Origin of the sequence: Niallia sp. RD1 (assembly GCF_024219955.1) — a bacterium.
Lineage (GTDB): Bacteria > Bacillota > Bacilli > Bacillales > Cytobacillaceae > Niallia > Niallia alba.
The window spans coordinates 5284875-5342545 of record NZ_CP100420.1 but is presented as its reverse complement, the minus strand read 5'-3'; the positions used below and the strand labels follow the sequence as shown (position 1 = coordinate 5342545).

Here is a 57671-nt window from a genome sequence, read left to right as displayed (position 1 = left end):
AATGGACAAAAGCTTTTTTTGAAGCGGAATTCTTCTCCGTTTTTAGCTGTGCTTTCTGCAGAAGGAATCGTCCCAAAACTTGTTTGGACAAAAAGATTTGAAAACGGAGATGTTTTTACTGCTCAGCAATGGCTGATTGGTAGGGAATTTGGTCATTCCGATATGACGGATGAAAGAGTAACCATGTTACTTAAGAAAATTCATACCTCTAAGCCTTTATTAGAGATGCTCAAAAGGCTAGGTAAAACGTCTTTTCATCCTGATATGATTTTGACAGTTATAAAAGCAGAGATAGACGATGAATTAAAAGAAAACGAGGATATCACACGTTATATCCAATTTTTAGAGGATAATCTTCCATTTATGAAAACAACGGAGCATGTTGTATGCCATTGTGATGTTAATCATAACAACTGGTTGCTCTCTGAAGACAACCAGTTGTATCTAATTGATTGGGATGGTGCGATGATTGCAGACCCAGCAATTGATTTAGGAATGTTACTTTATTGGTATATTCCAAAGAAAGATTGGAAAAATTGGTTACACACATATGGGTATGAACTAACAGATCATTTATCCTTACGAATGAAATGGTATGTTATAGCCCAAACCATCAACTCCATACGCTGGTACAAGAAGAAGGGGCGTTATAGCGAGATGGAAAGATGGATGCAATTTTTACATGATATTGATTAAGTTTGCATATAAATCGATTAGTTATTATGAAAAATTGTTAATCCCATCTACCCATTGAGACAATTGATCTTGGTATGAATGGATATGATTGTCTAAATCAGAGGCATTAACACCTTGTTCACTGTAACGGTGTATTTCCTCTAATATTGGAAGAATATTTTGATCAATTTGATCATTGGTTCTTAAGGAAGTAATCAACCTCTCTATTTGTTCGCATTCTGCTACAGATCCGCAGCAGTCGGTTTGTTGATTACTGAGAATATCAGCTAATAAAGTTAGTTGATGCTCATGATTTATAGGCATACTTAGAACACCCTTTCTATAGGTTCTAGTATGAAAAGAGTAAAATCATTCTTTTCAAATACCAGTTAAGGAATTCACTTATAGCTTGTGAATTCTTTTTTTCTTTATACAGATGTTCGTAATGTAAATTTATCCTTCAAAAAAATCAATTGCCAAGAAAAGAGTATTGCATCCATGTATAATGCATGATATTGTTTGAAACGATAGTTATTAATAAGGAGTGTCCACATGCGATTAAGACATAAACCATGGGCGAAAGATAAGTTAAGTGCATATCCACAATATGTTATCCAAAACCCAGAAGATTGGAAAGGTAAATGGGATCAGGCATTTAGTCAGAAAGGGCCGATCCATATTGAAATTGGTACCGGAAAAGGCCGATTTATTACAGAAATGGCAAAAGCAAATCCTTCCATCAATTATATCGGCGTAGAGCTTCAGGAGAGTGTTATTGTTTCTGCATTAGATCGCTTAATTGAGGCAGAGGTACCAAACTTGAAGTTAATGAATATGAATGCTGAAAAACTAAAGGATTACTTTGAAAAAGGGGAAATTGCACGAGTATATTTGAATTTCTCTGATCCTTGGCCAAAAACGAGACATGAAAAGCGAAGACTTACGTATAAAACGTTTTTAGCTTCCTACGAGTCTGTGCTTGGAAATCAAGGAGAAATCCATTTTAAAACAGATAATCAAGGTTTATTTGAGTATTCTTTAAGAAGTTTTTCTGAATACGGAATGCTTTTGAAATATGTAAGTCTTGACCTGCATAATAGTGATTTTGAAGGCAATATTATGACAGAGTATGAAGAAAAATTTTCTAATAGAGGAAATAGAATATATCGTTGTGAAGTGCAATTTAAATAACTGTGGAAAAGGCTATCTCGTATAAATGGAGATAGCTCTTTTTTATGATTAGAGTGCTATTTACTAGAAGTGTTGGCAAAATATTAAAAACACTTATGATAATTGATTAATGTCAATAATCTTACCTGTCTCACTATCAGAAACGAATTCAAATACTTCTTGTGTATCACCATTCATCCGTGTAATACCACCTCTATAAACGGTAAAAGAAGAGTCCACTGTGTGAAGCGTCTCTTTCTCCATATTAATCCAAGATCCGTTAATTGATCCCTTTTCTTTAAAAGCGGTTTTGGCTATATATAAAACCTGCTCACTTGAAAGACCACTGTTTTTAGAAATAGCTTCCTTGGCGATATAGCTTGCGGCTACTCCTACAACAACGCCGCCTATTATATGTTTCCAATTCATAACTTTAACCCCTTAGCTGTTTTTTTAGATAATTTTCAATAAAATTTCATTAGGCAATGGAAATAGCTCTATCAAAAAAACTAGATAATTCTATTATATCTAATTTATGTTATAGAAGAAATGCCTAGGATTTTTTTCTCCCTTTCGGCTAAAAAGAATGGAAAGGCATAAATTGCAATCAGTTAGTGGAAAGTAGTGGTATGCCTTTAGATATTTCGGTACAATAAATATATTATTAAAATACATAGTAATAAAAGGAGCTTTGCTATAATGGAACAACAAACATTAGATTTGTTTCGAACTTTAACAGAACTTCCAGGGATTGCTGGAAATGAGCATCAAGTTCGAACTTTTATGAAAGAGCAATTAAGTCTTTATACCAATGAAATTGTCCAAGATAATCTTGGAAGCATTTTCGGAGTTAAAAGAGGAAAAGAGGATGGTCCGACTGTAATGGTTGCAGGCCATATGGATGAAGTTGGTTTTATGGTAACATCCATTACGGATAATGGAATGATTCGTTTTCAACCAATAGGCGGATGGTGGAATCAAGTTTTATTGGCACAAAGAGTACAAATAGAAACGAATCATGGCCCGATTATTGGCGTCATTGGCTCCATACCACCTCATCTTTTAGAGGAAGCAACAAGAAGCAAACCAATGGATATAAAAAACATGCTAATCGACATCGGTGCAGATGATAAAGAAGATGCGTTAAAAATTGGGATTAAGCCTGGTCAGATGATTGTCCCAATTTGTCCATTTACACAACTCGCTAATGAAAAGAAAATTATGGCGAAAGCTTGGGATAACCGTTACGGTTGTGGACTAGCGATTGAATTGTTAAAGAATCTTCAAGGTGAAGAGATTCCAAATATCTTATTCTCTGGAGCTACGGTACAGGAGGAGGTTGGTTTAAGAGGGGCTAGAACAGCAGCCAATATGATTAAACCAGACGTATTTTATGCTTTAGATGCAAGTCCGGCAAATGATGCATCAGGGGATAAAAATCAATTTGGACAGCTTGGAAAAGGAGCGTTACTGCGTATTTATGACCGCACAATGGTTATGCATAAAGGAATGAGAGAATTTATATTAGATACTGCAGAGTCTAATAATATTGCTTATCAGTACTTTATTTCACCTGGTGGAACTGATGCAGGTCAAGTTCATATTTCCAATCAAGGTGTACCTAGTGCTGTAATTGGAATTTGTTCTCGTTATATTCATACAAGTGCATCCATCATTCATATTGATGATTATGCAGCTGCCAAGGAACTGCTTACTAAATTAGTGAAAACGACAGATAGTACAACCATTGAAACATTGCGAGCTAATCAATAATAGCTGTTTGTATTTTAAAAATCTTTAAGACTTTAGGTACAATATAAAACTGGTTTACGAAAACTATATATGGATAAAGGTATCTCAACTATAATTGTTAATTGTTGAGATGCCTTTTTTGCAGGAGTTTTCTTTAATACTAATGGTTAGGAGAGAGAATTTAAGTGAAGGTTTGTATTGGCACAAATAATCAGGCAAAAGTAAAAGCTGTGCAAAATAGTCTCGGAAAAGATAAAAATATCGAGTTTGCGACATTTAACGTTAGCTCCGGTGTAAGCGACCAACCATTTTCAGATGAGGAAACGATTAAGGGAGCAATTAATCGAGCGATGACCGCACTGCAAGAGGGCAAAGGAGAGATAGGAATTGGATTGGAAGGTGGAGTGCAAAGAACAAATAATATCCTCTTTTTAACTAATTGGGGAGCACTTGTATTAAAGGATGGAACCACCTTTATTGCTAGCGGAGCAAGAATACCATTGCCAAATGAAATCGAAATAGAATTACTTGCAGGGAGAGAATTAGGCCCAGTTATGGATGAATATGCACACAAAGAAAATGTTCGTTCATATGAAGGGGCTATTGGGATATTTACATCTGGAAGAATTAATAGAACATCTATGTTTGAACATGTTGTTGAATTACTTGTAGGACAAATGAAATTTCAGCAACATAATGAATAAAAAAATAGAAGAAGGAGTGATTCTAAGTTAACCTACTCCTTCTTGTATATAAAGTTTTAGATAATTTTGTTTTGCTTATTAGTCGTTTCATCAATAGCATAGAGTTTGAACTGACTAACTTCACTATGTAGATCTACGGAGATTTGATAGAGAAGAGAGGCAGAATCATTTATTTTTATTATAGTTTCTAATTGAACTTCACTAGATGCAGATACTTCTTGTGTTGAGGCAGCGGCAGATTGACTAACGTCATATACTTCCAAAACATGCTGCTTTAGAGATTGATTAGCTTCCTTGATTTGAGTAATCGCAGTGTTAATGGTAACTACTTTTATGTTTATATTGGAAATGGAATCTACTATATTTTCAAACACAGATTTTGTCGTATGAACAGATTTTTCCTGGCTACTACTAAATTCGTTTAATTGGTCAGCATTTTCTCTAAGCTGATTCATTTCTTGTGTCATTTCTGAAACTAATAATTGAATGTCTTCTGCTTCCTTCTTCGACTTTTCTGCTAAATTGCGGACTTCGGTTGCGACAACGGTGAATCCTTTTCCACTTTCCCCAGCTCTAGCTGCTTCAATGGCAGCATTTAAGGCAAGGAGATTTGTACTATCTGCTATCGTTTGAATTGTATCAACAATCGATGCGATTTTTTCTGAATATTGAGTTGCCTGTACTACTTTATTTGTTAGAACTTTTGTTAATTGGAGGAAATGAGATGATATATCTTCTAAATCCTTTACAATCCTAAGTCCTGTTTTACTTTCTTGACTAGCCGATAAAACTTCTTTTGTCACCTCTTTTTCCAGTATATCCGCCTCTTCTATTCTATTCTCCACATCTTTTATATTTTGAAGACTATTGTGAAGACGATTCGCTTGGTCAGATGCTCCTATTGCAATTTGCTGAATACTTTGGTCAACTTCATTAGCTTGAGCGGTTGTTTCTTCTGAGATTGAGCTTAATTGTCGCGAAGAGGCATGTAGTTGGTCTCCTGTAGTAGAGATAAAAAGTAAGCTATCTTGAACTTTTTCCGCCATCTGATTAAATGCTGTTGCAAGTATGCTCATTTCATCTTTCGTTGTGATAGGAATGCGATCATATAAATTTCCTGCACTGATTTTTTGAGCTGCTGTGATTAGTAATTGAATAGACTTGGATATCCTCTTTAAAAGAATTAACCCAATGATAAATAAAAGAAAAATAATTAGAATGCTGACTGAAATGATAATAATTGTATACATTCTACTTTTTTGATGTAAAACTATATTCAGTTTATCTTGCTCACTGATAATCGTTTTTTCTAGTTCTTGTACTTCAGTTTGAATGGATTTGGATTGTGAATCGAAGGCAGTAATAAAGGATGTACTTCCTTCATAGGATTTGTGTATTTCCTGCATTGCTGTAAGATAATGGTTAAAACTAGATGTAATGGACTGTTTTTGCTCTGCAGAAAGGGAATTATTCTTTTCTAGTCTTTCAGCATATCCTGATGAAACCTCAAGGAAATTTTGATAAAAAGTTGGATTTTGGGTAGAGATATAATATTCTTCATTTTTATGTAGTTCTTGGAGCTCAGAAATAAGAATATTATCGTTCGTATACTGGATTATGGACTGCAGTTCTTTAATAGAGCTTTGAACATCACCTTTTAAGCCTTCGTAGGCTTCATAACCGATCGCCTCATATTGTAATGATAATGTTTCAAATCCTTTTAAGTAGGCATCTCCTTCTAATGCTATTTGCTTAAATTTCTGTTGCAGTTCCTCAGAAATCATACGATCCTTACTGTATTGTTCAGCTAGAAGTATCAGTTTGTTCACTTCTTCTTTTACATTTTCCCCTAAAGCATAGTTTGGTAATAGAAGGTATTCCCCCTCCACATTACGTGTCTGCAAAATAGTTGCTTTTATCTCTTTTCCCACTCCAACTATAGAAGCTAGATGCAGTTCTTGCTGCTTACTTTCCGTTTGCACACTGTTAAAAAATAATATAGCACCTAATAAAGAAATTAATCCGCAAATAGCTAAACCTAAAATAAAATATAATTTTGCTTTAATCGTTCTCATTTAATCACCTCTTTTGATTAAATATTCTTAAAAAACTGAATATTTAATAATTATAGATGTAATTATTAAATAGGACAATAGTCATTGTAAGCTTTTTTAGAAATAGTCAAAATAACTTAGAAAAAGCTTGGATTCAAGGTGATAAAAAGGAAGCAGTAGGAAAGCATATTAGTAGTGAGGAACATATTTTTCTGATACTATTTATAAAAAGGCTTCAATTATTTAGGGGGGCAATACAATGAAAGATTTGCAATCAGTGGAAGAATTTACAGAGTTAAAAAATAGTTCTGAAAGACATATTTTTCTTTTTTCCGCAGAATGGTGTGGAGACTGCCGATTTATCGAACCATTTATGCCAGAAGTAGAAGCGAAATATGATAACTATACATTTGTTCATGTGGATCGAGACAAATATATTGATACATGTATAGAGTTAGATGTGTTTGGCATCCCAAGTTTTATCGCATTTGAAGGCGGAAAAGAACTTGGTCGATTTGTAAGCAAAGATCGAAAAACACAAGAAGAAATTGAAAAGTTTATTGAGTCTCTATAAGAAAAATATAAGGTAATAGGAATATTAGTGGCGGAAACGTGTTAAAGAGGCGTTTATACTATAAAGGTTGTCTCGTATAAAAAGGTAGTTAAGGAAAACAAATAGTTCCTTGCTATAATTTTATAAGAGATAACCTTTTTCCTTGTGTTTGTAAAAAACGTAGTATCAAAAGAGATGAATATACAATCATTTAGCGTATAATAATAGGACGAAATCTAAAGGACGGAAGTGAAGCAATCGTGAAAATGACGAGTAAGAAAATGAAGGATATGCTTAAACAAAGAATAAGCAATGAAGATCGAACTTTTACTTTTGATAGTAAAAAAGATCAAGTTCGCATAGAGAGTAAAGTAACGGGAAAAGGAGTTACTGTTTCTTTACCTGAAATCATTGCTAAATGGGAAACACAGAAAGAAAAAGCAGTAGATGAGATTGTTTATTATATCGAACATGGATTAGGTGCTATTGAAAAAGATGGGCAAATAGAAGGGAAAGAGAAGAAACTATTTCCTGTCATACGTTCGACTTCTTTTCCGCAACAGTCAAACGAAGAAATTCCATTTATAACTGATGAACATACAGCAGAAACAAGAGTTTATTATGCTTTAGATATGGGGAATACTTACCGTCTTGTTGATGAGAAATTGATGGAGAAGGAAGAATGGACCCCTGCTTCTATAAAAGAGATGGCTCTTTTTAATGTTCGATCTCTATCCACACAAGTAAAGTCTGACAATGTGGCAGGAAATATTTTTTATTTCTTAAATAGCAATGATGGCTATGATGCAAGTAGAATACTAAATGATGCTTTTCTAAAAGAAATGAACGAAAAGGTAGAAGGGACCATGACTGTTGCTGTACCGCATCAAGATGTGCTTATTATTGGGGATATTCGAAATGAAACAGGATATGATGTTCTTGCTCAAATGACAATGAGCTTTTTTGCAAGTGGAAGAGTTCCCATTACGGCATTGTCTTTTCTTTATGAAGGTGGAGAATTAGAACCTATCTTTATATTAGGGAAAAATAAAAAACGAGAAAAATAATAGAAAAAATGTAATCAAATCGATTTATAATTTACTTTTGAATGACATCTAATTGAAATGTGTTTATATTAAAATAACAATTATGTAGATTAAAAAAATGAAATAAATGCCGTCTATTCTTTAAATAATGAAAGTAATCTTTTCCATATGTAAAGTTCCCTGTTTTAACTTAATTATATAGAGAGACTTAATGAAAGAGGCAATTAGGACTAAATTAGCTTTCAAAAGTGTCTCTTTTTTGTTTTATTCATTTGTTCCATTTATCCCACCCTTAACGGACAGTAAGACTCTGACTTTAAGCTTAAGAGAATTTGAGGAAGATAGAGCGGGATCAATTGTCCATAAAGGTCCAAATGGTTCAACTAACTTGCTGTGAGGGACGAAGGAAAACTCTTCGGATGGAAGTTTCACTTTAACATATTGCAGTTTGTTTTTACATCTTATAATGGCACGTGTAGAATGCCTCGAACAGAATGAGCCAAAAAAAGGGACAGCTGTCTTTGTTTAACCTCTATCTAAAGAGGGAAAGGGAGAGTTGTTAAAAAAATAGTACTCGAAATTCTGAACATAACTGTTAAAATAGTAATGAGATTTGAAAGAAAGAGTGATTAAGTGTGAATTGGTTCAAGAAAGTATTTAAACAGTTTGTTAGTGAAGAAGAGGAGCTGAACCAAGTTGAAAAAACGGTTGAGATAGAAAATCAACCAAATGTTGAATCCACAGCATGGAAGAAAGAGATGGATTCCAAAGTTCTCTATCAATATCCAAAAGGTAATTTTCGTTTTCCGTTAATACCAGATGGGGATGAAGATGATAGGAAAGAAGTAGACCGAAAGAAAAGAAGAGAACCTAGGCAATCATTTGTAAATGATCAGGAAGAAATCAATCAACCATTTAAACGACAATTTACGGAACAGCCGAAAAATAATTTCAAGGAAGAACAAGTATCAAATACATATAGTGGAAATCGTCCGTTTAAGCCGACGGAAGTTGTTTCTCCGATATATGGATATAATCGTCCGGAAAGAAAAGAAACAAGCACAACGACATCACGACCTATAATAAAAGAGCCTGTTGACGGTTGGCAAAAATCATCTGTCATACAATCACAAGAAAGGCAAGATGAAGTGGTGCGGGAAATAGTGGAAGTGACTGATGCATTATTTGTAACTCCAAAAGCGGAAATAACTGAAGAGATAGCAGTAACTTCAGAAATGGAAGTAACTGAAGAGATAGCTGCAACTCAGGAAGTAGAAGTAACCGAAGAGATAGCAGTAACTTCAGAAATGGAAGTAACTGAAGAGATAGCTGTAACTCCAGAAGCCGAAGTAACCGAAGAGATAGCTGTAACTCCAGAAGCCGAAGTCACTGAAGAGATAGTAGTAACTCCAGAAATGGAAGTAACTGAAGAGATAGCTGCAACTCAGGAAGTCGAAGTAATTGAAGAGATAGCAATAACTCAGGAAGTCGAAACGACCGATGAGATAGACCTAGTTCGAGAACAAGCTACAATGACAATGGAAGAGCATAAACAAGAGTCGATTCTTTCTCCGTATCCAGAAGAATCATTAGATGAAGAGGAAGATGCACATCATTATAATAACGTAGATAGTTCATTAGAACTAGGAAAGATTGCTTCACCTGTTAGTCTTGAAAGGGATTGGGAGGATAATGAAGTAGATAGGCAGATAGAAAGCTTAGTAGATGAGCAGGAACATAATGAGCAACCGTTGTTGCGGTTTGAAGAAACAGAAGTAAAGGTAGAAGAAACCTTCCTGCAAAATAGCGAGGAGGTTGTTGAAGAAAAGGAAGAAAAAGATTCCTCAGAAAAAACATTGGAGAGAAAACCTCCTACTCGAAAAGGTCCTTTACCATTTAATGTGTTGATGCTGAATAAAGACAGACAGTCATTGGCGAATAAAAAAATCGAAAAAAAAGTTTATGATAAGCCAAAGCCAGAGCCAAAGGTCGAAGAAATAGTTCAACCTTTAAGCGAAGAGGATGAAGAGGTTTATCATAACTTACCATACTATGTTTTTCCTGAAGAAAATTTGTTGCATCCCCCTATTTTACAAATAGAAAAGGATGGATGGATTGAAGAGCAGACGATGCTTTTGAATGATACATTTACTAATTTTAATGTTCATGCCAAAGTGGTAAATGTAACTCAAGGACCTTCTGTTACTCGATACGAGGTTCAACCCGAACCAGGAGTAAAGGTTAGCAAAATTACAAACCTATCTGATGACTTAAAATTAAGTTTAGCTGCCAAGGATATAAGAATTGAAGCACCTATCCCTGGAAAACATACAATCGGTATTGAAGTGCCGAATCGGAATAGCCGGCCAGTGCTAATCAGAGAAATTTTAGAAAGCGATGAATTTAAAAATTCTTCTTCTCCTTTAACAGTTGCTATGGGGCTGGATATTTCCGGTAAACCAATTGTGACGGATTTACGAAAAATGCCTCATGGATTAATTGCGGGAGCAACCGGTTCTGGAAAAAGCGTATGTATAAATACAATGCTTGTAAGCTTGCTATATAAGGCAAAGCCAGAGGAACTGAAGTTATTGTTAGTAGATCCTAAAATGGTTGAGTTGGCTCCATATAACTATATACCACATTTGGCAAGTCCGGTTATTACCGATGTAAAGACTGCAACTGCTGCCTTAAAATGGGCCGTAGAAGAAATGGAAAGAAGATACGAACTTTTGGCACATGTAGGTGTTAGAGATATTTCAAAATATAATCAATTAGCAGAAGAGCATAAAAGATACAGTGAAAAATTGCCTTATTTAGTGATTATTATTGATGAGTTAGCGGATTTAATGATGATGGCTCCAGCTGATGTTGAAGAAGCAATCAGCAGAATAGCCCAAAAGGCAAGAGCATGCGGAATTCATCTCTTAATTGCAACGCAAAGACCATCTGTAGATGTTATTACAGGTTTAATAAAAGCAAATGTTCCAACAAGAATCGCCTTTTCTGTTTCCTCTCAAATTGATTCACGAACAGTGATTGATATAAGTGGTGCCGAAAAACTGTTAGGAAAGGGAGATATGCTGTTCTTAGAAAATGGCACATCCAAGCCAGTACGATTACAAGGAACGTATGTATCAGATGAAGAAATTGACCAAGTGGTTGCTCACGTAAGAAGAGAAAGAAAACCAGAATATTTATTTGAGCAAGAAGAGCTTTTAAAAAAGGTACAAATGTCTGAAGAAGAAGATGAGCTATTTTATGAAGCATGCGAATTTATTATTGAACAAGGTGGTGCTTCTACATCTAGTCTTCAAAGAAACTTTAAAATAGGGTATAATCGAGCAGCGAGGTTAATTGATATGATGGAGAAGCAAGGATTTATATCTGAAGCAAGAGGGACAAAACCGAGAGATGTATTAATTACAGAAAGTGAATTACTGCAATTTCAGGAAATGGAATAATACCAGAAGCATTTCTGTTTGGTAATTTCCATACATTGGAATTGTATTGTTGCATAGTTTTTCATCATGAAAGATGGTATAATGTATAAATGTGAAATGAAAAAAAGGAAAAAAAAGTTAATGTTCAGCTGGAACATGAATAATAAGCTGAATGAGAAAAATAAAATGGAACAAAAATTGCATACATAAATGCAATGAGCAAATTGAATGAGGATATCATATACTGTTAAAAGATATGCGTAGTTGGAGGTTCTTTATATGACTATTTACCACTTCGTAGGTATAAAAGGGTCGGGAATGAGTGCATTAGCACAAATTTTACATGATATGGGTTTTGAGGTACAAGGATCAGATGTGGAAAAAAGATTTTTCACTCAGATCGCTTTAGAACAGGCGGGAATTAAAATTCTTCCTTTTCACCGGGAAAATATTAAACCAGGAATGAATGTTATCGTAGGGAATGCATTTCCAGATACACATGAGGAAGTAGAAGAGGCTGTAAAGCTTGGTCTTCCAGTTATTCGTTACCATCGTTTCCTTGGAGACTTTATGAAACAATTTACAAGTATTGCTGTTACTGGAGCGCATGGAAAAACTTCAACAACTGGTTTGCTTTCCCATGTAATGAAAGGTGCAAAACCTACAGCATATTTAATTGGTGACGGAACAGGTAAAGGCGTATTGGAAGCAGAATATTTTGCTTTTGAGGCATGTGAATATAGAAGACATTTTCTGTCTTATTTCCCAGATTATGCGTTGATGACAAACATCGATTTTGACCATCCAGACTATTTTGCTAATGTGGATGATGTTTTTTCTGCTTTTCAAGAAATGGCATGGCAAGTTAAAAAGGGAATTTTTGCTTGTGGAGACGATGAACATCTGCAAAAAATTCAAGCAAAAGTACCAGTTGTGTTTTATGGTTTTGGAGATGAAAATGATTTCCAAGCGAGAAATGTAGAAAAAACGACAGAGGGTACAACTTTTGAAGTTTACGTTCGTAATACGTACTACAACACATTCTCCATTCCAACATTTGGTGACCATAATATTTTAAATGCTTTGGCTGTTATTACGCTTAGTCATTATGAGGAATTAGATGCGGAAATTGTGAAAGAAAGATTAATGACCTTTGAAGGTGTTAAACGCAGATTTACAGAAAAGGTAATTGGCTCACAGGTTATTATTGATGATTATGCTCACCATCCTACTGAAATTAAAGCAACAGTAGAAGCGGCCCGTCAAAAGTATCCTGATCGAGAAATTGTAGCTGTATTTCAGCCACATACATTCTCTCGTACACAAGCGTTTCTTCAAGAATTTGCAGATAGCTTAAATTTAGCAGACTCTACTTATCTATGTGATATATTTGGTTCTGCTCGTGAAAATCACGGAAAGTTAAGTATCATGGACTTAGCTGAAAAGGTACCTGGAAGCAAAATTATTTCAGTAGAGACTGTTTCTTCCTTAAAAGAACATACTGATAGTGTAATCTTGTTTATGGGTGCAGGTGATATTCAAAAATATCAAAGTGCTTATGAAAAAACATTAGGATAATAAAAAAGGACTCTTTCGCCTATACGTAAGAGTCCTTTTTCAATAGTTAAGAAATTATAAGTTTCTAGGAGCTGATGGCATTCACGATCGTTTACTGGACTTCCATTAAGCTCAGGAAGGTCACGCCACTAAACGGGTGCCCACAGCTTTTCTTATTTTAAATTCTCTGGATTTAATGCTTCTAATTCAGGAAGAACAAATTTTCCATCTTTTCTTATTAAAACATCATCGAAGTAGATTTCTCCACCACCATAATCAGGACGTTGAATATTTACCATATCCCAGTGGATATTGGAGTTATTACCGTTATAAGCATTATCATAGGCTTGTCCTGGTGTAAAGTGGAAGCTTCCATCGATTTTTTCATCAAATAAAATATCCTGCATTGGATGTAGAATATATGGGTTTACTCCTATTGCAAATTCCCCAATATAACGAGCACCTTCATCAGTATCCAATACTTTGTTTAGTCTCTCCGTATCGTTAGCTGTTGCATCGACAATTTTTCCATTTTCAAACTTTAAGCTAACATTTTCAAATGTAAATCCTTGGTAAGGCGAAGGAGTATTATAAGTTAGTAATCCATTAACCGAGTCACGTACAGGAGCAGTATAAACTTCACCATCTGGAATATTCATTTGACCAGAACACTTAATTGCTGGGATGTCTTTAATAGAGAAAGTTAAGTCTGTCCCTGGACCAGTTAAGCGAACTTTGTCAGTGCGGTTCATTAATGCTACAAGATTATCCATTGCTTTGTCCATTTTCCCATAATCCAGATTACAAACATCAAAATAGAAATCTTCAAATGCATCTGTACTCATTCTTGCAAGCTGTGCCATGGATGGGCTAGGGTAACGAAGGACAACCCATCTTGTTTTAGGAACGCGAATTTCTCTATGTACCTGTTTACCAATGGTTGACCCTTCAATCTTCATTTTTTCTGCAGGAACGTCTGCAAGCTCATTAATGTTATCACCAGCTCGAAGCCCAATATATGCATCCATATTACTCATCACATTTGCTTCAAATTGTGCCATCATATCATATTGCTCCTGTTGTGCTTCTAAAAGCAAAGAACGATTTACATCGTTATCCTTTAGGGAAACAAAAGGATAACCACCAGCTGCGTATGCTTCGCGTACAAGTGCTTTTACAAGTTCTTTTTGAAGTCCAAAATTTTCAATAAGAACCTTTTCGCCTTTTTGTAAGCGAATGGAATAATTAATTAGATTTTTTGCTAGTTGATCAATGCGTGGATCTTTCATATGTACCTCCAAATTTTTTTGTGATAACTTTCTTATTGTACCCGAAAAAATTTTTTCCTTAAATAAAAAACAATAATAAAATAGGCTCTACGCCAAAATCTGTTCTTGCTTAAAAAAGAGTACAAAAAAACATCTGTATCCGTTAATGTTGAAAGTACGACCAAACAACAGAACGAGGTATACAGATGCATTCCCATTCTATCAAGGTTTTACTCGATTTACCAGAGTTAAATGTATGTGCTATTCAAAAAGTAAAAGATCAAGTGCTCATTGAAGTGACACCGATTGATGCCACACAGCCTTGTCCAGTATGTGCATCAACGCAAACGATTCGTCGTGGCACGGCTTATCAACGAAAAGTACGTCACCTCCCTGCGTTTGGGAAACGGGTGTATTTACTGCTGCCCGCTATCCGTTTAACATGCAAAGATTGTCATGCCCATTTTGTGTGGCATTACGACTGTGTTGCGCCAAAAAAGCGCTATACAAAGGCATTTGAAGCCACGTTACCGAAACAAGCGATAGGAGCGACGATTGCCCATGCGGCGCGCCTCTCTGAAACACCACCAACAACGGTTCACCGTGTTGTACGTCAATGGATGGCAGTGGAGTCGGTTCGCGTTCAAAGACGATGCGCACAACAGGCTAAAGTGAGTACGGGTCTTGTACTGGGTATCGATGACTTTGCGATTCGTAAAGGACATCGATATAACACCGGCTTACACGATTTACGTGGTGGCACGTTTTTAGATGTCATCCCAGGTCGTACGATTGCAGAATTACAGGATTATTATCAAGCGCAGCCGATTTGGCAGACGCTTAATCCCGTCGCTGTCGTCATGGATTTAGCGCAAGGCTATCATACATTCGTAAAAGAAATGTATCCAAATGCCATTCGAATTGCCGATCGTTTTCACGTCAATCGTTACGTAACGGATACCTTACAAACTATGCGAAAACAGGTTCAAAAGAGCCTTTCTCCCTGTGCGAAAGCCGATTTAAAACAACACTTCCGTATTCTTGGTAAACGTCATGACCAGATCACAAGAGACGAAATGGTGATTTTAAAACGACTGCTTGGTTATGCGAAATTACTTCGCCAAGTGTATGAATGGAAAGAAGCCTTCATTGCTTGGTATGACTGCAGTCCATCGTATAGCCTTGCCAAAAAAGGTTACGAAAGATGGCTGGCGCAAGGAAAAGCAATTGACCATCCGATTGTAGAAATCTGTTTAAAAACGATGCACAATTGGCAAGAAGAAATCTGTAATTATCATCAATTGCGTTTTACGAATGCATCGGTTGAAGGAAAAAATAATAAAATCAAGGCTCTGCAGCGTCGTCACTATTTCACTCGCAATCCGGAGTGCTATAAGCAACACATTTTATTGGAGTGCAATGAAGAATGGATTCAATACGGCTACGGCTCTTAGTCAAGAACATGTTTTGATAAAGAGCCATAAAATACATTAAAAAGAAAAAATAGGATAAGTTAAAATGATATTTTACGCCTTTCATTAGAGCTTTTTCCTATTACTCGATAAAACCATAAAAGAGCTTTTAAGGAATCATTTGTTTCTGAAAGTTTTTCCAATTATAATAAAACTAAGGTTTTAGCAAACGCGAATCTGGGAAAAGACCAATAAAGTGGAGGTGCGATAAGGATGATAAATCTTTTATACTTAAGCGTAGCATTAATAGCTATTGCGTTTACAATTCTTGTCATTTATGTTGCGAGAACATTGAAATCATTACATACTACGCTGGATAGTGTTTCTAAAACACTCGTCGGGTTAGAAAGGCAACTAGATGGTGTCACGAGAGAAACAACTATTTTATTACAAAAGACGAATGATCTAGCGGCAGATATTCAACAGAAATCAGAAAGTTTAAATTCCGTTGTTGATGCAGTGAAGGATGTAGGATCAAGCGTACAAGGATTTAATCAATCTGTACAATCGATTACACAAAATGTAGAAAATACACTTGTAAAAAATCAAGATAAAATTGCTCAAATTGTTCAATATAGTAAAGTGTTTATGAATATTAAAGATCAATGGAAAGCTAGAAAAACAGAACAAAATCGTACTCGTGTAAGAAGCAATTAAAAGGAGGATGTTAGGATGAAGCGAGAACAAGAAATAATCCATGCAAATGAAAGCTCAAGTTCTAAGGATTTTCTATTTGGTGCATTTTTAGGTGGGATTGTTGGAGCAGCTACTGCGTTATTTCTTGCTCCAAAGCCAGGAAAAGAATTACTTCAAGATTTGAACGGACAAGCAGGAGTATTAAAGGAAAAAGGAATTGAGTTAACGGATACAGTAAAAGAAAAAGGATCAGAATTCATTTCTATTGCAAAAGATAAAACAGATCAATTAAGTAATGTAGTTACTAAAACTTCTGTTGATATTATGGATAAGGTGAAAAACACTAAAGGTCAAGAGAATACTTCAGACCGTTTTGACGAGCTGAAGGAACAAGCATCGGATTTAAGCACAAGTTTAAAAAGTACTGAATTCGATGAAATTCAACAAAAATTAGAAGAAACAAAACGTGCATTTGATGAGACAGAAAGTAAATATAACCAATGATAAAAACAATATCTGTATAAAACGTTGTTAAAGCTTGCAGTCTATACACACTTTGCTTTCTGCGTTCCAAGAGAGCCAATCTTTTTCGGACCAAGCAGGAAGTAATAAGTATATAGGCTGTTTTTTCTATGTAGGTATTAAGTAAATTCGCCGTTTAATCTTAATGAGTTGTTTGCAAATAATTAGATGGCAAGCGAAAGGGTGGATGAAAATGAAAAAAATAGACACGGTCGAAAAATTTGAGGAGCTAGTTAAGACTACTGATACTTTTTGGTTAGTTAAGCATAGTTTAACATGCCCTATTAGTGCTCATGCTTTTGATGAATATAAACAATATGAGCAAGAAAATCAAGAAATAGATACATACTACTTAGCTGTACAAGAGGCTAGACCATTATCTAATTATATTGCTGAAAAATATCAAGTAAGACATGAATCTCCACAAGCATTACTTTTTGCAGATAATAATATAGTTTGGCATGCATCACACAGGAAAATAAATATAGCCTCTTTACAAAAGGCCGTTAAAGAAAGATAGAATATTTATAATGCAGGATATAGACAAAAAGGAATTCAGAAGAAGAAAATTCTGAATTCCTTTTTTGTTTTTTGATGGTTTCGAAAACCCCTGGCTATGCCGGGGGTTCCGGAGAGCTTATAGCGAGGTAACAAAAAAACCTCCTTTCATGGTAGGATAAAGTTGGTTTCCCGACCACTTTATCTCACGCAAGAAGGAGGTATGCCCTTATGAAGGACATGAACAGTTTAGCACATACAACATGGAATTGTAAGTATCACATAGTCTTTGCCCCAAAATACAGAAGGCAAATTATTTATGGCAAATACAAAAAGAGTATAGGACAAATCATAAGAGAGCTATGTGAAAGAAAAGGTGTCATTATACATGAAGCAAATGCCTGTCCGGATCATATCCATATGTTGGTTAGTATTCCACCAAAATTAAGTGTATCGCAGTTCATGGGTTACCTAAAAGGAAAAAGTAGCCTGATGATATTTGATCGACATGCGAATTTGAAATATCGCTATGGGAATCGTAAATTTTGGTGTCGTGGTTTCTACGTTGATACCGTGGGGAGAAATAAGAAACAAATACAAGAATATATAAGAAATCAGCTGAAAGAAGATTATATGGCTGATCAGCTAACTTTGTTCGAAGAATTCGATCCGTTCACGGGTGAGAAAAATCGGAAGTAAATAAAGAAATTCTTTAGAATTGGTGAGTGAATGTGGTGCAGAAGGGAAACCTTTTCAGTGGGCCTTTAAGGCCGAGGCCGGTAAGAGAGGCTTTTAGCCGCAGAGCAAACCACCAGTTCACACTGGTGGTTTTGATTATTAAGGTCTTTTTCATATTTGCTGTTGCCCGCCGTCTAAATACTTTTTTTTCGCTTTCCATGGAGCGAGTGATGAGCCTTATGGCGTCTACGTGTATTCAGATTACTCCAAAACATTCCCTCTATACGGAAATTAACCATCTTTTAGATATAGCAGCTTTTATCAAACAGAGACACTTAGTTGCTTGTAGTTGGGCTTTCTGTTTTTGCAGGCCAAACAATCGATAGCCGATCGTCTTTTTTTATAGGCGTTAAAAAGGTTGCATTTTCCCCGTTTCGTAACAGTTGAAAAGACCCTGCGCCATTTTGAGGCATATGGATATTTACGAAAGCAAATAAATCTTGAAATAAAAAGCCCTCAAATGGTTTTTGCTCGATTCTAATGTCGTCACCGCTATATAGGAGATCATCCATTTGAAGAATTTGGCCTTTTCTTTGTATTTGTGCTAACTGTTTTGTCAGCGTTATTTTCTTATCATTAAAATATACAGGCAGTACTTGGTACATTAAAATTTGTTTTCTATCTGCCAATTCTTGAACAGTCGGCGTTTTTCTCTTTTCTAATAGAATAACATCATTATTTTCGAATAATTGATTTAAGCGACAAGAAAGACCATTTTTCATAATCTTTCCTGAGAAAGCAGGAAGGACTGTTTCTTTTCCATTAATTAAAATGTGAAAAGGTTTTAGTTCTTCGATCATATTCGTTAAATGGAGTGATTCTAATGCTTCTTGAATAGTAGCATCTGCTTGATACTCGATAACATCTTTGTCTTCTATCTGGTGTTCAGCAGAAACAGCTTTTCCATTGCAAAGAATTTTGGAATGAATGGTATAGTTTTTATTGTTTATTGTTATATTTTTGTCAGATTCTGTATCAAGTAAATCCTTTATTTGAACAATAGCTTGTTCTCCATCTTTTCCGCGATAAACCATTAAGGATTCCCCGTCTTCTACAGTATCTTCCAAGGAGCATGGCAATCCTTTTCTTAAAATGGTAGGGCCTTCTCCATGACTACCTGGAATCGTTATTTTTTGATTGTTTATGGATACAATCATTGCGTTGCCGGGTTTCCCGTATAATTGGTTCATCCGAATACCTGATGCTAAAATACAATCTCCGACGGTTAGTTTATTGACTTCAAACAATCTAACGGGTTGGTCATTTATATAAACTGTTTTGTATTGGACTGGCGATTTCTCAGCTGCAATAGCAATTCCAACTGGTGTTACTAGTTCAGGTCCTAAATGGAAGTCTTTTGCAAAGGTTAAGTTTGTGATAGCATCGATTCCTCTAATTGCAACACGATTAGAAGGCAGATTTAGCATCTCAGCAATCTTTTGTTGCAGTGCTGGAGTCTGGCTTCCACCACCAACGAGCATCACTGCTTTAGGTGATTTATGATTGTTTAATGAAAGAATTTCTCGACAGATAGTATCGGCTAATTTGTCTAAAGCTGGTTCAATTTCGTTTATCACATTTTCCTTATGTAATTCAGTTGTAAAACCAAGAATATCTGAAATTGTAATTTGATCACTTTGGGATAATTCTCTTTTAGCTTTTTCGGCCAATGGAAAGTCTAATAAATATGCGTCGCTGATTGCTTCCGTTATTTCATCCCCCGCGACAGGCACCATTCCGTAAGCAGTAACTGTTCCTGTGTCTGTGATTGCAATATCAGATGTTCCTGCTCCAATGTCTACTAAGGCTACATTTAAACGTCTCATAGAAGGGGGAATAAGGACATTAATGGCAGCGATAGGTTCTAACGTCAACGCTTGCATTTCTAAATTAGCTCGATGCAAGGCAGCGATAAGCGATTCTACAACCACTCTTGGTAAAAAGGTAGCAATAATTTCTACCTTTGCAAGGGATCCTTGTTGATCGATTAGACTTCCCATTTCTTGATCATCTAGAGAATAGTAAAGAACCGAATAGCCAACACAATAGTAAAATTGACTTTTGTCACGGTCATTTTTTTCTGCGACAGAGCTTTGTGCTTGCTGGACTGCGGTTAACTCCATATGTAATATATCTTCTTTTGTAATAAGCGGTTTTCTTTCGATGTTCATTTCAAAAGACGCTCGTTCTGTCTTTAATGCTCTTCCAGCAGCAGCTACACTTACTCTTTTTAAAGGTCCATGTTTTACTTCTAATTGTTCTCTAATTTCTTTAATAATCTTGGAAACAGCTAACACGTCATGAATCTGGCCATCTAACATGGCTCTTTCGGTATGTTCAATGGATAATAAATCGGAAACATGATAACTATCCTCTTTTTTTTCTAAGATAATTCCGACAACTGATCGAGTACCAATATCTAATGCAAAAAGTTTCTCATTACTTTGCACGGGAAAGCACCTTCTTTTTATTTAAAGATTGTTAATAGAATATAAGATAAATTTATAGGAAAAGATTTATTATTTGAAACAATTAAACGCTTTAACGCTTAAAAGCGTTTAATTGTTAAAGAAAAATAGTGACAATGCGATAAATATGATTTATAATTAATCCAATTAAGAGAAATGTAACATATTTTTGCATTTGTATAAATGAAATTATACAGTTTTATGCTTTTTAAATGAAGGGATGAGATGATTGTGAGCAATAAAGAATTAGAAGAATTGCGTAATCGAGTAGATGAGTTAAACTTAGAAATTTTAGAGAAAATTAATGAGAGGGCAAGTCTAGTCCAAAAAATTGGCCAGACAAAAGGAACCCACGGTGCACATCGATATGATCCTGTTCGTGAAAGAAAAATGCTTGATCATATTGTAAATAAAAATGATGGGCCATTTGATAATGCCACTATTTCTCATTTATTTAAGCAAATTTTCAAAATGGGTTTACAATTGCAACAAGAAGATGATAGCAAAGCTTTATTAGTATCTCGTAAGAAAAAGGCAGAGGACACTATTGTCGACGTAAAAGGAACAAAAATTGGTGATGGTACGCCTAAATTTGTGTTTGGTCCATGTTCAGTAGAATCCTATGAGCAAGTAGCACAAGTGGCTGCATCTGTTCAGGCTAAAGGGCTAAAGCTTCTGCGTGGAGGTGCGTTCAAACCGAGAACATCACCATATGATTTCCAAGGACTTGGTGTAGAAGGCTTGAAAATTTTAAAAAGAGTAGCGGATGAATATGATTTAGCTGTAATTAGTGAAATTGTTAGTACGGAACATATTGAAACAGCATTAGATTATATTGATGTAATCCAAATTGGTGCACGTAATATGCAAAACTTTGAATTATTAAAAGCTGCTGGTAGTGTAAAAAAACCGATTCTTTTAAAACGTGGATTAGCAGCAACGATTGAAGAATTTATAAATGCAGCAGAGTATATTATGTCACAAGGAAATGATCAAATTATCCTTTGTGAGCGTGGTATTCGTACGTATGAACGTGCTACAAGAAATACATTAGATATTTCAGCTGTTCCAATTTTAAAACAAGAAACACATCTTCCAGTTTTCGTGGATGTTACCCATTCAACAGGAAGAAAGGATCTATTATTACCTTGTGCGAAGGCAGCATTAGCTATTGGTGCAGATGGAGTAATGGCAGAGGTTCACCCTGATCCAGCAGTTGCATTATCTGATTCAGCACAACAAATGGATATTGAACAATTCGATGAATTTTACCGTGCAATACAATCTACACCATATATAAGAGCATAAAAGGATAGAAAATTTGTGAAAGTTAAATTGGCCCTGTATATGTTAGTTAAAATTGCTAACAAGTACAGGGTATTTTTTATTTTGAAAAAAACGTACTTAATTAATAGTTTCTAATATGTTAATATGATAAATTCATTTATATTTTTTTTTATTTTATGGTAAACTGTATGGAAGAATGCTTAAATAAAGGTGTTTTTAGCTGAAAACCGGAAAAATGTCGGTTTTTTTTGAAAAAAAATGAAAGCTTGTCATTGCAGGTTTTCCAGTGATATCGTATCATTAGTACATAATTAGACAAGATTAGCTAAAAAGAGAATCGTGGATGATTAGGAAATAGCTTCTTGCCATAAAATAATAGAAGAAATTAGTTCGACTAAAAGGAGTGCGAAATAACAATGAATATAACAATATACGACGTTGCAAGAGAAGCAAGTGTTTCCATGGCAACTGTTTCCCGTGTTGTTAATGGAAATCCAAATGTGAAACCAACAACAAGAAAAAAGGTATTAGAAGTAATTGATCGATTAGGTTATCGTCCTAATGCAGTAGCAAGAGGACTTGCAAGCAAAAAAACAACTACAGTTGGCGTAATTATTCCAGACATATCAAGCACCTTCTTTGCGGAATTAGCAAGAGGTATTGAAGATATTGCTACAATGTATAAATATAATATTATTCTAAGTAATTCGGATCAAAATAAAGATAAAGAGCTACACTTATTAAATACAATGCTAGGTAAACAAGTAGATGGTATTGTTTTTATGGGCGGTAATATAACAGAAGAACATGTTGCTGAGTTTGAAAAGTCACCAGTGCCGATTGTTCTTGCAGCTAGTATTGAAGAAAGTAAAAAGATTTCTTCGGTTAATATTGATTATGCGCAAGCCACATATGATGTAGTGACTAGTTTTGTTGAGAAGGGTCATAAGTCTATTGGAATCGTACTTGGATCATTGGAAGAACCAATCAATAAAAATGAGAAATTAGGCGGTTACAAGAAGGCTCTAGAAGTTGCTGGAATCGAATATAACGAGTCCTTAGTAGTAGAAGGTGATTATAGCTATGAATCTGGTATGGAATCCTTCGATAAGTTAATGGAAAGCGATAATAAACCAACGGCTATCTTTGTAGGGTCAGATGAAATGGCGCTAGGTGTCATTCATGGGGCAGAAGATAAAGGATATAAAGTACCGGAAGATTTCGAAATTGTTACCTCTGATAATACAAAATTAACGTTAATGGTTCGTCCGCAACTAACAACAGTTGTTCAGCCGTTATATGACATTGGTGCTGTAGCCATGAGATTACTCACTAAATATATGAATAAAGAAACGGTGGAAGATCATATTGTTACACTTCCACATCGAATTGAATCTCGTAATTCAACAAAATGAGTTTAAAAAAACAAAGCTGAATGCTTTGTTTTTTTTGAAGAACAATAAACTGGAAGCTAACTATAAAAACAAAAGGGAGAATCAATAGTAGACTCTCCCTTTCGCTTTTAAGTATTCTCTTTTTCATCAGCTTTTTCGGTTTGTTCTTTGTTGTCCTGCTGTTTATTTTCATTATTATTTGCTGGTTTATTAGCGTCTTTTTTTTCTGTGTTTTTATTCTCTGCCTTTTTACTCTCTTCGTTTTTATTTTTATCCTCTTTTTTTTCTTGCGTATTGCCTATGACAATCTCATTCGATGCCTTTGATTCTTTACCGGCAATATCAACCGCCTTAACGATATAGGTCCCTTTTCCAGCTTTAAAGCTCAACGCATTTTCTGCTTTTAAGCTTTTCACCTTTTTACCGTCTTTATATACACGATATCCAATAACATCTTTTTCACCATGCTTATTCCAGGTTATCGTATCACCTTTAAGGTTGATTTTTAGTGCGTTAGGTGCCTTTCCATTGTCTTCAATTTTATTATTAGGAATGATAAGATTCTTCAGCTTTTGGTTGTTTTCGCTAAGAATACTTGGATCACTGATACGAATACCAAAAAGTTTTTCGATGTAATCAGGATTTAGCATTAATCCTGATTCAGAAAACTCACTTGGGGTTGAATCTAATGCCATGTATTTCTTGTCGCCGATTTGAACATATTTACCTGCTACTAAGCTGTCATCTCTTTTCGATGGTGCCATACCAGATTTAAATAAATCGGTTGTGACCAGTCCAGCTTTTGAGCAGCCCTCAGAAGGTAATAGTCCAGAAATAGAACACACAGATTGTCTTACGATTCCACCAGGCATTTTAAAGCTTTCAGAAGGGTCTACAAGCTCAGGAGCAACGTCGTAAGCTGCGTTTAGTAAATCTGCCCACAAGTAGTTAGTTCGGTTACTATAAGAAGGCAGCGAACTAGTTTTTAAAGATTTTGGTGTATCATAGCCAGTCCAAACCCCAAATGTTACATTTGGATTTGTGGCAACTAACCAAGAATCTTTAAAATCTTGCGCTGTTCCTGTTTTACCTGCCCAATCAGATTTGAATTTTAGACGGCTATTTACGGCAGCAGCTGTTCCCCGATTCATGACATCTCTCATCATGTCTAATGTTAAGTAAGCTGTTTGTGGACTGAATACATCTACAGGCTTTACTTCATGTTGATAAATAACATTGCCGTTTTTATCTTCAATTTTCTCAATCATATAAGCGTCGATAAATTTTCCTTTATTAGCAAATGTAGAATAAGCATTGGTATTTTCTTCAACTGTCACCCCATCCTCAATTCCGCCAATAGCCGCTGATCTGTTTGAATAGTCAGCAGGAGTTAAGGAAGAAATACCCATTTTTTCTACGAATTTTATTGGGTTTTGTGGCAGGATATCAACATATGCTTTTACTGCTGGAACATTATATGATTGTTGTAATGCAAATCTTGCGGTTACTAAACCGTGAAATCTTGAATCATAGTTGTTTGGCCAAACATTCCCTGGAGCACTAGGGTTTAATCTTAAAGGTACATCTGGTAAAACACTCCCAGGTGATAGTGTTCCAAGCTCAATGGCTGGAGCATATACTAATAATGGTTTCATTGTTGAACCATTTGATCTTTCGCTCCTTGTAGCATGGTTTGTCGCTTCTCGATTATAATCGCGTCCTCCAACAAAGCTTATGATAGCTCCCGTTTTGTTTTCAATCATAATGGCTCCGGTTTCTACTGGTTCCATTATGGTCACTTTTTCTTTTGTTTCTGGATCAATAACTTGTTGTTCTTTATCTGGTCCAAAAAGGGAGTAATTTTTCACCGTTTTTTGTTGAATATCATAGATTTTCTTGTTGATTGTACTATGAATTTTATAGCCGTTTTGATGAATTTGACGGTCAGCAATTGTAGTGTATTGTTCTGCTAATATGTCATCTTCTTGTAAGTCTTCTTTTGTGTATCCATCTTCTTTTGCTAACAACTCAGCAATGATTTCGATACTTCTTTGTTGAATCTCAATTGTTACTGCTGGATAGTCCTCAATCGGGCTTTTTTGAGGGCCGATAAAATCTTTGGTTATATCATATGCCATTGCTGCATCATAATCTTTTTTAGAAATTTTCTCTTGATCATACATTCTGTTTAATACAGTTTTCATCCGGTTTAGACCAGGCTCTAAATTCTTTTTTAATTTCCCTTCTTGTGTAAAAGGAGTGTAACCAAATGGACTTTGTGGAAGGCCAGCAATAAATGCAGCCTGTGGCAAAGTTAAGTCCTTCGCATCAATCCCAAAAATACCGTTTGCTGCAGATTGTACACCAGCAATATTTCTTCCAGATGAATTTCTTCCAAAAGTGGATACGTTTAAGTAAGCTTCTAATATTTCATCCTTTTCAAAGAATTTCTCTAGCCTCAGTGCAAGCAGAATTTCCTTTGCTTTCCTCTCAAAGGAGACTTCGTTTGTTAAAATCTGATTCTTTATTAATTGCTGTGTTAAGGTACTTCCTCCTGATTGAGTAGAAGCATTGGTTACTTCTTGAAATAATGCGCGGAAGATGGATTTGGGCACTACTCCGTTATGAGTATAGAAATTCTCATCTTCGGTAGCAATCACAGCATCTTTTAAATAGCTTGAAACATCATTTATTTTAACTTCCTCTCTTTCAAGGTCAGTTGGTACTTTTCCTAAATAAACATTATTGGCAAAGTATAATTCTGATGTTTCTTCATAATTATAAATATCTTTTTGCATTGCTGCATAAGGACGGATTGGCTCATCCTTTACAAGTGAAGCAAAATATCCTGCACCAATTCCGAGTCCAAAAGCACCACCGATTGCAATGATAATGATAAAAACTAAAGCCACATTCCATGTTGCTTCATAGGTTATACGGGCACCTTTTAGTGTTCGTTTATTGGTGAAGAAGTTTTTAAAATGGCTTAAAGCATTTTTCCACTTCGGCCTTTCATTCATGGTATCATTCCCCCTAAAATCACATACATTATAGCATAAAGCGGAGTGAAATATAGGCAGAGTTCGATATTTTTCCTGTTTTTTCGAATATTTGTTTGACAATAACTGCATATTTATGATAAAAATAAGCTAACTATATATTGATTCGTTATTGCGTTGAAGGGAAGAAGTAGTTCTTTTATCACTATGAACAGAGAGCCATTGGTCGGTGGAAAATGGTATAAATAAAAGGATGAATTACCTCCTGGAGCTTTCACTGGGAAAGTTGTTTTAATTAGTAGCAGTGAACGGCATGAACCGTTATTCTAAATGAAGTGGAGAATATTATTTTCTCAAGTTTTGGGTGGTACCGCGCTAATTTGGCGTCCCTGCATTAAATGCAGGGATTTTTTTGCGTTTATTTTTAGGCAATAGCGAAAAATATGACAGGGACAATAATTCAATTAATGGAGGAATATAAATGAATTTACTAGAAGATCTGCAATGGAGAGGGATTATTTATCAACAGACAGATGAAGAAGGCCTAAAAGAACAATTAGCAAAAGGAATGACTAGTTTATACTGTGGAGTTGATCCGACTGCTGATAGTATGCATATTGGACATTTATTGCCTTTTCTAACGTTGAGACGTTTTCAAAATGCTGGACATCGTCCGATTGTCTTAGTTGGTGGAGCTACTGGTTTAATCGGAGATCCAAGTGGAAAAAGCGAAGAAAGAAAACTACAAACATTAGATATTATTGGTCATAATGTAAAATGCTTGCAAGCCCAATTAGAAAGAATCTTTGATTTTGATGGAACAAATGGTGCGGTTATGGTTAATAACTATGACTGGGCAGGAAAAATGGATATTGTTACATTCCTACGTGATTACGGAAAACATATTGGAGTTAACTACATGTTAGCAAAAGATACGATTGCTAATCGCCTAGAAACAGGAATTTCCTTTACTGAATTCACATATACGATTTTACAAGCGTTAGACTTTTTACATTTATATGAGCATAATGATTGTAAATTGCAAATTGGTGGTAGTGACCAATGGGGGAATATTACGACTGGACTTGAATTAATCAGAAAGAATATGCAAGAAGGAGCAAAGGCTTATGGATTAACAATTCCTCTTGTAACGAAAGCAGACGGTACGAAATTCGGTAAAACAGAAAGCGGAGCGGTTTGGTTAGATCCTGAAAAAACAACACCGTATGAGTTTTATCAATTTTGGATTAACACTGCAGATGCTGATGTGATTAAGTATTTAAAATTCTTTACTTTCCTTTCGAAAGAAGAAATTGAGGGATTAGAAAAATCTGTACAAGAAGAAGCACATTTACGCAATGCACAAAAAACGTTAGCAGAAGAAATGACAAAATTAATTCACGGGGAAGCTGCCCTTGAACAGGCACAAAAGATAACGGCAGCACTCTTTAGTGGAGATATTAAAAATTTAACTGCGGGAGAAATCAAACAAGGTTTTAAAGATGTGCCGACATATGAACATACAGAAGGGGAAGCTCTGCTTGTTGATTTACTTGTTGCAGCTGGCATTGTATCCTCTAAAAGACAAGCGCGTGAAGATATAACAAACGGCGCTGTCTACATCAATGGCGAACGTAAACAGGAATTAGATTATGTGCTTGCAGCAGAAGATCGTATCGAAGAACAATTTACGGTAATTAGACGTGGAAAGAAAAAATATTATTTAATAAAGTTTTAAGGGAAAACGCCCTGAAAGGATAACTTTTAGGGTGTGTTTTATTTAGCTAGTAAAGATAGTTTAATTTCCGTGGGAAAAAGCTTAAAGTTATTGATAATTGAAATAAGAAACTACCTCTGAAAACTCTTTTTTTTCGAATGGCAACATTTTGTTACAAAATATTGTCTAAAATGTGAAAAAGATATATTTTTTTCCAATTGTAATCTGTTTATCGGATAAAATGCTTTATACTTATATCCATAAACAATTAATTGGAGGAGGGGGAAGCGGGAAGATGTAGAATAGACTTACTTTTCCTGTGAAATCAATGAAATTAAACAGTGAAGTCTTAAATATACCGTCTCCTTTTTTAGAGTATATTGTGATGAGAATGTTTCTGATGAAGTATTTTGAAAAGGAACATTACTCTATCGCCTTTCAATATCCTTTAAGCCGTTTTGAAAGCAGTTATGTGATACCTGAATTTCAAATGCTTTTTGATAAAGTAAAATGGAAAAATAATGTTATTACTTTAATTAATTTACGCCAGAATATATATGAACAAATCTTAATGCAGGTAAATAAATGTGAAAATCAATCAGCTTATCTTACGATTATTAACTATTTAAATCAACAAATGAAAGTTGAGGATCGTATGGATTGCTTTCCAACAATCTTGACTGGTGATCTTGTTTCGCCTGAATGGAGTGTCGGGCAAAAAAAAGATGGAATAATAGAGTTATCCAAGAATCAAAAAGCATTTGGAGATAGAGTGGGTCTTTCTAGTGGAGAAACTAAGGTAAAAAACGAATTGGAATTACAAAAGATAATTTATCAGGTCGTTCATGAATACTGGCTTGTATATGAACAAAAACGGGAAAAAACGGTTATTCAAATAAGCCTACCAAATATTAAATATACTAGAGACATAGAGATGAAAATAAAAGATTTGTTCTTTCCATTCTTCCATCAAGTACAAGTAGCAACTTTTTTTTATGAAGAAGGCTTATATATAAATAACATTATTGTAAAAAAACCGAAAAAGAAAGAAAAGGCTAATTGGGGGGAGTTACTGTTTCCCTTGGGAGAAGAAAGCGACTTTTAGTTGAAAGAAGACATTAAATTCAAATAGCGGAATAATAAAAAAGCTCTGGTTCTTTGCGGAATCCAGGGCTTTTTGAAACCAAGGAATTGAGCGTTAATCCAAGAAGAATTAATGCTTTTTATTTAGGTTTCTTTTTGTAAATAAAGGGGCAGTCCAGATTGAACAAGAACAACAAGAAATGTTAAAATTTAAGCGATTGCAAACTTTTAAGGTCTATATGAAAAATGGTGAAAGTGAAGCCATCGTATTTTTTTGCATCAACGGTTATTACATTTCAAGGATAAACGCTGATAAGCATAGCTTACAATGCTTATCCACTGAATGGAGGGGATAGCCATGGGCATTAGAAATTATCTGATTGAAGGCGTTTCCTGCACGGGCAAAACATCGGTTTGTAATGAATTGCAGAGGCGCGGCTACCATGCCATTCATGGTGACCGTGAATTGGCTTATCAAGGTGATCCGGAAACTGGTACACCGACGGATAGTGGCACGCATGAGCACCACATTTGGCGTGTAGATAAAGTAAAAGCTTTGGTTGCCAACCAGGATGAGGAGGTAACATTTTTCTGCGGTGGTTCTAGGAACTTTCCGAAATTTATAAATCTATTTGATAGCGTCTTTGTCCTCGAGGTGAACCTTACCACATTGAACGAGCGGCTTGATGGGCGACCGGAAAATGAGTGGGGCGGAAAGAAATCAGAAAGGGAACGCATTGTGCGATTACACCAAACGAAAGAAGACATTCCGAAAAATGGAATTATAATCGATGCCACCGCACCGATCGAGCACGTCGTTGACGAGATTGTCCGTCATAGCGAAGAAAATAAACGCTAACGATAGTAATTTTAACTCTTGGAGCGGAAAGTAATATCTCTTATTCAAAAATTCTACTTGTATACACGCGCTGAAATCACAGCCCCAATTTCATTCATATTTAATATTTAATACGCCGGTCGGTTAGTGAATAAAAAGAAAAAAGCCTTGAAATCTTGATTTAACAAGGTTTCTAAGGCTTTTAACATTGTGCTTCGCAAAGCAAAGGTATTAACGAGAGTAGAACTCAACGATAAGAGCTTCGTTAATTTCAGCTGGTAATTCAGAACGTTCTGGTAAACGAGTGAATGTACCTTCTAATTTATCTGCATCGAAAGTTAAGAAATCAGGTACGAAGTTATTTACTTCTACTGCTTCTTTAACAACTTCAAGGTTGCGAGATTTTTCACGTAAAGTGATTGTTTGACCAGCCTTAACGCGGTATGATGGGATATCAACGCGTTTGCCATCAACTAAGATATGACCGTGGTTAACTAACTGACGTGCTTGACGACGAGTACGAGCTAAACCTAAACGGTAAACAACGTTATCTAGGCGAGTTTCTAATAAGATCATGAAGTTTTCACCATGCTTACCAGTCATTTTGCCTGCGATATCAAAAAGATTACGGAATTGACGTTCGTTCACACCGTACATGTGACGAAGTTTTTGTTTTTCTTGTAATTGTAATCCGTATTCTGATAATTTTTTACGTTGGTTTGGACCATGTTGTCCTGGAGCGTAAGGGCGTTTGTCTAACTCCTTACCTGTACCACTTAAAGAAATACCAAGACGACGAGAAAGTTTCCAGCTTGGACCTGTATAACGAGCCATAATTGACTCCTCCTTCATGTTTTTATTTGGTAAAATAAAAACAGATGTAACATGTCTTCTTGTTTATTTTGTCTTCATGTACCTTCGCCCTAGCAGCCAAGGGTTACACAATACACCATCAAATCATAGTTTGAGGAACAAAATAAGACAAAAAGTGTTTACATATGCTGCGCTATTTTACACAAAGAATATTATATGATTTTTATAGGTGGAAAGTCAAGTAGTATTTATTATTATTTCGAATGATAGAAATCGCAGTATTATTTTCTTTAGAAAAGCAGGGATTTTTAACAGAATACAAAAATAATTTTTATCTACCTATTTATTGCCAATATGATATAATTAGTATAATTTAACTATATTATTAGGTTGTAATTTCCAGAAATCGCTTAATCCTTTTACATTTTACATAGTATGTTTAAGTCTATTACATGGCAATATAAGAGCTATAAGAGTGGAATTCCTCCTGTTTGCATTGGTAAACAGATAAGTATTTAGAACTGTTTTTAAGGCTGGTAATTAGCATCATTAGTTTTATGTCCTCAAAGAAAAAATTTCCCGTTAATCTTATTATGTGGTTATTCCTTAAAGTCTGTTGTTTTTGGATGCTTAAAAGCAACATACTTTTGAGATTGGCAAAAAAGGTATTAAAATAACGAAACAATACGATAATAGTCAAATAAAATGATTCGTAACTGGATGGATATTAGATATTTCGATTTATTTTAATCTATTATAAATTCTTAGCGTATTAATATTTAGAAATATGATTTAATAAATCAAAGAATGAATAGTTAGGTGAATTAGGTGATAAATACATGGACTTCCTTGGCCACCAAAAAATATTAATATTAAAAAGTCGTTTTTTTGAATTATATGACACGAATTTGATAAATGAGAATTATGACATAATTATCCACGAAGCACTTAAAGCAATCCAAGAAGTATTTGACGCAGCTGAAGTTACGCTCTATACCAGTGAAGAATGGGATGTCAGTTGGACGATTGTATCATCCACCGAAAAAAAAAGATCGTATAGGGAAGACTATTAGCTTAATGGAAGATGTCTCATTGGCATGCGAACATAAATTCTGTCGGTCACCTATTAAGGATGATTCAGTACATGATTATATGATGTTAGCCCTAAAAGGAAAGGAAAAAGTTGACCATATTTTAGCGATTAAGATTCAGAAGAAATTATGGGACAATCCAATCGAAGAAAATTCTTTATTTGATGATGTAGGGAAAGAAGTCGGAATATTTTTTAGAAATATGCAAAAAATGGTGGACATTACGAAAGACAAAAAGAAATATAAGCAATTATTTAAAGTAACAGAAAAGTTTCATTCGTCCATGATGATGGAAGACGTGCTAAGAGAAGTTATTTTCACGTTAAAAGAAGTATATCCATCGTATCATTATTACTTGTTACTTTCACATGACAATAATAGTCCGATGGATTTACCAGTAAAAGACTTAGAATATGATAGTGAAAACATGGCTGCGATGGAAGCGTATGTTACGGCGAAATTACAATTTGAAAACTTAAAAGAAGACAAAAATTCGGTCATCTATGCACCTTTGAAAGGAAAACAAGGTGTATATGGTGTCTTGCAAATTATTGTCCCAGGTGTTATCTCGTTTCCAAAAAACGAAGTGGAATTTATTTCTCTATTGGCTAATACAGCAGGAGGGGCTTTGGAAAATGCTCAGTTGTATCAACAATCCAAAAAATTAGTTGCTGATTTACAATTAATTAATGAGGCGTCACACCAATTAAATTCCAATTTGCGTTTAAATGAAATGATGACCTATATTTGTGAAAGAATATCCGCCAGCTTTGATGCAAAAGAAGTGGGATTTATCCTATTTTCTCTTGAAAATAATTCCACAACAGTACTTCTAGGAAGTTCTTCTTTCTTCTTTGAGCATGAATCACGTCAATACATTGATTATTTCAAAGAGAAAATACAAATAGAGAAAGACTCCCTGTTTTTAGGAGATTTCAGTATGCAGCTAGAAGGTACACAGTATAAATCTATAATGGCTGTACCAATGATGCAAACAGGCATATTAAAAGGATTTGCTATCGTAATGCATCCAGATGCCTATCATTTTTCGTTTGATACATTTAAACTTTTACAATCATTGATTCATCATTCTACCCTTGCTTTAACCAATTCTTTATTACGAGAGGAATTGGAAAAAATGGTCGTTACAGATCACTTAACAAAGCTATATTCAAGAAGTTACTTGGATGAGAAAATTCAGCGATCTTTAATGGAAGATAAGGAAGGTACGTTTATTCTAATCGATATTGATGATTTTAAATTGATAAATGATACATATGGTCATCAAATTGGTGATGATATCATCATTCAAGTTGCAAATATTATTAAAGATAATATTCGTAGTTCAGATGTTGGTTCAAGATGGGGTGGAGAAGAGCTAGCAATTTACCTACCAAAAGTGCCTCTTTCTTTAGGTGTAACGATTGCTGAACGTTTAGTAAAAAAGGTAAGGGAAAATTCTAGACCATCTGTAACCATATCATGTGGAGTTTCTTATTGGAATAAGCTAAGTGAGGATACGTATAATACACTTTTTAAGCGTGCAGACAAAGCGCTATATATAGCGAAAGAAACAGGGAAAGACAAGGTTATTATTCAAAATACACTTCTTGTAAGTGAATAAAAAGGTGTTCTACTTCTCTTTTGGAGAAAGGTAGAACACCTTTTTTATCTCACTTTTAATGGGCAGTAAGACCTCAAATTAAGGGAAGTCTTGCGTATGATGACAAACCATTTTAACTGCAAGCATGCTAAGTGCAGTTCTTGCTAGCTTATTATAAAAATTTCATTAATGAACTTACAAATTGTTCTAAATAGGTTTGATCTAGTTCGTCAAATCGATTCTTTTCTGGAGAGTCGATATCAAGGACTCCCATTATAGTGCCGTCTTCTTTTAATAATGGGATAACGATTTCTGATTGAGAAGCTGCATCACAAGCAATATGGCCAGGGAATTGATGAACGTCCTCTACTCTTACCGTTTCTTTATTAAGGGCAGCTGTACCACAAACACCTTTCCCAAAAGGAATGCGGACACAAGCAGGTAATCCTTGGAATGGACCAAGAACAAGCTCGTTTTCCTCCACAAGATAAAAGCCCACCCAATTGATTTGGTTTAAAAATTGATTTAAGAGTGCAGACGCATTAGAAAGGTTTGCTATTGCATTAGTTTCTCCTTCTAATAAAGCATTTAATTGTTTTATCACTAATTGATATTGTTCCTCGCGGTTACCATTATATGTTTCGACGTTAAACATGTATATCACCATTCTTTCTCGTTTTTTATGTTGTTTTTTGACGATAAATACAGAAGAAGTTAGTACTTTGTCGGAAATCTTTTAGAGGATTCTCCATCTTGATAAAGAAGTGTAATCATAGGTGAAATGTTATTTTTACATTCTTTTAAAAATGGCTGTTTGTTGTTTTTCAATAGAGAAATTAATTATTTGGAAAAGCTAAGCAGCCTGAATACATGCAGACGCCACGGGGATTAGCGAGAGCGGTGAGACTCCGCAGGCTCACCGCTCTCCCCACGGAAAGCGAAAATTCTATTCAAGCTGCGGGTAACAGCAACAAACTTTACGAAAACAGCCTAAAAAATAGATTGTGAAAACCCAAAGATTTATTTGCAAAAAACAGTCTTTCTAAATAATAGAAGTTTTTAATAATTCAACCATACTTTTTAAGGAATCGCAACAGAAAAGAGGTAAGGCGAAATGAAAGAAATTTCAACAAGGGACGCTATTGTAGAAGCAGCCATTTCCTTATTTAATCGGAAGGGCTATCATGGAACTTCTATTAGGGATATAGCTGGATTGGCAAAGGTAAACACAGCAAATATATCTTATTACTTTAATGGAAAACAGGGGTTGTTAGAATATTGCTATATGAACTTTTTTGAAACTTATTTAGAGCTGTTAGAAGAGGTATTCTTGCAAACTGGTAGTCCAACCGAAAAATTAAAAAGAATGGTCGACAGTATTATTACCTATCAATGTAAAAATCCTCAACTAACAAGATTTGTTTTGCGAGAGGTTTCGATTGATTCACAGGTTGTAAGAGAAATAATGTCCACCTATTATGTAAAAGAAAGATACATCTTTACGCAAATTTTTGAAAAAGGAATAGAGAGCAAAGAATTTAGAAAACAGTCTATATCCTATAGCATTATTCAATTAAAAGGGTTACTCTCCATGCCTTTTATTCATTCTTACTATGTGACGGAAGTTCTCCATGTATTCTTACATGAAGACTACTTCAAAAGAAAATACCTAGAAGAGATTCATCGGTGGATTCATGATATCGTTTGTTTAACTGAGAAAGAATTATCGATCATTCCATAACATGACGTTCCAGCCCTGTCCTAAATCTTGAGCTTGATGAGCATCTGAACCATAAATCAATGGAATATTGCGTTTTACCGCTTCTTCAACAATCCAGTTAGGTGGATATGGTTCTTTACAATATGGTTTATTGACACCTGCTCCATTATAATCTAGTTCATATCCTTGATTTTTCACTTCTTCCAATATGGCGAAAAGTACTGTTTGGAAGTTTTGCTCCAAAGGGTACATATGGTGGAACTTACGTATAAGTGTCATATGACCGATTCGTTTTGGCTTGGCTGGTCCTAAATCTGCTTTAATCGATTTTAAAAGTGTTTGATAATAGCAATCATATATTTTTGAAACTCCTCCGTATTGTTCGACCATTTTTCCAAAATATTCAGGGCTATAATCAACGCAATCATAGTGAGTGGACATTGGATTTTTCAAAAAGTGTACACTTAGAATACTGTCATCTAAAAAGTGACCCCATTGAGCTAGAAAATTTTTTATTTCTAGCTCAAATCCTTCTATATAATCTATTTCTAATCCTACGTTTATCTTGATTCTCTTTTCGTACTCTTTTTTTATCCTTTGCACGTCCTCTAAATAAAAAGGTAAAACTTCCAGCGTTATGCTACTGTCTTGTGTTGGTGTTGTATCGATAAATCCTTTTGGCAAGGGAGCATGCTCAGTAAATGTCATTTCCGTGAAACCGAGAGCAATGGCTTGTTCTGCATATTGCTTAAGAGAATCCTTCGTTCCATGGGGACAATATGGTGTATGGATGTGCCCGTCCTTTTTCATTGTAATAACACCCTTTCCATTCATACTTTTATCAATATTATACCTAATATAGCAGGAAGATTAATAAAGAAGTAGTCCATACGTGTTTTTTATGAAAAATCCTTATATAATTAAGATATCTATCGAACGATGAAAAAAGTAGACGAAATTATGAAAAAAACATAAAATAATAGTCAAAAATTGTCGTTTACATGTTATCATAAATACAAAGAATGGAACCTACTTAAAAAGAGACATCTATCATCGTTTTAACTCGTGCATTATTGGATAGATTTGTTGAACTCGATTGAGTTTTTTATGACAGTTAGTCTGTTTTTATTTAATGATGGATTACTGCCTTGATATTAGATAAAATTTAGTTAAAATAGATACGGAATTATGGCCGGTGTATGAACAGGGGGCTTCAAATGAATTACATAATTGGAGGAATAGGCATTGCTATTTGCTTATTCGTAGCGGGATATTTTATTAAAAGAAAATATTATAATGGTGTCGATGAATTAGAAAATTGGAAAATAAACATGATGAATCGTCCAGTTTTGGAAGAACTCACAAAGGTTAAACAATTGAATATGATTGGGCAAACCGAAGAGTTATTTGAACGATGGAGAAAAGAATGGGACGATATAGTTACAACTGAGTTACCAGATATTGAAGAACTTCTTTTTGATACAGAGAGTTATATTGATAAATATAACTTTCCAAAAGCGAAAAAGACACAAGATACGATTCGCATGAAAATGGAAAGTGTAGATAAAAGGATCGATACAATCTTAGAGGAACTTAATAACCTTGTAGGCAGTGAAGAAAAAAACCGAACGGAAATTGAAGACCTGAAAGAATCCTATCGACTAAGCAAAAAAAATCTTTTAGCTCACCGCCATACTTTTGGCGATACGGAGAAAAAGATTGAAACGATGCTTCATGAAACATCGGAATTATTTATTGCTTATGATGAAAAAACAAATAATGGAGATTATTTAGAAGCAAGAGAAATTGTCTATAAAATCCAGGATCGTTTAACAACCATTACTTATCTTATTGAGAAGATTCCTCCATTACTAATTGAATGTCAGACGAAATTACCAGAGCAGCTGGATGAGTTGAAAGATGGCTATGTTGACATGATCGAGCAGGGATACATTTTAGAACATTTACAAATGGAAGAAGAGATAGAAAATTTAACAAATGAGCTTGCTTCAACAGAAAATGAAATAAAAGAAGGAAATGTGGAGGCAGTAGAGAAAGTTATTTCTGAAATTCAGGAGAAACTTGATTTACTTTATGATTTATTAGAGAAAGAAGTGCTTGCAAAAAATTATTGCAGCAATAATATGATGGCAACAAAGGATATCCTAGAAGATGTTCAGCAAGGAAATGCGCAGCTACAAGTGGAAGTTGGATTATTGCAAAAGAACTATAATCTAGATAATGAAGATATTGAGCTTCAATTTAAGCTGGAGAAGAGATTAAATTTCCTTTTCAAGCAATATGAAGTATTAGAGCATAAGTTAATGAAGGAATCAGCTGCACACACTTTATTAGGGGAAGAGCTAAAGGAATTGAAGGAACAGCTAGAAAATGCATCTTTAGAACAAAAAGCCTTATTTGAAAAGCTCCATGCTCTTCGTAAAGATGAAGTATCTGCACATAATCGTTTGAGCGAATTAAGTAAACAAGTGGCGGATGCTGTTAGAAGAGTGACGAATAGCAATTTACCAGGTGTTACAGATGAGTACAATGAACTAGTGCATGAAGCGAAAGAAAGTATCGATGAAGTAAAAAGAATGTTAGAACGCACGCCATTAAATATGGTTGAAGTGAAGAGGATTATAGATTTAACAGAAGAAAAAGTGAAGGTATTAGTGAATGCAACAATTGAATTAGTTGAAACTGTTTATTTAGCAGAGAGAATAATTCAATATGGAAACAGATACCGTCGCAAATCTCAAAAAGTCCACCAAGGCTTACTAGAAGCTGAAGCACATTTTAGAAACTATCGCTATAAAGAGGCTCTGCAATATGCGGCAGCAACAATAGAAGAAATTGAACCAGGAAGCACTAATAAAATTGAAGCTTGGTCGAATGAATGGAAAGAAAATCAAAGTTAAAGACATCCAGCTAATTCGATAATGTCCAGAAAAAGTCTGAGGAATATCAACTCAGACTTTTTTCATGGAACGGCGGAAATTTCTATGGAAGAAAAACAGGAAGAAAATAAAAGCCGCATCTTTTTATTCCATTCTTAACGGATAGTAATACTGTCACCTTAAGTAGCAGAAAATCAGGGAACTAGGTATTGAAACTCTCTTATAAAAATCTGAGATGTACAACTAACCATAAGTGGGAATGAGAAAACCTCCTCACCGATGGAAGTTTTCTTTACTACTTGTACTTATATTTGCAAAAGTTTTAACATATGGTAGCATAATAAAGGAAAACTTTCATTAGTGGGTCTTACTACCTATTATGCAGATTATGGAAAGGAACTTCCGAAGTAATGATATATTTAGACAATAGCGCAACAACAAGGCCTTTTTCAGAGGTTCTTACATCATATACAACCGTATCTCAAAAGTTCTTTGGAAACCCCTCCTCCATCCATCGAATCGGTATGGAAGCAGAGAAATTGCTAATACAAGCAAGAGAGCAAATTGCTGGACTCTTAGGCGTAAAAAGTAATGAAATTTATTTCACCTCAGGAGGAACGGAAGGAAATAATACTGTGTTAAAAGGGATTGCTCGTACGTATAAGGGAAGAGGAAATCATATTATAACAACAACCGTTGAACATGATTCTATTCATAAGGTAATGGAACAATTAGAAGAAGATGGTTTCTCTATCTCCTATGTACCTGTCAATGAATTTGGACAAGTATCCGCCGAAGATATAATCAAACATATTCGCAAAGAAACAATCTTAGTTTCTGTAATGCATGTGAACAATGAAATAGGTTCGATTCAACCAATTGAGGAAATAGGAAAAATTTTATCTAATTATTATCCTAATATATATTTTCATGTAGATGGTGTCCAAGGAATTGGGAAACAAGCTATTTCATTAAAGAAGGCTAATGTGGATGCTTATACCATCTCGGCCCATAAATTTCATGGGCTAAAAGGGAATGGAGTTTTATATATAAAAGAAGGAAAAAGAATGGAACCATTATTAGCAGGTGGAGGGCAGGAGAATGCTTTCCGAAGTGGAACAGAGAATGTAGCTGGTGCTGTAGCAACTGCCAAAGCATTACGTATGCAGCTCCAAAATGAAAAGGACAAAATGTCTATTCTGACACAGATGAATCTTTATTTGCGTGAGCAACTAGCTAGAATGAAAGGTATCTCTATCCATTCTCCAGCTCTAGAAAAAAGTGTTCCACATATTCTTAATTTCTCCATCGAAGGGGTAAAAGCAGAGGTATTTGTTCATGCTTTAGAGGAACGTGGGATTTATATTTCTACTACGAGTGCATGTTCTTCCAAAACAAATAAAGTTAGTAAAACATTATTAGGAATTGGTGTACCAGAACAAATTGCGGAAAGCTCTTTTAGAATTAGTCTATCTTATGAAAATACAATGACAGAAATGGAAAAAGTAATTGCTGCAATAAAAGACATCAAGGAATGGTTGAGAGGTGTAATGAAGTGAAATATGATCGTATTTTAATACGTTATGGAGAGCTATCTACAAAAGGGAGAAACAGAAAACAATTTGTAGATAAATTGAAGCAAACAATTGTAAAGTCTTTAGATGGTTTTCCGAATGTGGCGATTGAAGCCAAAAGGGAAAGAATGTATGTATTATTGAATGGGGAAAGTGCTGAGGAGATTTCCAAAGTTCTCAAAAGTATTTTTGGAATTCAATCTTTTAGCCCCGCAATCAAGTTAGAAAGAGATATTGAAATAATAAAAGCAGCTGCTTTGGATATAGTTGCTTTTTTATATAATGACGGATGTACTTTTAAAATAAGTGCTAGACGTGCTGATAAAGAGTTCGAACTTGATACAAATGATATTAATCAAGCTATTGGTGGCCATTTATTAAAAAATATCCCTGGTTTAAAAGTGGATGTTAAAAATCCTGATATTAATGTACAAATTGAAGTTAGACAAGAAGCGATTTATCTTTCGTGTGAAAATATTGCAGGGGCAGGTGGATTGCCTTCAGGCACAAGCGGGAAAGCAATGCTTATGTTATCAGGAGGGTTAGACAGCCCTGTAGCGGGTTATTTATCCATGAAAAGAGGCCTAGAAGTAGAGGGCGTTCATTTCTTTAGTCCTCCGTTTACTAGCGAAAGAGCAAAACAAAAGGTAATTGATATTTCGGAAAAGCTTGCTCATTTTAATGGTCATTTCGTATTGCATATTGTTCCATTTACTACTATTCAACAGTTGATTCATAAACAAATTCCAGAAAATTATACAATGACGGCAACTAGAAGAATGATGTTAAGAATTACAGATGAAATTCGCAGAAGACAAGAAGCACTTGCGATTATAACGGGAGAAAGCTTAGGGCAAGTTGCAAGCCAAACGTTAGAAAGTATGTATGCGATCAATGATGTGACAAATACACCAATATTGAGACCATTAATTACGTCAGATAAAACAGAAATAATTGAATGGGCAAAGAAAATCGATACACATGATATTTCGATTCGCCCATATGAGGATTGCTGTACAGTATTTGTACCATCTTCTCCTAAAACGAAACCTAAAAAAGAAAAAGTGCAGTATTATGAAAGCTTTACTGATTTTGAGCCATTGATTGAAGAAGCTGTTAATAAGGTGGAAACGATAATCCTAAAAAGAGAAGAGAAAAAGATTAACACAGAAACAGATTCTCTTTTCTAATACTAATTTTAAGTGGGGATAACTCGGTAAAAACTAGAAGATATGGTAATAACATTAATTTCCAAATTTATTGTGAACAATTACCAGTAATTTAAACGAATGAATGCCAGGTGTATTACACATTCTATTATCACAAGGAGGTGATACACATGGCAAACAATTCAAATCAATTAGTGGTTCCTGGTGTTTCTCAAGCTTTAGACCAAATGAAATATGAAATTGCTACTGAGTTTGGTGTAAGCTTAGGTGCTGAAACAACTTCTCGTGCTAACGGATCTGTTGGTGGTGAAATCACTAAACGTTTAGTACAAATGGCTGAGCAACAATTAGGCGGCGGTTTCTCTAAATAATTTAATACAATGGCTACAAAGAGCAAGGCATCATGCCTTGCTCTTTTCTTACGGCTTTTTTATTGGCAAAATAATTTTACTCATCAAAAGGAAGTGCAGTTTTCAGAGGAATGATGCTTCAAAACTGTTTATCTGGTAGAAGAAAAGAGTTTTTTGAAAAAATTCAGAAAAATACATTAATTTCATTGAAGGTTTGAAATTTAAATAATTTAAAAAATACAGGTAGGGTAGTATAATGGGTTAAGTATTTACAATTAGAATCAGGAGGAAAATATTTATGAGTACGGAAGATTTAATAGCTCCAGAACAATATAACTTTGTTTCGGAGATTGAAAAATTTGCCCAAAATCCAGATAGACTTGCATTGAAATGGGAGAATGAAGAAGGCGAAACAAAAGAAGTTACCTATTCCTCCTTAATGAAAGCAGCAAATAGAATAGGAAATGTATTTAAAGAAGAGGGCTTACAAAAAGGGGATGTCGTCCTTGTCATTGTTCCAAGAATAATGGAAGCTTATCAAGTATATTTAGCTGCATTAAAACTAGGGTTAACCGTTCTACCTAGTTCAGAAATGCTTCGTGCGAAAGACTTACAATATCGCATCAAGCACGGAGACGTAAAAGCAGTTGTTAGTTATTATCCATTCATAGGTGAATTAGAACTGGTGGAAGAAATACATACGATTAAACGTTTTGTGCTAGGAGAAGGAAAAGAAGGCTGGATGACTTTAGATGAGCGAGTACATGATGTTTCCGATGAGCTTGAGCTCGTTCATACACTTAAGACAGACACAGCATTTATTTCATACACATCCGGAACAACCGGTAATCCTAAAGGGGTTGTACATACACATGGGTGGGCATATGCTCATCTAAGAACGGCTGCGCCTAATTGGCTCTGTATTGAAGAGGGAGACTTAGTGTGGGCAACTGCAGGACCTGGATGGCAGAAATGGGTTTGGAGTCCTTTATTATCAGTATTAGGATCTGGAGCGATTGGACTTGTTTATCATGGTAGATTTAACCCAGAAAAATATTTGCAGCTTCTGGAGAAATACGAAGTAAATGTTTTTTGTTGTACACCAACTGAGTATCGTTTGATGGCGAAAGTGGAAGATATTCATAAGTATCAATTAAATCAACTACGAAGTGCTGTTTCCGCTGGAGAACCATTAAACAGAGAAGTAATTGATGTATTTAAAGAACATTTCCAGCTAGATGTACGTGATGGATATGGACAAACAGAAAATACATTGCTAATTGGGATAACAAAAGGTGTTGAATTACGACCTGGGTCGATGGGGAAACCAACACCAGGAAATATTGTAGAAATTATCAATGAAGATGGTGAAATATGTCCTATAGATGAGGTTGGTGATATCGCTGTACATAAAGATACACCTGCATTATTTAAAGAGTATTTAAAAGAACCAGAGAGAACGAAAAATCAATTTCGCGGTGATTATTACATCACTGGTGACCGTGCGAGAAAAGATAAAGATGGCTATTTTTGGTTCGAAGGTCGAAGAGATGATATCATTATCAGTTCTGGTTATACAATTGGACCATTTGAAGTGGAGGATGCTTTAGTTAAGCATAGAGCGGTTAAAGAATGTGCAGTAGTAGCAAGTCCAGATTCGATCAGAGGAAATGTTGTGAAAGCTTTTGTTGTTCTTCGAGATGGAATGGAAGGAAGCGAAGAATTAATCAAAGAGCTGCAATCTCATGTGAAAAAATTAACAGCCCCTTATAAGTATCCTCGCAAGATAGAATTTATGGATGAATTGCCGAAAACAACTTCAGGTAAAATTAGAAGAGTTGAATTACGGGAAAATGAGCAGAAAAATAAGTATTAAAGAAGAAAATGACGCATTCAGCTAATAGGATCGTCTATTTAAAAGAGGATGGGACATAACTAAATAGATACTCTGTAAAGACGAACAATTTCTAATATAGCTAGTAAATAGCGGCTGCTTTCGCATACTTTTTACAAGAGGAAATATAATTAGTTGGAAAAACAGAGCAGCCGGAATACACGAAGACTCCTATGGGATTAGCGAGACAGTCTGAGACCCTGCAGGCCACAGGCCGAAGCGGCTCAGCGCGAGCCCCATGGAAAGCGAAGTGTATTCCGGCTGCGGGGAATCGCACCAAACTTCATGGAAACATCCTTTGAAAAACAAATAAAAGCCCGAACAATTATACGGAACATTCATTAGCATCTTCGTATAATTGTTCGGAATTATCCTTGGCTGGAATACTTATGTCCCAGCCTCTTTTATGAAAAGTAAATAACAGGAGGATCTGATGGGGAAACTTATTTATGGTGGGAAAATATATACGCTTAAAGAGGAAGGGCATGTAGTAGAAGCTGTTTTTACGGACAAGCAGCATATTGTCGATTATGGAGATAAAAACTACTTGGAAGAAAAATTTGCAGGAAGTATCGTAGAAAAAATAGATTTAAAAGGTGATATCCTTTTGCCAGGGTTTGTAGATAGTCACATGCATTTAGTTGGTCACGGGGAAAAACTTTTAAGGTTAAATTTATCAACGTGTACATCTAAAGAGCAAGCTTTGAAATTGCTGGCTAGTTATGCGAAGGACATAAAAGAAGGAGAATGGATTATTGGTGATGGCTGGAATGAAAACATGTGGCCAGAGCAACAGGCGCTAACTTTTAAGGATATCGATGAGTATGTGCCAAATCATCCAGTTCTGTTAAATCGAATATGCAAGCATGCAATCGCAGTGAACGCTTATGCTTTAAAAATTGCCAATATTACAAATGATACAGCAGTCCCATTTGGCGGTGTTATTGAAAAGGATGAAGCAGGCAATCTTACAGGGGTTTTTAAAGATCAAGCCCAAGAATTAATCACAAGCATATTACCTAAGGTGACAGATGATTATGTAGAAAGAGCATTGCGAGCAGGGATTAAAGATGCTTATCGCTTAGGGCTTACTGGAGCGCATACAGAAGATTTAAACTATTATCATGGCTATGAAGGTACATACCGTTCCTTTAAAAAAGTAGTAGAAGAAGAAGGGAATCTTTTTAGAGCTCATTTGCTTGTTCATCATGAAGTATTTGAAGAAATGATCCAAGCAGGTGGAAAATATTTAGGAGGTTCGGAGTGGGTTGAGCTTGGTAGTATGAAAATATTTGCTGATGGTGCTTTTGGTGGAAGAACGGCACTATTAAGTAGACCATATCATGATGATCCTTCCACAAATGGAGTAAGTATTTTTACCCAAGAAGTGTTAAATCGATTGGTAGCGAAAGCAAGAGAAAAAGAAGTTCCAATAGCAGTCCATGCAATCGGAGATGCAGCTTTTGAAATGGTGTTAGAGGCGATTGAAAAACACCCATTGCAAGGTTTTGGGAGAGATCGTCTTATCCATGCAACGATGCTACGTAAAGATTTAATCGAACGGATGAGAGGATTACCTTTAATATTAGATATCCAGCCAAGCTTTGTAGCTTCTGATTTTCCATGGGTAATAGATAGACTTGGAAAGGAAAATCTTGCTTATTGTTATGCCTGGAAAACACTATTAAAAGAAGGGCTGCATTGTGCAGGAGGCTCAGATGCTCCGATTGAAAGTGCGAATCCTTTAGCAGGAATTCAAGCGGCTGTAACAAGATCTAACGATGAGGATAAACGGGGAGTAGGATATCTTCCAGAAGAGGCATTGACAGTTTATGAAGCTGTTTGCCTGTATACGAAAGGAAGTGCCTATGCTATTTGCCATGAAGATAACCGTGGAAAAATCGAAAAAGGATATCTAGCGGATTTTACCATATTAAACAAAGATATTTTTACAATAAATCCACAGGAAATTGAGAAAATAATAGTAACAAAAACGATTGTTGGAAATGAAATAATGTATGAACGTTTGGCGCAATAACCAATAAAAAGATTAGGAATAATCCCTAATCTTTTTGCTTGTTTATGAAAATATTCCGCAAAAAGGTTCATTCCTTTACAAACAAAATGCTAAAAAAGATTGCCAGCTTCCAAAAAAATATATATAATATGGAATATTTCGAATATAGAAAGAAGCGATGATGATGGAGAAAAACGACGTTCGGCATGGGGTCATATTTGCGGCGATTTCCTATTTAATATGGGGGCTTTTCCCGATATATTGGAAACATCTGCAGGGGGTAGGAGCAGATGAAATTCTAGCAAACAGAATTTTGTGGTCGTTTATATTTATGTGTATTTTACTAACTTTTACACGTAAATGGGGATTGTTTTATCAAACACTGCGATCATTTAAGCATCAAAAAAAACAGGGAATTATGCTATTTGTTGCCTCTGTATTAGTTAGTTGTAATTGGTTTGTCTATATTTGGGCTGTAAATGCAAATAAAATAATCGAAACTAGTCTCGGATATTATATAAATCCATTAGTAAGTGTATTATTGGGTATTTTTGTAATGAAAGAAAAATTGTCGAAAATTCAGTATGTCTCCGTCGGATTAGCTGCAATTGGAGTCTGTATTATTACATTTGCACATGGCGCATTTCCTTGGATAGCAATATCTTTAGCATTAACATTTGGATTATATGGCTTAACAAAAAAATTAATCAAAGTTAATTCGGATGTAGGATTAACATTGGAAACAATGTTTATTACACCATTTGCTTTACTTTATATTGGCTATTTATTTATTAAAGGGGATCATGCATTTTTAGCAGTTTCAGCAAGTTTGGATTTCTTATTAATTATTTCAGGTGTATTAACTGCAGTACCATTATTGTTTTTTGCTAAGGGGGCGCAGAAGATTCCTTTATCTATGCTGGGGTTCATTCAATATTTAACACCTACATTGACACTGATTCTTGGGGTATTTGTATATCATGAACCATTTACACCTTCTCATTTATTAGCATTTATATTTATTTGGACAGCATTATCGATTTATTCTCTTTCGCAAACAAAGTTATTTACTAATTCCAAAAAGCGACAGCAAGCAAAGGGAATAGCATAATACAATAGAAAAATTAATACGATATTTAAGTGCTTTACCATTTTTCTGAAACATTCTCGATGGTAGTACGTATATGAAATAGAAAGATTAATAGGGGGTTATGAGTGAATGAGTGGAAAACGTTGGGCAGCTTTAGGGATAGCAGGTGTTATATTCGCTTTCTCCATTATTACCAGCATGGTATCAATGGCATTTACAACAGATGTAGAAGAGTTATTTGGACAATTCCTAAGTGAGGGAGAAGCGCCTTATGTAGAAGAATACATAGAGGATGGAGATTATTCTAAGAAAATAGTGGTCTTAGAAGTATCTGGAGCCATCCAAGATACAGGCGATGCTGAATCTCTTTTCTCAACAGTAGGATATAACCATACTTCATTTATGGAAAAACTTGATTACATAAACGAAGATCCGAGTGTAAAAGGAGTTATTTTGAAAGTGAATTCTCCAGGTGGAGGAGTTGTAGAAAGTGCCCAAATTCATGATAAATTAGTCGAAATACAAAAGGAATCGGACATACCGGTTTACGTATCAATGGGTTCTATGGCAGCTTCTGGAGGGTATTATATTTCAGCAGCCGCAGATAAAATTTTTGCAAGTCCTGAAACATTGACTGGTTCACTTGGAGTTATTATGAGTGGATATAATTTTGAAGGGCTTGCTGAAAAATATGGAGTAGAGTTTGTCACAATTAAGAGTGGTAAGTATAAGGATATCATGAGTTCAACGAGAGAAATGACAGAGGAAGAAAGAGATATACTCCAACAATTAATCGACAATTCTTACGCTGGCTTTGTTAAAGTTATTGCGGACGGACGAGGTATGACAGAAGCAGAAGTGAAAAAAATCGCAGATGGTCGTATCTATGATGGTAGACAGGCGAAGGAATTAAATTTAATTGATGATTTTGGCTATTTTGATGATGTAGTAGAACAGATGAAAACAGATTATAAATTAAAGGACGCAGCGGTTGTTAAGTATACCGACAATACTGGTTTTGGTTCCCTGTTCGGCATGACTGCAAAAAAATTAATAACAAGTGAGGATAAAGAATTAGCAAATATATTAAAAATCGTCACAAATGCTAACTCACCTCGGCTAATGTATTTATATGCAGAATAGGAGGGGACATAATGAGTAATGAACGTGATGATTTTGAACAAGAAGTATTACAGAAGGAAGAAGGACTACAAGAGCAATCAGTATCATCAGAGAAGCAAGTGGATATTGAAAAAACAGTACTGGCAGAAGAACAAAATAAGGAAATTTCTTATGTCTATGCAGGCTTTTGGATGCGTTTTTGGGCTTATTTAGCCGACTTAATTATTGTCTCGAGCGTTAACCGTATCTTAATCTACCCAATTCTACGAATATTAGATGTGCCGTTGCATGAATCAGGTATTTTTTCTACGGTAAACATTTGTACAGCGATTACTTTTTATTTGTATTTTGTTTTAATGACTAAGTTTTTAAAACAAACGTTAGGAAAAATGATCTTTGGCTTAAAGGTAGTGCCTATAAACAAAGAAAAGTTAACTTGGGATACGGTTCTGTTCCGGGAGTGGATCGGTCGATTTATCTCTGGCAGTTTTTTCATTTTATATGCATTAGTGGCCTTCTTGCCAAAAAAACAAGGAATTCATGACTTATTTGCTGATACGGCAGTGATTCATGATCGATAAAAAAACAGTCCATAACAACGTCGATGTTGTTATGGACTGTTTTTTTTTTTGAGGCTGGGACAAAAGTATTGCAACCAAATATAAACTCGAACCATTATATGGAGATTGTTAATCAAATTTTCGTATAATTGTTTGGGTTTTTTATTCATTTTAAATAGGGTTTGAGGTAGTTACCCGCAGACTGAATCCACTTTGCTTTCCATGGGGCGAGCGCCGAGCCGCTTCGGCTTCGCCTGCAGGGTCTCGGACTTTCTCGCAGCTCCCATAGGAGTCTACGTGTATTCAATCTGCTCCGCTTTTCCTAATAATTAAATTTTCTTTAAAAAAATTGGTGGAACTAAATAACCTTTAAAAACGCAATGGAACGAATTGGCTTCACTACTAAATGAGAGATTGTTCGCCTTTACGCAGTATATATTTTGTTTTATCCCAGCCTCTTAATGGGTGGAATTTCTCCCACTCTTCACAGGCAGTAAGACTTAACCATAAACTGCGGAAAATTGAGAGAGCTAGGGGTGGAAACTCTCTCATAAAAGGTCCAATAAGTGCAATAATCAACAGTGAAGGAGGGGGAAGACTCTCCTCTGTTGGCAGTTTTCTTTATTTTTGCTTAAACATTGAGTCAAGATTCCTTGTAAAGCATGTTTATTTTTACCTACTTTATCCAATAATAATAAGCTGAAGGGAAGTGTTACCAAAGTGAAAGTTCTTTTCATAATCGCTATTATTATTGGTGCTTTTTTATTACTGCTCGTTCTCTTATGCTTTTTAAAATTAACCATACATATACGCTATTATCATAAAAAGGATAATGATGATTTAAAAATAGAGGTTCGCGCATTATTTGGACTTATAAAATATAAAAAAACAATCCCTCTGATAAAAATAGATAATGACTCCCCAACGTTGGTGATGGAAGAGGAAACGGAAATAAAGGGTAAAAAAGATACAACGGAGGAAACAAAACAATATTCTCCTTCTGATTTATTGAATTTTTTATCAAATTTCAAAGAATTATTGAATCATGTTGTTCAATTTCACCGCATAGTAAGGTCATTTTTAGCGAAACTTACAATAAGGAATATAGAATGGAGTTCTATTGTTGGACTCGGTGATGCAGCTCATACTGGCATGGTTTCTGGAGCTATATGGGCAGTGAAAGGAAGCATTATCGGGATTATTAGTAATTATATGAAACTTCGAGATATGCCAAAAATCAATATTTATCCACACTTTCAAGGAGTTGCATCTGAAACATTATTTTCTTGTATGATTCAATTTCGGATAGGGCATGCTATGATGGCAGGAATTAAACTGGTGAAATATTGGAAAGATGGTTTTCCTAAGTTTAAAACTAATGAAACGTCTATTCCAAGTAAACAATAGTACAAATGGAGGAATGGGAAAATGTCAGATCATCCAATTCAAGGCTTAATGACAACCGCAATGGAAAATTTAAAAGAAATGATTGATGTCAATACGATTATTGGCGATCCAGTCGAGACACCTGATGGCAGCGTTATATTAACGGTTTCCAAAGTAGGCTTTGGGTTTGCAGCTGGAGGAAGCGAGTTTACGCTAGAAAATCATTCATTAAACGATTCACTAACAAAGCATCCTTTCGGTGGAGGTAGCGGTGGCGGAGTAAGTATTACGCCAATTGCTTTCTTGATTGTAAATGCTCAAGGTGTAAAAATGGTACACTTGGACGAAAGTACACACCTATACGAAAAAATCTTGGACATTGCGCCACAAGCAGTTGATAAAATTCAGCAAATGTTTGCAAAAAAAGATTCTTCCTCTGAGTCAAATAGTAGTGAAGGTCATACACATCAACAAAAAGAAAATATTGAATTTTAATAGTTAGAATTGCTACGAATATAATGGTTGGAAGTACGAGTTCACAATAAACGGTGAACTCGTTTCATTTTACTTGTAAATGAAAATCATTCTTTATACAGTTCGTAATTTTTGCAAATACAAGGAACAATCGCTATGATGAAAGTAATTACATAAGATTACATAAAAAATGGAGGAGAATACAATGGCAACAGTAACATTTAAACATACCCCAGTAACATTGATTGGTAATGAAGTGAAGGTTGGAGATAAGGCACCCGATTTTATCGCATTAGCTAATGATATGTCAGAAGTATCACTAGCAAGCTCAAAGGGGAAAATTCGTCTTTTTAGTGTTGTTCCTTCAATTGATACAGGTGTTTGTGATACGCAAACAAGAAGATTTAATGAAGAAGCTGCTAATCTTGCGAATATAGAGATAATAACAGTAAGTGTTGATTTACCTTTCGCTCAAAGAAGATGGTGTGCAGCAAGTGGTTTAGATAATGTTATTACTGTATCAGACCACAGAGATTTATCTTTTGGGGAAGCGTACGGCGTTGTTATGAAAGAATTGCGTTTATTAGCACGAGCAATCTTTGTTGTTGACACAAATGATACTGTTACATATGTAGAATATGTAAGTGAAGGCAGTAACCATCCAAACTATGAGGCAGCTATTTCAGCAGCAAAAGCAGCAAACTGATGAACTTAATTGCAGGTAATACATCGATTATCTGGTTAAATGATTAACCGTGTGATAAGCTAGAGTTTGGCCTTCTATTAAAAGGACAGGCTCTTTTTATTTGTCTGTTTTCTTTTTCTGGTCAACTCTTAACGCGGGCAGTAAGCCCCCCCGCCTCAAAGCTGTGGGAAATCGAAGAACTAGGCGTAGAAACTCTCCCGAAAAGTTCGATAAGTGCAACTAACCACGAGTGGGAGATGAGGAAAAAACACTGATGGAAGCTTCTTTATGTGGTTACAAGGCATACTTTGTGTGAAGCTTGAAGATAAGACATGAAAAGCCATTTAAAGGTTTCTCAAAGGTAATAACAACAATCTACAATAAATAGGTGATAATATATGAACATTTCTCCAGTAGAAGAATTATTTACAGTATTCAATGAAACAGCATTGATTATACAAGAAGAATTAGAGTATACGTATTTAGAATCATTAGCTTTATCAGGGGAAAATATTTTCCAAGAAGCTATTTTACAGGAAGAATTGAGCGAACTAAGCAAAAAGAGATTAAGAAAATCGTATGAAGCAATTAAATTAGCTAAGTACACAAAAGAAGAAATACGCAAAGCTTTTCAACTTGTCATTTTAAAAGGGATGAAAGAAAGTACACAACCAAATCACCAAATGACACCAGATTCAATCGGCATTCTTTTCGGCTATTTAGTGCAGAAGTTTTATGTAAAAGAGGATCTTCGTCTGTTAGATTTAGCGGTTGGTACAGGGAATTTATTAACAACCGTAATGAACTATCAGCAAGGCAAAAATTTAGCTGCATATGGTGTAGATATTGATGATTTACTATTACAGCTAGCTCTAGTAAATGCTAATTTGCAGGAACAACAAGTTGAATTTTATAACCAAGATAGCCTAGAACATTTATTCATCGATCCAGTAGATGTAGTCGTGAGTGATTTACCAGTTGGCTATTATCCAAATGATGTTCGTGCAAATGAATTTAAAGTGAAAGCTGAAAATGGACATACTTATGCTCATCATTTATTTATTGAACAAAGCATGAATTATTTAAAACCAGGTGGCTATGCATTTTTTGTTATTCCCAATAATTTATTTGAGTCTGAGCAAGCGGATAAACTCCATGAATATATAAAAGAAGAAGTTCACATACAGGGGATATTGCAATTACCGGAAACGCTTTTCAAAAATAAACAGTCGGCAAAAAGTATATTGATTCTGCAGAAAAAGGGGAATAATATAGTAGCGCCAAAACAAGTATTACTTGCAAAAGTGCCAAGGCTATCCAATATGCCAGCTATGGAAAAAGTTTTAAGTGAAATGGATACATGGATCAAACAGAATAAACAGGAATAAAATGTACTCTTTACTAAAATTGTTATAAGACAGATTTTTTCTATTATATAGAAGATAATCGACATAAATATGTCTTTTTTTCGAAAAATACACGAAAAATGAAAAAAATATCAATAACAGGGTATAATGTGCTTGAAATGTTTCTAGTAGAATGTTTTAATGAAAAACTGAAAGAAGTAAATCTTGTCTGTAATATGTTTGGATCTGTTCAATGTCAGACAAAGTAAATAATAAGTTGTTATATAAAAGGGGAGTAAATCATTTTATGGCAAAAATTATTGCGATTAATGCGGGTAGTTCTTCATTAAAGTTTCAGTTATTTGAAATGCCAAGTGAAGAAGTAATTACAAAAGGTTTAATAGAACGCATTGGATTAACTGATGCTGTTTTCAATATTTCCGTTAACGGTGAAAAAATCAAAGAGGTTACAGAAATTCCAGATCATGATGTAGCAGTTAAAATTCTTTTAGGAAAATTAACAGAGTTAGGCATTATTGCATCATTAGATGAAATCGATGGAATTGGACATCGTGTAGTACATGGTGGAGAAGAATTTGCTGATTCTGCAGTAATTACAGATGAAGTAATTGATAAAATTGATACTTTATCAGAATTGGCGCCTCTACACAACCCAGCAAACTTAACTGGTATCCGTGCATTCCAACATGTATTACCGAATGTTCCAGCAGTAGCAGTATATGACACAGCGTTCCATCAAACTATGCCTGAGAAATCTTATTTATACAGTCTTCCATATGAATATTATGAGCAATATGGAATTCGTAAATATGGTTTCCATGGTACTAGCCATAAGTACGTGTCTCAACGTGCAGCTGAATTATTAGGTCGTCCAATTGAACAATTACGTTTAATTTCATGTCACTTAGGAAATGGTGCTAGTATTGCTGCTATTGAAGGTGGAAAGTCCATGGACACTTCTATGGGATTCACTCCTCTTGCTGGGGTAACAATGGGAACTCGTTCTGGTAATATCGATCCAGCTCTTATCCCGTTCATCATGGAAAAAACAGATCAATCTGCTGATGAAGTGCTACAAGTATTAAATAAAAAGAGTGGTCTTTTAGGAATCTCTGGTTTCTCCAGTGATTTACGTGATATTACAGAGCAAGCAAAAGAAGGAAATGATCGTGCAGAGCTTGCCTTACAAATATTTGCCGATAACATTCATAAATATATTGGATCATATGCATCTGGAATGAACGGTGTAGATGCAATTATCTTCACAGCCGGTATCGGTGAAAACAGTGAAATCGTTCGTGCTAGAGTACTTCAAGGTCTTGAATTTATGGGCGTATACTGGGATCCAACATTAAATAAAATTTCTGGTGAAGAGTCATTCATTAACTACCCACACTCTCCAGTAAAAGTAATGGTAATTCCAACAAATGAAGAAGTAATGATTGCAAGAGACGTTTGTAGATTAGCTGGAATCTAAGGGTTTTTGAACATATGTTCTCCTTATATTAGCTATAGGATAACCATTACCTGAAATTTGAGAGCAGCCTTTTTTCGTATCATTTAGATATGGGAGGAGGTTGCTTTTTTTTGTCTAATCCAGTCTATCGAAAAACAAAAAGGTTCACTAATTATCAGCTAGCAGAGAGAGTATTCACGATGGATGATGCAAGAAATATTGTGATGAAAATCAAAGAACTGGAAGGGGTAAGTGCTTCTTCTTTGGCGAATTACGAAAAAGTGTTCAATGATTTTGACCGTTATTTTGGAGATAAAACGGATGTACAAACTTTAACTTTTGATCACGCTAGGGATTTTATGTATTGGCAACTTAATGATAAAGTTCAATTTGCTAATCACAAGTATCTTAATGCGAATTCAAAAAAGAAAGGTGTGTCAAAAGGGACAGCTAATACATATCTCAATCACGCCAAGTCCATTTTTAATATTTTAGTCGAAGAGAAAATCGTTGAAGAAAATATATTTTCTAATCTAAACAGGATAAAAGATAAACAAAAACAGGTTGATACACTAACCATCCAAGAAGTACAACAGATACTGAAATCGCTAAATAAAGAACTCTATAGTGAATTTCGTGAATTTGTGATTATACATTGTCTGTTAGATTCTTTCGGAAGAATCAATGAGGTTTTATCACTCAAGAAACAAGATGTTGATTTTATAGCACAGACCGTCACTTTCACTAATACAAAGAATGGGAAAATTAGAATGGTTCCAATCACTAAAAAAACAGTGAAACTAATTGAAGAAATGATAAAAGAGAATGAGGATTTTAACAGTGAGTATATTTTCCTTACCAATCATGGGAAACCATTAAGACCAGATACGTTTAGAAAGCATTTTAGGGTAATTACAGAGAGACTCAATATAGGAAAGAGAATTCATCCACATTTATTCCGTCACACTGCTTCTATGCTGTTCTTGGCTCAACCAGGGGCATCTATGAGGGCTTTGCAATCTATCCTTGGGCACAGTGAGTTATCAACAACCTCAATTTATGCCCACATGTTAGATGATACCGTGAAGGAACAACATGCTATGTTCTCACCTTTGCATTTAATTGAGGAAAAGAGAAAAACAACTACCAGAAGAAAGTTGAAAATTAAATAAAGGACTCGGAGTTAAAGTCCGATTCACATAAAAAAAATAAAAAAGATCCAACTGCGGGAACAGTTAGATCTTCGGTATGTCCACTAAGGAACACTTATTAGTTAATATAATTGTATGTTATTTCCTTCAAAAAATCAAGGATTTTCATACATTTATTAAGGTTTGACTTTTTTAAGTAGGACATACCTCCCTAATACTATTTTTGGAGGTTTATTTGTCGTGAAACAAAACAATATAGAATCATTTAAACACTTATCACAATTTAAAGATATTAAGGACTTTAACAATAATATAGAGCAGTGGATGATTGATATTAAATCTAAATTCACTAAGTCAGAACTTGTTGGATTAAAAAGACTTATCCGTTTCTGTGCGAAAGTAACTGGTGTTAGTAATGCTAAAATCGCAACTATAACAAAGGCTACTCATGAGCTAGATCAATATGCTATCAGTCGCTCAACATTTAAGCGTATGACTTCTAAGGCTCAATCATTAGGCTTATTAGTCATACATCAAACAGAGCGTAAGAATGGCAGTAAATCAAGCAACGTATACGTGTTTAATCGCTTTGAACCATCTAATCAGCAACAATTGAACCATGCTAAAACTATCAATTCTCAAACTACCCAAATAAAAGATAAAGAAATACGTACAGAAGAACCTGTTCGTAATGATCAACCTAAAGTTATTTCTAATTTTGTTAATAAATCCTTTGCCGATTATGCTGCATACTTTTTCCAAGTTGAGCAAATAGAAGAGCTATTTAGAATCAGTTACATACACTCAAAGTTATTCAAACTAACTTCAAATGAGCTAGAAACAGCGTCAAATGAAGCCATAAGAGTATTGGTATCAAAGATACGAAAACGCAAAGTGAAGAACGTGAATGGCTATTTCAATGGGATTGTTAGGAAGGTATTTAAAAAGTATCAGATTATTAATTTGTTTAACGAGGTTTTTGAACAATAAAAAAGACAGGAGTTTATTCACTCACTGTCTGGTCTTTAACATGTGTTATTACTTCTTCAATTTCACAATTTAAATAATTACAAATATCATCCAACACTTTCATTGAAATATATTCATCTTTGCCTATTTTAGCAATTGTGGCTGAAGATGTTTTAATACCTTCCATGAGTTCTGATTTAGATATTTTTTTCTTATGTAATGTAGAAATCAATGGTGCGTAAGATATCACTAACTTCCCTCCTTTTTAAAGTTTTCTTTAGAAAGTATAACATATCTTTAAAAAAGTTAATATAAAATGTTGACATTTAGTTTTCTAAAGGTTATTCTATATTTAGAAAGTTAAATATTTATTTAGAAAACAAAAGTGGAGGTTGTTAAAATGTTACTTGAACCAATTAAAATGCTTTTGGATTACAGTCACAAAAATCAACTAGATACAAGTTATCAGGAGATAGGCGGGGAGATTATTAAAGCCTATAAGATTAATGATAAAACAGCTTTATATCTAAATGGAGATGAAGCATTTCTATCAGAAATGAAATATATCAATGAATTAGATCTTTATTACTCAACTGGCTTGCTAGTCAATCTAGGGAAGGTCGGTAATTTTGAAACTGAAAAGGAAATAATTATAAAACTATACGAAAAACTCACCACAGTCTCATTATTGGAATACTTTACTTCGAATGCATATGACCGCCTAATCGACGAAAATATTACGGAGCTGTTAAAACAATGACAACACAGTACACTCTCTCTAGATTCGAAGTAAGCTCTAATTGTCGGTTAGCAGATTACGAAATTAAAACAATTAAAGCTAGAGTGAACCAACATATCGAAACAATAAACGAAGGATTAGATGAGGGGTATAAATTTTATGACTTGTTTATCCAAACATATTATTATCAAGTAATCGGAATGAGTATGATACTTCCTGCAGTTGGGATTTTATTTGAAATTGCAAGATTAGGGGAGGTAAAAACTGATGAGAATATCAAGTAAAGAATGGCGGTCACTAACTAAGGAGCAAAAACACTACTTATTAGTTGGCATTGCTTTTATACAGCATAAAAAAGGAGTCTACACACCTTTTACTAATATGTTTGATTAAAAGGAAAATATTACCTATATAAAGTTTATTAAGAGATGCCGATATAAAAAGCAAACATTAATAGGAGGAATTAAAACATGACAACTTTAACAGATATCCAGGAACAATTTTTTGCAGGAATTAGTGTAACCGAACTTTTTGCGGAGATGAATTTAGATGAACTATTTCATGCTGAGAATAAGATTGACGATATTAAACTGGAGCTTTATAGTCCGCTTGGGGAAATAGAGATGGATGAAGCATCTACTGACGAACAACTTGCATATGCCAAAAAAGAAGGGTATGAACTTGATAAAATATTTAAAATTATAGATAAAACATTAGCAAAAACTGTAGAAGTAGCTTCATTAAAGGAAATGAATGAACAAACAGCATAATATTTCTAATTATTTCACAAAAAGATATTGACGAAATTTGACATTAGGTTGTATGATTGATTAACCAACAGATTTTAAACTAATACAAATAGACATTCCTGATAAGTTAAATAAAAAGGGATGTCTAACTACTTTATAATTTTTTTAAAAATGGTGATAACTTAAATCATCTATACCTTTTTTAACAATTTAGTGTAAACCAATCTTTATATCTGTATATTGGCTAATAATTTGTTTGAATTTCGAACAAATTGAAACCTAAGATTCGTTTTAAAACTATGTTGTTCAAATTTTGAACGGGTATTGTTGAAAGGTACCTAAAATGTTTTTTTAGAAAATAGGTACTTTTGATAAATTTATATTACCACTTTGTTTTTAAAGTGTCAACAAAAAGTACGATAGAATAACCCTTCCGTTGTACTTAAGGAAAATAATTACATTTAAGGAGGTGATGAAAATGAAGAGTACCCATAAGTTTGTACATAATTGCTGTGATCCTGGTCAAGGCATTCGTCCGCAAGAAACAATTGTTCGACATGATACATAGAAAGATAATATACGAGTTTAGCAGGTATAATTCGGCTACTGCCGGGAAAAAATCGAATGAAACTAATTTAAGGGAGGAAAAATAATGACAAATATTATTGAAGCACTACGAAACGATTCAGATTTTGATTACATAAAGAAGGAAGCATTAATTCACTTTGGTTTTAAACCAATTCCTACAGAAGAGTTTACATACTGGTACGAAAAAGAAAGATGGGAATCTGAACCTGAGGAATTAGAGGAATTAAAAGCATTCAAAGGTAATTATATAGATTTGCTTACCTCAAAAGAAAAAGAAGTAATCGGTGAAGTTAATGAGGAACAAGCTGATAACCCAAACAGAGTAGTTAA

General features: G+C 34.8%; 52 protein-coding genes and 1 other annotated feature (2 of these 53 cut by a window edge). Of the genes, 42 read left to right on the top strand and 10 right to left on the bottom strand.

Going from position 1 to position 57671, the window contains the following annotated elements; genetic code table 11:
• Positions 1-696 carry the 3' portion of a phosphotransferase family protein gene (locus tag NKG37_RS25725; RefSeq protein ID WP_101730626.1) on the top strand. 78 nt of this gene lie to the left of the window's left edge, so the window shows 696 of its 774 coding nt (coding positions 79-774); the start codon falls outside the window, past its left edge; its stop codon occupies positions 694-696.
• Between the two features lie 24 nt (positions 697-720).
• Here the strand turns inward: NKG37_RS25725 and NKG37_RS25720 are convergent, their stop codons facing one another.
• A complete protein-coding gene (locus tag NKG37_RS25720; protein ID WP_016202841.1) occupies positions 721-999 on the bottom strand; it encodes a YtzH-like family protein in 279 nt (92 codons plus the stop codon).
• 228 nt (positions 1000-1227) lie between these two features.
• On the opposite strand from NKG37_RS25720, the gene trmB reads away from it, so the two are divergent.
• Positions 1228-1866: a tRNA (guanosine(46)-N7)-methyltransferase TrmB gene (gene trmB / locus NKG37_RS25715; RefSeq protein ID WP_016202840.1), complete on the top strand. Its 639-nt coding sequence runs from the start codon at positions 1228-1230 to the stop codon at positions 1864-1866.
• Between the two features lie 93 nt (positions 1867-1959).
• Here the strand turns inward: trmB and NKG37_RS25710 are convergent, their stop codons facing one another.
• Complete coding sequence (locus tag NKG37_RS25710; RefSeq protein WP_169188984.1) at positions 1960-2274, bottom strand: PepSY domain-containing protein; 315 nt, start codon at positions 2272-2274, stop codon at positions 1960-1962.
• 270 nt (positions 2275-2544) lie between these two features.
• On the opposite strand from NKG37_RS25710, the gene NKG37_RS25705 reads away from it, so the two are divergent.
• Positions 2545-3618 carry a M42 family metallopeptidase gene (locus NKG37_RS25705; RefSeq protein WP_254415573.1) on the top strand — a complete coding sequence of 358 codons (1074 nt, stop codon included), beginning with the start codon at positions 2545-2547 and terminating at the stop codon, positions 3616-3618.
• A 164-nt stretch (positions 3619-3782) separates the two neighbouring features.
• Positions 3783-4301 (top strand): DUF84 family protein, encoded by a 519-nt coding sequence (locus NKG37_RS25700; protein ID WP_169188983.1) that lies wholly within the window; start codon positions 3783-3785, stop codon positions 4299-4301.
• 56 nt (positions 4302-4357) lie between these two features.
• Here the strand turns inward: NKG37_RS25700 and NKG37_RS25695 are convergent, their stop codons facing one another.
• Positions 4358-6376: a methyl-accepting chemotaxis protein gene (locus tag NKG37_RS25695; protein WP_254415572.1), complete on the bottom strand. Its 2019-nt coding sequence runs from the start codon at positions 6374-6376 to the stop codon at positions 4358-4360.
• Between the two features lie 238 nt (positions 6377-6614).
• On the opposite strand from NKG37_RS25695, the gene NKG37_RS25690 reads away from it, so the two are divergent.
• The 4 genes from NKG37_RS25690 to murC all read left to right on the top strand — a co-directional run bounded on the left by NKG37_RS25690 (position 6615) and on the right by murC (position 12975).
• Positions 6615-6929, top strand: coding sequence for a thioredoxin family protein (locus NKG37_RS25690; RefSeq protein WP_016202834.1), 315 nt, complete (start codon positions 6615-6617; stop codon positions 6927-6929).
• A gap of 245 nt (positions 6930-7174) precedes the next feature.
• Positions 7175-7975: a DUF1444 domain-containing protein gene (locus NKG37_RS25685; protein WP_254415571.1), complete on the top strand. Its 801-nt coding sequence runs from the start codon at positions 7175-7177 to the stop codon at positions 7973-7975.
• Between the two features lie 614 nt (positions 7976-8589).
• Positions 8590-11418: a DNA translocase FtsK gene (locus tag NKG37_RS25680; RefSeq protein ID WP_254415570.1), complete on the top strand. Its 2829-nt coding sequence runs from the start codon at positions 8590-8592 to the stop codon at positions 11416-11418.
• 258 nt (positions 11419-11676) lie between these two features.
• Positions 11677-12975 carry a UDP-N-acetylmuramate--L-alanine ligase gene (gene murC / locus NKG37_RS25675; protein WP_016202831.1) on the top strand — a complete coding sequence of 433 codons (1299 nt, stop codon included), beginning with the start codon at positions 11677-11679 and terminating at the stop codon, positions 12973-12975.
• A gap of 152 nt (positions 12976-13127) precedes the next feature.
• Here murC and NKG37_RS25670 read toward each other — a convergent pair whose 3' ends face one another.
• Positions 13128-14243 (bottom strand): aminopeptidase, encoded by a 1116-nt coding sequence (locus tag NKG37_RS25670; protein WP_016202830.1) that lies wholly within the window; start codon positions 14241-14243, stop codon positions 13128-13130.
• Between the two features lie 185 nt (positions 14244-14428).
• Between NKG37_RS25670 and NKG37_RS25665 the strand changes: the two genes are divergently transcribed.
• The 5 genes from NKG37_RS25665 (at position 14429) to tnpA (ending at position 18049) form a co-directional block, all read left to right on the top strand.
• On the top strand, positions 14429-15676 hold the full coding sequence (locus NKG37_RS25665) for an ISL3 family transposase (RefSeq protein ID WP_254415569.1): 1248 nt from the start codon (positions 14429-14431) through the stop codon (positions 15674-15676).
• Positions 15677-15907: 231 nt separating this feature from the next.
• Positions 15908-16351 carry a DUF948 domain-containing protein gene (locus NKG37_RS25660; RefSeq protein WP_016202829.1) on the top strand — a complete coding sequence of 148 codons (444 nt, stop codon included), beginning with the start codon at positions 15908-15910 and terminating at the stop codon, positions 16349-16351.
• 15 nt (positions 16352-16366) lie between these two features.
• Positions 16367-16834, top strand: coding sequence for a YtxH domain-containing protein (locus tag NKG37_RS25655; protein WP_212119611.1), 468 nt, complete (start codon positions 16367-16369; stop codon positions 16832-16834).
• Positions 16835-17045: 211 nt separating this feature from the next.
• Positions 17046-17372, top strand: coding sequence for a bacillithiol system redox-active protein YtxJ (gene ytxJ / locus NKG37_RS25650; protein ID WP_212119609.1), 327 nt, complete (start codon positions 17046-17048; stop codon positions 17370-17372).
• A 209-nt stretch (positions 17373-17581) separates the two neighbouring features.
• Complete coding sequence (tnpA, locus tag NKG37_RS25645; protein WP_100525941.1) at positions 17582-18049, top strand: IS200/IS605 family transposase; 468 nt, start codon at positions 17582-17584, stop codon at positions 18047-18049.
• Between the two features lie 314 nt (positions 18050-18363).
• Here tnpA and pilM read toward each other — a convergent pair whose 3' ends face one another.
• Complete coding sequence (gene pilM / locus NKG37_RS25640; protein ID WP_212119607.1) at positions 18364-20538, bottom strand: cell division protein FtsA; 2175 nt, start codon at positions 20536-20538, stop codon at positions 18364-18366.
• A gap of 249 nt (positions 20539-20787) precedes the next feature.
• Between pilM and NKG37_RS25635 the strand changes: the two genes are divergently transcribed.
• Together NKG37_RS25635 and ccpA are read left to right on the top strand one after the other, a co-directional pair.
• Positions 20788-21864, top strand: coding sequence for a bifunctional 3-deoxy-7-phosphoheptulonate synthase/chorismate mutase (locus NKG37_RS25635; RefSeq protein WP_254415568.1), 1077 nt, complete (start codon positions 20788-20790; stop codon positions 21862-21864).
• Positions 21865-22259: 395 nt separating this feature from the next.
• Entirely contained in the window at positions 22260-23258 is a 999-nt protein-coding gene (gene ccpA, locus NKG37_RS25630; RefSeq protein ID WP_016202824.1) for a catabolite control protein A, read from the top strand.
• Positions 23259-23365: 107 nt separating this feature from the next.
• On the opposite strand, the gene NKG37_RS25625 is transcribed toward ccpA, so the two are convergent.
• Positions 23366-26257 carry a transglycosylase domain-containing protein gene (locus NKG37_RS25625; RefSeq protein WP_254415567.1) on the bottom strand — a complete coding sequence of 964 codons (2892 nt, stop codon included), beginning with the start codon at positions 26255-26257 and terminating at the stop codon, positions 23366-23368.
• A 147-nt stretch (positions 26258-26404) separates the two neighbouring features.
• Positions 26405-26630, top strand: a binding site (T-box leader).
• Between the two features lie 87 nt (positions 26631-26717).
• On the opposite strand from NKG37_RS25625, the gene tyrS reads away from it, so the two are divergent.
• The 3 genes from tyrS to NKG37_RS25610 all read left to right on the top strand — a co-directional run bounded on the left by tyrS (position 26718) and on the right by NKG37_RS25610 (position 29895).
• Entirely contained in the window at positions 26718-27974 is a 1257-nt protein-coding gene (gene tyrS, locus NKG37_RS25620; protein WP_254415566.1) for a tyrosine--tRNA ligase, read from the top strand.
• 298 nt (positions 27975-28272) lie between these two features.
• Positions 28273-29058 (top strand): hypothetical protein, encoded by a 786-nt coding sequence (locus NKG37_RS25615; RefSeq protein ID WP_040343191.1) that lies wholly within the window; start codon positions 28273-28275, stop codon positions 29056-29058.
• 336 nt (positions 29059-29394) lie between these two features.
• Entirely contained in the window at positions 29395-29895 is a 501-nt protein-coding gene (locus tag NKG37_RS25610; protein WP_016202820.1) for an AAA family ATPase, read from the top strand.
• 210 nt (positions 29896-30105) lie between these two features.
• On the opposite strand, the gene rpsD is transcribed toward NKG37_RS25610, so the two are convergent.
• Positions 30106-30708 (bottom strand): 30S ribosomal protein S4, encoded by a 603-nt coding sequence (gene rpsD, locus NKG37_RS25605; protein ID WP_016202819.1) that lies wholly within the window; start codon positions 30706-30708, stop codon positions 30106-30108.
• A gap of 978 nt (positions 30709-31686) precedes the next feature.
• On the opposite strand from rpsD, the gene NKG37_RS25600 reads away from it, so the two are divergent.
• A complete protein-coding gene (locus NKG37_RS25600) occupies positions 31687-33402 on the top strand; it encodes a sensor domain-containing diguanylate cyclase (RefSeq protein WP_254415565.1) in 1716 nt (571 codons plus the stop codon).
• A gap of 151 nt (positions 33403-33553) precedes the next feature.
• Here NKG37_RS25600 and NKG37_RS25595 read toward each other — a convergent pair whose 3' ends face one another.
• A complete protein-coding gene (locus tag NKG37_RS25595) occupies positions 33554-34036 on the bottom strand; it encodes a GAF domain-containing protein (protein ID WP_016202817.1) in 483 nt (160 codons plus the stop codon).
• Between the two features lie 459 nt (positions 34037-34495).
• Between NKG37_RS25595 and refZ the strand changes: the two genes are divergently transcribed.
• A complete protein-coding gene (gene refZ, locus NKG37_RS25590) occupies positions 34496-35122 on the top strand; it encodes a forespore capture DNA-binding protein RefZ (RefSeq protein WP_016202816.1) in 627 nt (208 codons plus the stop codon).
• Here the strand turns inward: refZ and hisJ are convergent.
• Complete coding sequence (gene hisJ, locus NKG37_RS25585; RefSeq protein WP_254415564.1) at positions 35105-35911, bottom strand: histidinol-phosphatase HisJ; 807 nt, start codon at positions 35909-35911, stop codon at positions 35105-35107. The two genes, refZ and hisJ, sit on opposite strands and share 18 nt — an antisense overlap.
• 407 nt (positions 35912-36318) lie before the next feature.
• Between hisJ and ezrA the strand changes: the two genes are divergently transcribed.
• The 17 genes from ezrA (at position 36319) to NKG37_RS25505 (ending at position 55286) form a co-directional block, all read left to right on the top strand.
• Positions 36319-38022, top strand: a complete 1704-nt coding sequence (ezrA, locus tag NKG37_RS25580) for a septation ring formation regulator EzrA (RefSeq protein ID WP_254415563.1) — start codon at positions 36319-36321, stop codon at positions 38020-38022.
• Positions 38023-38411: 389 nt separating this feature from the next.
• On the top strand, positions 38412-39560 hold the full coding sequence (locus tag NKG37_RS25575; RefSeq protein WP_169188975.1) for a cysteine desulfurase family protein: 1149 nt from the start codon (positions 38412-38414) through the stop codon (positions 39558-39560).
• A complete protein-coding gene (gene thiI, locus NKG37_RS25570; RefSeq protein WP_254415562.1) occupies positions 39557-40765 on the top strand; it encodes a tRNA uracil 4-sulfurtransferase ThiI in 1209 nt (402 codons plus the stop codon). The genes NKG37_RS25575 and thiI overlap by 4 nt, the downstream gene beginning before the upstream one ends.
• A 149-nt stretch (positions 40766-40914) precedes the next feature.
• On the top strand, positions 40915-41115 hold the full coding sequence (locus tag NKG37_RS25565; RefSeq protein ID WP_016202811.1) for an alpha/beta-type small acid-soluble spore protein: 201 nt from the start codon (positions 40915-40917) through the stop codon (positions 41113-41115).
• A 277-nt stretch (positions 41116-41392) separates the two neighbouring features.
• Positions 41393-42970 (top strand): acyl-CoA synthetase MbcS, encoded by a 1578-nt coding sequence (locus tag NKG37_RS25560; protein ID WP_101730636.1) that lies wholly within the window; start codon positions 41393-41395, stop codon positions 42968-42970.
• A gap of 451 nt (positions 42971-43421) precedes the next feature.
• Positions 43422-45026 carry an amidohydrolase gene (locus NKG37_RS25555; protein ID WP_254415561.1) on the top strand — a complete coding sequence of 535 codons (1605 nt, stop codon included), beginning with the start codon at positions 43422-43424 and terminating at the stop codon, positions 45024-45026.
• Positions 45027-45189: 163 nt separating this feature from the next.
• Entirely contained in the window at positions 45190-46116 is a 927-nt protein-coding gene (gene rarD, locus NKG37_RS25550; RefSeq protein ID WP_169189707.1) for an EamA family transporter RarD, read from the top strand.
• Between the two features lie 108 nt (positions 46117-46224).
• Entirely contained in the window at positions 46225-47238 is a 1014-nt protein-coding gene (gene sppA, locus NKG37_RS25545) for a signal peptide peptidase SppA (protein WP_254415560.1), read from the top strand.
• An 11-nt stretch (positions 47239-47249) separates the two neighbouring features.
• Positions 47250-47798 (top strand): RDD family protein, encoded by a 549-nt coding sequence (locus NKG37_RS25540; RefSeq protein ID WP_016202806.1) that lies wholly within the window; start codon positions 47250-47252, stop codon positions 47796-47798.
• Between the two features lie 699 nt (positions 47799-48497).
• Complete coding sequence (locus tag NKG37_RS25535) at positions 48498-49184, top strand: DUF2953 domain-containing protein (RefSeq protein ID WP_169188971.1); 687 nt, start codon at positions 48498-48500, stop codon at positions 49182-49184.
• A 21-nt stretch (positions 49185-49205) separates the two neighbouring features.
• Positions 49206-49658 carry a GerW family sporulation protein gene (gene ytfJ, locus NKG37_RS25530; RefSeq protein ID WP_016202804.1) on the top strand — a complete coding sequence of 151 codons (453 nt, stop codon included), beginning with the start codon at positions 49206-49208 and terminating at the stop codon, positions 49656-49658.
• Between the two features lie 184 nt (positions 49659-49842).
• Complete coding sequence (gene tpx, locus NKG37_RS25525) at positions 49843-50343, top strand: thiol peroxidase (protein WP_101730639.1); 501 nt, start codon at positions 49843-49845, stop codon at positions 50341-50343.
• 377 nt (positions 50344-50720) lie between these two features.
• Positions 50721-51710 carry a class I SAM-dependent methyltransferase gene (locus NKG37_RS25520; RefSeq protein WP_169188970.1) on the top strand — a complete coding sequence of 330 codons (990 nt, stop codon included), beginning with the start codon at positions 50721-50723 and terminating at the stop codon, positions 51708-51710.
• A gap of 98 nt (positions 51711-51808) precedes the next feature.
• A complete protein-coding gene (locus tag NKG37_RS26225) occupies positions 51809-51937 on the top strand; it encodes a hypothetical protein (RefSeq protein ID WP_302183201.1) in 129 nt (42 codons plus the stop codon).
• A 38-nt stretch (positions 51938-51975) separates the two neighbouring features.
• Positions 51976-53166, top strand: a complete 1191-nt coding sequence (locus NKG37_RS25515; RefSeq protein WP_016202801.1) for an acetate kinase — start codon at positions 51976-51978, stop codon at positions 53164-53166.
• Between the two features lie 179 nt (positions 53167-53345).
• Positions 53346-54317, top strand: a complete 972-nt coding sequence (locus NKG37_RS25510) for a tyrosine-type recombinase/integrase (RefSeq protein ID WP_254415559.1) — start codon at positions 53346-53348, stop codon at positions 54315-54317.
• Between the two features lie 219 nt (positions 54318-54536).
• Positions 54537-55286, top strand: a complete 750-nt coding sequence (locus NKG37_RS25505; RefSeq protein WP_254415558.1) for a hypothetical protein — start codon at positions 54537-54539, stop codon at positions 55284-55286.
• Between the two features lie 13 nt (positions 55287-55299).
• On the opposite strand, the gene NKG37_RS25500 is transcribed toward NKG37_RS25505, so the two are convergent.
• The gene (locus tag NKG37_RS25500) at positions 55300-55515 is read right to left on the bottom strand and encodes a helix-turn-helix domain-containing protein (RefSeq protein WP_254415557.1); all 216 of its coding nucleotides are present in this window, start codon (positions 55513-55515) and stop codon (positions 55300-55302) included.
• Positions 55516-55665: 150 nt separating this feature from the next.
• On the opposite strand from NKG37_RS25500, the gene NKG37_RS25495 reads away from it, so the two are divergent.
• From NKG37_RS25495 to NKG37_RS25480, 5 genes are all read left to right on the top strand, one after another.
• Positions 55666-56025: a hypothetical protein gene (locus NKG37_RS25495; RefSeq protein WP_254415556.1), complete on the top strand. Its 360-nt coding sequence runs from the start codon at positions 55666-55668 to the stop codon at positions 56023-56025.
• Positions 56022-56288, top strand: coding sequence for a hypothetical protein (locus NKG37_RS25490; RefSeq protein ID WP_254415555.1), 267 nt, complete (start codon positions 56022-56024; stop codon positions 56286-56288). Before NKG37_RS25495 ends, NKG37_RS25490 begins: the two co-directional genes overlap by 4 nt.
• Entirely contained in the window at positions 56272-56397 is a 126-nt protein-coding gene (locus NKG37_RS26220) for a hypothetical protein (protein ID WP_302183200.1), read from the top strand. Before NKG37_RS25490 ends, NKG37_RS26220 begins: the two co-directional genes overlap by 17 nt.
• A 77-nt stretch (positions 56398-56474) precedes the next feature.
• Positions 56475-56774 (top strand): hypothetical protein, encoded by a 300-nt coding sequence (locus NKG37_RS25485; RefSeq protein ID WP_254415554.1) that lies wholly within the window; start codon positions 56475-56477, stop codon positions 56772-56774.
• A gap of 631 nt (positions 56775-57405) precedes the next feature.
• Positions 57406-57671 carry the 5' portion of a helix-turn-helix domain-containing protein gene (locus tag NKG37_RS25480; protein WP_254415553.1) on the top strand. Its footprint extends 562 nt past the window's final position, so only the first 266 of its 828 coding nucleotides appear in the window; its start codon is at positions 57406-57408; its stop codon lies off the right edge, out of view.

Excerpts from the sequence above, each read along its gene's own strand:
- rpsD (WP_016202819.1), bottom strand. The coding sequence starts at position 30,708 with ATGGCTCGTTATACAGGTCCAAGCTGGAAACTTTCTCGTCGTCTTGGT.
- NKG37_RS25670 (WP_016202830.1), bottom strand. The coding sequence starts at position 14,243 with ATGAAAGATCCACGCATTGATCAACTAGCAAAAAATCTAATTAATTAT.
- tyrS (WP_254415566.1), top strand. The coding sequence starts at position 26,718 with ATGAATTTACTAGAAGATCTGCAATGGAGAGGGATTATTTATCAACAG.
- NKG37_RS25665 (WP_254415569.1), top strand. The coding sequence starts at position 14,429 with ATGCATTCCCATTCTATCAAGGTTTTACTCGATTTACCAGAGTTAAAT.
- NKG37_RS26220 (WP_302183200.1), top strand. The coding sequence starts at position 56,272 with ATGAGAATATCAAGTAAAGAATGGCGGTCACTAACTAAGGAGCAAAAA.
- NKG37_RS25540 (WP_016202806.1), top strand. The coding sequence starts at position 47,250 with ATGAGTAATGAACGTGATGATTTTGAACAAGAAGTATTACAGAAGGAA.
- ccpA (WP_016202824.1), top strand. The coding sequence starts at position 22,260 with ATGAATATAACAATATACGACGTTGCAAGAGAAGCAAGTGTTTCCATG.
- NKG37_RS25655 (WP_212119611.1), top strand. The coding sequence starts at position 16,367 with ATGAAGCGAGAACAAGAAATAATCCATGCAAATGAAAGCTCAAGTTCT.
- NKG37_RS25685 (WP_254415571.1), top strand. The coding sequence starts at position 7,175 with ATGACGAGTAAGAAAATGAAGGATATGCTTAAACAAAGAATAAGCAAT.
- NKG37_RS25720 (WP_016202841.1), bottom strand. The coding sequence starts at position 999 with ATGCCTATAAATCATGAGCATCAACTAACTTTATTAGCTGATATTCTC.
- NKG37_RS25610 (WP_016202820.1), top strand. The coding sequence starts at position 29,395 with ATGGGCATTAGAAATTATCTGATTGAAGGCGTTTCCTGCACGGGCAAA.
- NKG37_RS26225 (WP_302183201.1), top strand. The coding sequence starts at position 51,809 with ATGAAAAAAATATCAATAACAGGGTATAATGTGCTTGAAATGTTTCTA.
- NKG37_RS25490 (WP_254415555.1), top strand. The coding sequence starts at position 56,022 with ATGACAACACAGTACACTCTCTCTAGATTCGAAGTAAGCTCTAATTGT.
- NKG37_RS25705 (WP_254415573.1), top strand. The coding sequence starts at position 2,545 with ATGGAACAACAAACATTAGATTTGTTTCGAACTTTAACAGAACTTCCA.
- ezrA (WP_254415563.1), top strand. The coding sequence starts at position 36,319 with ATGAATTACATAATTGGAGGAATAGGCATTGCTATTTGCTTATTCGTA.
- tnpA (WP_100525941.1), top strand. The coding sequence starts at position 17,582 with ATGAAGGACATGAACAGTTTAGCACATACAACATGGAATTGTAAGTAT.
- sppA (WP_254415560.1), top strand. The coding sequence starts at position 46,225 with ATGAGTGGAAAACGTTGGGCAGCTTTAGGGATAGCAGGTGTTATATTC.
- NKG37_RS25510 (WP_254415559.1), top strand. The coding sequence starts at position 53,346 with ATGGATGATGCAAGAAATATTGTGATGAAAATCAAAGAACTGGAAGGG.
- NKG37_RS25565 (WP_016202811.1), top strand. The coding sequence starts at position 40,915 with ATGGCAAACAATTCAAATCAATTAGTGGTTCCTGGTGTTTCTCAAGCT.
- tpx (WP_101730639.1), top strand. The coding sequence starts at position 49,843 with ATGGCAACAGTAACATTTAAACATACCCCAGTAACATTGATTGGTAAT.
- NKG37_RS25520 (WP_169188970.1), top strand. The coding sequence starts at position 50,721 with ATGAACATTTCTCCAGTAGAAGAATTATTTACAGTATTCAATGAAACA.
- NKG37_RS25710 (WP_169188984.1), bottom strand. The coding sequence starts at position 2,274 with ATGAATTGGAAACATATAATAGGCGGCGTTGTTGTAGGAGTAGCCGCA.
- NKG37_RS25695 (WP_254415572.1), bottom strand. The coding sequence starts at position 6,376 with ATGAGAACGATTAAAGCAAAATTATATTTTATTTTAGGTTTAGCTATT.
- NKG37_RS25625 (WP_254415567.1), bottom strand. The coding sequence starts at position 26,257 with ATGAATGAAAGGCCGAAGTGGAAAAATGCTTTAAGCCATTTTAAAAAC.
- NKG37_RS25690 (WP_016202834.1), top strand. The coding sequence starts at position 6,615 with ATGAAAGATTTGCAATCAGTGGAAGAATTTACAGAGTTAAAAAATAGT.
- NKG37_RS25595 (WP_016202817.1), bottom strand. The coding sequence starts at position 34,036 with ATGTTTAACGTCGAAACATATAATGGTAACCGCGAGGAACAATATCAA.
- trmB (WP_016202840.1), top strand. The coding sequence starts at position 1,228 with ATGCGATTAAGACATAAACCATGGGCGAAAGATAAGTTAAGTGCATAT.
- rarD (WP_169189707.1), top strand. The coding sequence starts at position 45,190 with ATGGAGAAAAACGACGTTCGGCATGGGGTCATATTTGCGGCGATTTCC.
- ytxJ (WP_212119609.1), top strand. The coding sequence starts at position 17,046 with ATGAAAAAAATAGACACGGTCGAAAAATTTGAGGAGCTAGTTAAGACT.
- murC (WP_016202831.1), top strand. The coding sequence starts at position 11,677 with ATGACTATTTACCACTTCGTAGGTATAAAAGGGTCGGGAATGAGTGCA.
- NKG37_RS25485 (WP_254415554.1), top strand. The coding sequence starts at position 56,475 with ATGACAACTTTAACAGATATCCAGGAACAATTTTTTGCAGGAATTAGT.
- NKG37_RS25555 (WP_254415561.1), top strand. The coding sequence starts at position 43,422 with ATGGGGAAACTTATTTATGGTGGGAAAATATATACGCTTAAAGAGGAA.
- NKG37_RS25560 (WP_101730636.1), top strand. The coding sequence starts at position 41,393 with ATGAGTACGGAAGATTTAATAGCTCCAGAACAATATAACTTTGTTTCG.
- NKG37_RS25515 (WP_016202801.1), top strand. The coding sequence starts at position 51,976 with ATGGCAAAAATTATTGCGATTAATGCGGGTAGTTCTTCATTAAAGTTT.
- NKG37_RS25495 (WP_254415556.1), top strand. The coding sequence starts at position 55,666 with ATGTTACTTGAACCAATTAAAATGCTTTTGGATTACAGTCACAAAAAT.
- NKG37_RS25660 (WP_016202829.1), top strand. The coding sequence starts at position 15,908 with ATGATAAATCTTTTATACTTAAGCGTAGCATTAATAGCTATTGCGTTT.
- NKG37_RS25575 (WP_169188975.1), top strand. The coding sequence starts at position 38,412 with ATGATATATTTAGACAATAGCGCAACAACAAGGCCTTTTTCAGAGGTT.
- refZ (WP_016202816.1), top strand. The coding sequence starts at position 34,496 with ATGAAAGAAATTTCAACAAGGGACGCTATTGTAGAAGCAGCCATTTCC.
- hisJ (WP_254415564.1), bottom strand. The coding sequence starts at position 35,911 with ATGAAAAAGGACGGGCACATCCATACACCATATTGTCCCCATGGAACG.
- ytfJ (WP_016202804.1), top strand. The coding sequence starts at position 49,206 with ATGTCAGATCATCCAATTCAAGGCTTAATGACAACCGCAATGGAAAAT.